The sequence below is a fragment of the Rhodospirillales bacterium genome (genome assembly GCA_023898765.1).
Taxonomy (GTDB): Bacteria; Pseudomonadota; Alphaproteobacteria; order Micavibrionales; family Micavibrionaceae.
The window spans coordinates 286,755-344,425 of the sequence record CP060238.1 but is presented as its reverse complement, the minus strand read 5'-3'; the positions used below and the strand labels follow the sequence as shown (position 1 = coordinate 344,425).

Sequence of the window (57,671 nt, the reverse complement as noted above, 5' to 3'; positions counted from 1 at the left end):
ACGGTCTTTTGCATAGGCCAGCGCGTTCTGCGCGGCCACTTCGGCAATACCAAGCCCCTGCATGGCCACGCCCAGCCGCGCATCGTTCATAAAAGCGAACATCGCGCGCAGGCCCTTATGCGCTTCGCCGACCAGCCACCCTTTGGAGGCTTCCAGATTCATCACGCAGGTACTGGAGGCTTTAATTCCCATCTTGTGTTCGATAGAGCCGCAGGTGATGTGATTTGGCGCCATGTTTTCCGGCAAAAATTTCGGCACCACAAAAAGGGAAATGCCGTGCACACCCTCCGGCGCATCCGGCAGTTTCGCAAGAACGAGATGAATGATATTTTCGGTCAGGTCGTGTTCCCCGGCGGAAATAAAAATTTTGGTGCCGGTAATATTGTAAGACCGGTCGTCATTCGGCGTCGCTTTCGTGCGGATCAATCCCAGATCGGTTCCGCAATGAGGCTCCGTCAGGCACATCGTACCGGACCATTCACCGCTTACCAGTTTCGGCAGATAGGTTTGTTTCAGGTCTTCCGTACCAAATTTGTGCAAAGCTTCATATGCGCCGTAAGACAGGCCGGGATACATGCCCAGCGACATATTCGCGCTGCAGATCATTTCCTTCATGACGGTGTTGAGCGTTTGCGGCAACCCCATGCCGCCATATTCCGCACTTGCCGACAGGCCGCACCATCCCCCTTCGACAAAGGCCTGGTAAGCTTCCCTGAATCCTTTGGGCGTTCTGACTTTTCCGTCTTCAAAATGGCAGCCCTCTTCGTCACCGCTTTGATTCAAGGGAAAGAGCTCCCCTTCACACATTTTGGCGCCTTCCTCGATAATCTGGTCCATCAGGTCGGGGCTGGCGTCTTCATAGCCCGGCAATTCGCACAGCTTGCCGGCATCCAGAACGTCGTGCAGTACAAATTTGATATTGTCCAAAGGGGCTTGGTAAGTCGGCATTTTATTCTTCCTAATCCTTGTCTTGAAGTTTTGATTCCTTGTTTTTTCTTTTTCCGGTTTTTTTCTAGTTCTTTTCCGGTTTTTTCTCCGGCCCTTTTTCTCTGGCCCATTCCGCGAGCTGGTCCCGTACCTTGTCCTGATCCATCTTTTTAATAATTTTCTTGGCCTGTTCCATCGGAGAATTTTCCTTTCTCATCATGGCCTCTTTGATTTTATCCAGTGTTTCGTTGCCGATTTCTTCCCGCGCCGCGGCAGCATTCGCCTTTGCCTGCGCAAGAATATCTTCCCGGCTCATCTCTTCGGGTTTTTGCGGCGCTTTTTCTTTTTTCTTCTTTTTCCAGAACATGTTTTCTCTCTGCTTTTGCCTCAGACTCCTTAAATTAAAGCATTTTTAACCTTGATCGGCGAGAGTATAGTTTACGGGAGTGCAAATGGGTTTCTTTCAAGCCGGAAATCATCATAGAGATCATCAAGGGGTTATCATGACAGACAACGCAGGATTAAAGGCCGTTTCAGAGCCCGCCGAAGGATATAACGACCTGAAATTTTATTTCAGCAATCTGGATACGCTTTTTTCCGTTCGCAGCACATTGGCCACGGATATGATGACCGCGATGCCGCCGGGCGGGCTTCAAAAACGAATCCACGACATTTCTGCGATTACCAAGCGGATATATGCCGAAACGACTACGCCGTCCGTGACCAGGCTTCTGGAACGGGTGGAAAATGAGGCGGAAAGACACCCGGACAGATGGGGGGAATGGGATCGCGCCAATTTAAGCGAGATGCGCCGTGTCTATTCCCATCTGGCCGCCCTGCCGCCGGAGCTTTATATTGCCTCCGTCCAGATTGCCAATGAGGGGCGCAAGCGTCACGCGAGCGCGCTCAAAGCAAATAACTGGGAGGATGCGGCCCCCCATATTCAGCAGGTTGTCGATTTATACCGAAAAATAGCAGAGCTTAAACAGAAAGCCTTTGGCACGGATTCGCTCTATCGCGCGCTTCTTTTGGGATATGCCAGCGATATCGGGAATCTCAGGATCGACAACCTTTATGACAATATTTTGGGCCCGCTCAAAAAATTACGCGCTGCCGCGTTTGAAAAGCAAAAAGGTGAAAAAGCGCCCTTGCCGCTGGAGGGGGAATTCTCACGCGGAAACCAGATGTGGCTGAACAAGACGCTTTTGGAATTGATGGGGTTTGATTTTAACCGGGGGACGTTGCTTGTCACGTCTCTTTCTCCGATGACGGGCGGTTCGCCTGACGATGCGCGGGTTCTTGTGCGGTGCGGGGAAGAAGACACCTTTCTCGATTCGCTGGAAGACACTCTCTATCAAGGCGCTCGCGGCCTCTACCTGCAAAACCTTCCCGACCAGTGGAAGTCGCAGCCCGTCGGGCAGGATTTGGGAACCCTGACCCAGAACGCGCTGAGCATTCTTTATGAAACGATCATTGGCCGGACGCCGGAATTTTTTGAATTTGTTGCCGTCCGGGCCGAAGGCGTTTTCCGTCAGTTCAAAAACAAAAGTTTCGAACCGGAAAACCTTTATCGTTTGCGCAAGGTTATTACCGATACGCCCATGCGCAACAATGCCGACGAACTCAGTAAAATTTTTCATGATTTGCTGCGCTACCGGATTGAAAAAGACCTTATCAACGGGGATCTGGACGTCAAAGACCTGCCGGAACGCTGGAAAGCGGAAAGTCAGGAGCTTATAGGAAAAACGCCGGAAAACCTTTCTGAAGGAGCGCTGCAAAATCCCGACTGGTTTACAGGACGGTTCGGGTTTATCGCGACAAACACGCTGTCGCATATGATGGCCGCACAGCTCCATGAAAAGCTCCATGACGCGGATACCACGTTGTCGCAAAGTATCGAACGGGGAAATCTGCGCCCTGTCGGAACGTGGCTGAAAGAGAGCATCCACAGCAAAGGCAGGAGCGTTGGCGCTCTGGGATTACTTGAAGACCTTACCGGCAGCGCCCTGGATGAAAAAGCGCTCCTCAGGCATTTGGAAAATTTCTATTTATAGCCTGTGGGTGTGTTACAAAAAAATTTTCATATTATAGAAACAAGCCTCGGATAAGCTTCCCTTTATCTGATAACTTGCTATGCCGTGCCGGATTGGATAGGATGCCTTCCATCAAAAACATTTGAAAGAAGGAAGATTTCCAGGATGAAAAAGATTTTTTCAACGCTATGTGTGGCTTTTGGAGCTCTGACCCTCACTGCCTGTATGGACATTCCGGCGTGCAACGACGCTGATTTAGACGGCTGCGGGCGCAATTCCGCCTACACGGAAGAAAGAACCGTCGGCATCATGGGCCACCGTCAGCCAGCGCAGGAAGAACCGGCCCCGGCGCCAATGCCGGAGCCTGTGGCCGAACCGGTTGTGGAAGAAGAGCCTCCTGAACCCGTCATGGCGCCACCGCCGGAACCGGTTGATACTCAGATCATGCAGGAGGCCGATGAGCCGGACTATATGAAGGGTCTGAAGTAAGCCTCGCTTACGAAGAAAAACAAAAACGGGCCTGTTGAAGGCCCGTTTTTTTATGTCTCTAATTTCTAAGCGGTTTTCCTTTTTCCAGCATATGTTCCACGCGGGCCATCGTGCCGTCGTTATGAACGAGCTTCATGAATTCTTCCCGTTCCAGCCTGTAAAGATCGTCCTCATTCAGTGGATTGGTCCAGTCGGCTTTTTCCCCGCCGGACAAAACTTTTGCCACGGCCGCCGACACCACCACATCATAAGGCGTTGCTTTGCCGGACTTGCGCAGATCCGCCACCGCCATATCCAGCGCATATTTTCCCGTGGGGCCCGGCAGGCGGATGTCTTCTACCGGCGTTGGTGCAGTGTAATTTTTTGCCAGTTCCAGCGCTTTTTCCTTCGCATCGTGCAAAAGCCGGTCACGGTTCATGGTGATGCCGTCGCTTTCTTTGAGGTAGCGGATTTCCTTCGCTTCCTGCGCGCTCTTGGCCACCTTGGCCAGCGCGATCGTTTCAAAGGCTTTGCGCACTGCGCCCATGGGCGTGGTCTTCGGTGAAAACCATACGGTGTTACCGCCCGTGGCCTTATCGTAATTTTGGCGTTCTTCTTCCATGTAGCGCAAAATCATTTCCTTGCACCCGCCCCAGCCGGGGATAAGACCCACCCCGACCTCTACCAGCCCGGTATAGGTTTCGGCATGCGCCTGCACATGATCGCTGTGAAGAAGAATTTCACACCCGCCCCCCAGTGCCATGCCGCTGGGCGCGGACACAACCGGGAAGGGAGCATATTTAAGGGCTTTATAAACTTTTTGCCCGCCGGAAACCAGATCCTCGATCGCAGGCCACATGGCGATATTCATCGCAAAAATAGCCAGCCCCAGATTGGCCCCGGCGGAAAAATGGCTTCCTTCATTATAAATGACCATGGCCTTATAATCGCCGCTGCCGTCGCCGATGAGCTTGATGGATTTGTGATAGGCTTCAAAAACCTGATCGTCCAGCGCATTCATTTTACCTGTAAATTCGACGCACAAAACGCCGTCGCCGATATCCCAGACGGAAGCGCTGGCCGTTTTGATGACGGGCTCGGCGCTTAATTTGATATCCCGCAAAAGAAGGACGCCATCGGGCCGCTGAACAGGATGGTACTTTCCGTCCGTTCCAAAAACATGAAGCTTTCCATTCTCAACTTTGTAAAAAGTGCCGTCGCCGACAGCGTCCAGCAGAGGGGGAACGTGCATCCCTTTCTCTTTTAACTGACCGGCAAACCATTTGGGCCCAAGCGCATCAATCATCTCGAACGGGCCTTTTTTCCAGTTGGTTCCCAGCCGCATGGCTTCATCCACATCGGCAATATTCTCCGCGATGTCCGGCACGAGGGACGCAGCATAAGAAAGCGTCTGCGACAGGACTTTCCATGCGTAGCGCCCGCCTTCGTCGTCGGTCGTTACAACGGCCTTCAGTCCTTTTTTGCCGGCCGAGACAGAGTCCAGTCTTGGCTTGCCCGCTTTGGCATAGTCGCTTTCATTAAATTGGGCGGCGTTGAGCCGGAGAGTCTGTTTTTCTTTCTCCCCTTTCGGCGCATCGGGGTTCAGGCGGTAAAACCCGCCTTTGCCTTTTCGTCCGTTATAACCGGCTTCGATCATCTGGCCGACAAAAGGATAGTCTTTATAAATCTTCCGGTATTCATCCCCTTCCGGCAAAGAGGAAAGCATGGAAGAGGCCAGGTAGGGCATCAAATCGACCCCGACCAGATCGATCAAACCGAAAACCGCCGTTTTCGGCACGCCAATGGGTTTGCCCATGACGGCGTCGGCCACTTCAATGGAAACACTATCTTCGATCGCCGCGTTCACGGCGGCCTGCATCCAGAAAACAAGCAAACGGTTCACAATAAAGCCGGGCGTGTCTTTACACGGCACCACGCCCTTACCCAGACGCACGTCGCAAAAGTTACGAACCGTTTCAATGGCCGCCTTGTCCGTTTTATCGCTCACGATCAGCTCCAGCAGGCGCATATAGCGCGGTGGGTTGAAAAAATGCGTAATCATGAACTTGGATTTAAAGTCATCGTCGAACGGCCCGGCCAGTTTGGAAAGCGGAATGGTCGATGTGTTGGAAGAAACAATCGCTTCCGGTTTTTTATGCGCGATGATTTTTTCGTAAGTGGCGTGCTTGATCTCGAGCTTTTCCAGAACTACCTCGATAATCAAATCGCATTCGCCCAGAAGTTCCAGATCGTCTTCCAGATTGCCGCAGGTAATCAGTCTGGCGTTCTTTTGCGACATCAGAGGCGCCGGATCGGTTTTCAGCATCTTTTCAACCGCGCCCTTGGCAATCACGCTGCGGTCCTCCGCGTCTTTAGGAACGATATCCAGAAGTACGACCGGCACGCCCGCATTGGCGACTTGCGCGGCAATCCCGCTTCCCATGACTCCGGCTCCGATAACAGCGACTTTGTTGATGGTCATTTACGACTCCTGTTTTTTACAAATTATTCTGCCGCTTCCAGCACAATCGCCGTGCCCTGCCCGCCGCCAATACACATCGTGGCCAGACCCAGCTTTTTGCCTTCGCGCTGCATCAGGGAAGCGAGCTTGCCGGTAATCCGCGCGCCGGAGGCACCCAGCGGGTGACCCAGTGCAATCGCGCCGCCGTCCAGATTCAACTTCGCGGTATCGATTCCCAGATCCTTGATTACGGGAAGGGATTGCGCGGCGAAGGCTTCGTTTACTTCTACAATATCCATGTCCCCGATTTTAAGTCCCGCCCGCTCCAGCGCTTTGGTTGAAGAGGGGACAGGGCCAATCCCCATAATTTCTGCGGCGCAGCCTGCTGCCGCCACGGATTTAATTCGTGCCATGATGGGCAGGCCGTTTTTCCTGGCATAGTCTTCCGAGGCCACCAGCACGGCGGCAGCGCCATCCGTCAGCGGGGAGGCCGTTCCGGCCGTAACCGAGCCTTTTTCGTCAAAAGCCGGTTTCAGGGTTGAAAGCGCTTCAACATTGCTGTCGGGACGAATACAGCCGTCTTCGGCGACATCGCCGATGGGCACGATTTCATCCTTGAATTTTCCTTCCTCGCGGGCCTTTGCCGCCTTTTGATGTGACGCGACGGCAAATTCCTCCTGCTGCTGGCGGGTTATCTGATATTTATTGGCCAGATTTTCGGCCGTTTCCCCCATTCCCATATAAGCCTGCGGGTAGATGTCCGCCATTTTGGGGTTTGGCATCGGGTTAAAGCCCCCCATCGGGATACGGCTCATTGATTCGACTCCGGCACAGAGAAAAACCTCGCCGGCATCCATCTGGATATAACCTGCCGCCATCTGAATGGTTGTCATGGAAGAGCCGCAAAAACGGTTCACTGTAGCCCCTGCGACGCTGGTTGGAAGACCGCAAAGCTGCACGACGATTTTGGCCAGGTTAAAGCCCTGCTCCGCTTCCGGAAAGGCGCAGCCCATCAACAAGTCCTCGATATCTGCGGGATTGACCTTTGTATCCGCCACAAGCGCGTTGATAACAGCCGCAGCCATATCGTCGGGCCGGACCTTTGCCAGGGCGCCTTTATTTGCAAAATGGAAGGGGGAGCGTTTATAGCCGCAAATCACAACAGGTTTATGCATAGGGTATTCCTTGTTTTGGAGATATTGGTTTGTATTCCATACTAGCCAAAGCCGGATATGTTTCAAGAATCTACCACTTTTTACTTTGACAAGCTCTAAAAAATACGGCAGCTAAGAGGCTATATTGAATACACTCACCAATCCCAAGGAGAAAGTCTTGTCTTCTACTCTTGATGCCAAAGGAATAAAACGGGTCTGTCTGGAATGCGGCATACGCTTTTATGACCTGAATAAACGTCCGATTATCTGCCCTTCCTGCGCGGTTGAATTGACAGGCCAGGATCAGTCAAAATCTCGGAAGGCAAAGGCTTCAGAGAAAAAACCGGATATAAAAAAGCCTGCTGAACAAATGCGGGAGGATAATGAATCGGAAGAGGATACGATCAGTCTGGATGCTCTGGAAGACGATGAAAGCGATCTGGATGACAGCGACGATATGGACGCTATCATTATGGACGACGATCTCGACGATCTGGACGAACCTCTGGAAGATGAGGAAGATGAAGACGACGACGATCTTAAGGACGTTTAAGTTTTTCATATTGCACAATCATAAATGTGGCTTATGCCCCCTGAAATCTCCTTGATTCGAGATTTTTAAAACCTCGCGCCGAGGTTTGCCTCCTAAATAATCCCCTGATTTGTTGCTGTCCGATTCTTGGCATGCTCATTGCTGTTCTTTGGGGCAGGGCCGGGTATTTTTATTTAAATTCAAATATAAATGTCCGGTTCTTAAGTCTTAAATCAATGCATTAATCAATGCATTCTAACGAATACGGGCATATGCGCATTCACGGCACTCGCATCTTTATCTTCCGCTTTTTGGCGCTTTTTAGCGCCATTCTTAGCCTGTTATTTTTCGTAATACCGTCCAGGGCGCAGGAAACGACACCCACAAACGAATTTATATTCCAGGTTATATTCCGGCCGGACTGGTTTATCTCGGAAGCCATATTTGCCTACGAACAGAACGGTAAATATTACCTGCCTATCGTAGAACTTTCGAAAGGATTTGAGTTCTACATCGAATCTGATCCGGATAGAAAATATGTAAAAGGGTTTTCAGCGCTGGAGGAGGACAATTTTGTTCTGGATGCGGACAGGCACGAATTGATTTTCAAGGGAGTCCAGGAAGATCTGGCAGAAGACGCCATATTGACGTCAGAGGATTTTGCCACAGATGACTTATATGTTCAGCTTGAGGTTTTGGATAAAATATGGCCTGTCAGTATGCATCTGGATTTGTCGCGTTTGACGATCTTTGCTGAATCCGAAGAAGACCTGCCTTTTATGCGGCGGAAAAAACGGGAAAAAACCCGTCTCATTACGGAAGCGCGGAAAGAAGCGAGAGAGCAGCAGAAAGAGCTGTTGCCGCGGCGGGAAAACCCGTATCAGCTTATTGGAAAACCCGTCCTCGACTATCAATCGATCTATCAGTTCCATACGAAAGAAGATGATCTCGTTGGCCAGAACATTTTTAACGGCAAGCAGCAGATAGGAAAGGTGTTAGCCGATTATTCTGCAAGTTTTCAGCTTATTGACGGTGAAATAGAACGTCCCGACAGTATCCGTCTGAAGTTTCATCGCCAATCCGCCGGAGACGAATATTTTTTTGTTCCCGGCCTCCGCTATTTTGAAGCGGGAGATATCAATTTACGCCAGCGCGATTTGATTTCGAATACGGCTGGCGGGCGCGGTTTTATGGTTTCAAACGACAACCGAAACCGGAGCCGTGAATTCAACCATATTACGATCATCGGGACAGGGCCGCCCGGGTGGGAGACGGAGCTTTACAATAATGACGAGCTTATTGATTTTGGCGTTGTCGCGGATGACGGGGAATATATCTTTGAAGACGTTGTTATAAATTTTGGAAACAACGAAATCAAAATCCTGTTTTTTGGTCCCCAGGGACAGGTTCGGGAAGAGCTGCGGAGCTATAATGCCAGTGGAAGCATGCTTTCCCCCGGCGATTTCACGTATCAGGCAGGGCTTCTGGATACGGACCGCAGCTTTATACTTTTGGACAATGAGGCGCGAACCGAACCGCGCGGTGTGACGCAAACAGGGAATATGGCGTACGGCGTGAATGACTGGCTGACTGTTTTTGGAAATTATACGCAGATTCCCTTTAGCGACAGGGAGCATCAATATGTGACCGGCGGTGCCGCCTTCAGCACGCCGATTGGTTTGATGGAAGCGGAAGCCTATAAGGATTTTGGCGGAGGGGAAGCGGTAAGTTTGGATTTTATAACCGAACTGGCAGGCTGGCGAACAAATTTACGCAATGCCCTGTTCAGGGATTTTGAAAGCCAGGACTCCGGTTTTGGAAGCAATAAAAAAAGTTTTGAATCCCAATTGCAGCTCAATAAAAACGTGAAACTGGGTCCTGTTCCTCTGGGCATAAGGGTGAATGCCAAGCGTACGGAAAGGAAAAGCGGGAACACCAGTACGGATCTGGATATTACGCAAAGCTACTCGCGCAGCGGACTCCGGTTGAGCCATACAACAAGTACGCACGCGTTCAATGACGAACATCAGCAAACAACAGGTACGGGAACAGCAACGATACGGGAAGGGAACTGGCAATTCCGTGGCGGACTGAATTACGATTTGCACCCGTCTGTCGATTTATCTTCAATGAATGGAGAGGTTCGTTACAAGCTGGATAACGGCTTCCAAACGGCCCTGAATGCGTCTCATAATTTTAAAACTTCCGATTACAGGGCTGGGTTGCAAATAGGGTACGATTTTCAAAAATTTTTGGGAACGGCCGAAATGGAATATGAGCGCGATAACGGGTTTGAATTCGTCGTGCGCGCCACGACATCTTTGCATCCCTACACAGACGATGATTCTTATGACTTCAGCAGCGCTTCAGGAAGAAACCTGTCTCCCGTTCGCGGACATATCTTCCTGGATAAAAACGCAGACGGGATCTTTAATGAAGGAGACGAACCCCTGCCGGGCGTCAAGCTTCGTTTTGGCGGTGCCCGCAGCAAGGAAAAGAGCGATGAGAAAGGGTATATTATTGCGAATGCGCCTGCGAACCGTTTGATGAATATTATGATTGATAAAAGGACTCTTGAAGACCCCTATCTCGTTCCCGCAGAAGCCGGTTTCAGCGCCGTTCCTGTCTATGGCAAAATTCTTGACGCGTCATTTCCAGTTGTTGAAACCGGCGCAATTGAAGGGTTCGTTTATCGCGCGTCAAACAAACGTGTGGTGACAGGCTTGACGCTGCGTCTCTTGAATACGGAAGGCAAGGTCGTCATGGAAACGGAAACCGCCTTTGACGGATATTATACTTTTGAATTCGTGCCGCCTGGAAACTATACAATTCTGGCGGAAGAATCGTCCGGCGTTCAGATAGAAAACGGTGCCGCGTCGATTTCTTCGGAAGATTTGTTCCTGTATGGGAAGGATCTTTTTATTGTTAGTCCCGCCTCAGACATAAACGAAGGGGAATTGATTCAGGCCCAACAGGGTGGGGAGCAGGGCGAGGAGGAAGAAATCGGTGGGGAAGAAGAAGCGCCTGTTTCAGAGGCTGTGGCTGTAGAGCCGGCGGCAGGGCCTGTTAACGCGATACAGGATATACGGTTTAAGAGCCGCAAAGGCAAAGTCAGACTGGTTCTGGATTTGGCCCAGTCCACGGATTATGATTTTCAGGAAAGCTCCGACTCTCAAAAAATGACGCTGCATCTGACGGGGGTGACGTGGGACGGGCCTTTGGAAAAAACGCTCGATCTCGATCAAAAGACCTACCGTTATATTGTCGAGCCTGCGGAAGAGGGCGGGGTAAATATTATATTTGAGGGCAGTGAACCTGTCGAGGTGTCCTCTCATATGATGCTCGAACCGTCTGATGGCGACGCGTCACACAGGCTTCTCGTCGATCTTCTTTAATAGCGTAAACGCCTTTTAATTCCTTGCCATGAATTCGGCGATCTTTTCCGCCGCCGAAGGGCGGACATGGCCGTCCAGCGGGTAATAATACTCTACCGGGTTGCCGGTATCCAGCAGGGCAGGCCCCGTGCCGATGACATCGGTGTGCGGGGCAATCCCCCTGATATCCTCAACGGTTTTCATATAGGTTCCGCGGGTAAGGTCCTGCATCGGGTGAACGATATAGATGCGGGTTTGAAAGCCGTATTTTCGGGAGAGGGCATCCAGTTTGAGAAGCTGCAATTTTGTTGCTTCCAGTGCGTCCAGAAGTTGCTGCCGTTCCATATCCGGCGCAAGCTTCGTTCGCAGCACGGGCGCAAAAATATAATAGCCCAGACGCGCCAGATTCGATTTTCCAAGAAGAGCATGGTGAATACGGACGGGCTTTTTTACGCTTTGTTCGGCATGTTCTATGGAGGCGTTATCCTGATCCGGTTTTTTGTCAGCCTGCAGCACATCGTTTAAGTTATCGGTCAGGTCGTTCCCGCTAAACAGGGCGGAGGTCATGACATTCATCATCAGGTAAACCTGTTTTGGGCGCCAACGGTATGTGCTCAAAAAATATTTAAGGGTTTTTACCTGATCGTAGGTGGAAGAGCCGGGCTGTCCCAGATTGATACAGTCTCGCTTTTTCAAACGGCAATATTGTGCCGGAATGGTTTCAAGGTCCGCCAGTCCGATTCCGTAGGTCATGGAATCCCCGATGAAAATCGTATGGGGCTGCCCCGGGTCCATAAATCCGCCGGCAGGGCCGCGAAAACCGCGCGCGGTGTGAGTCGTTAGCTTGTTGAATTCCTGCGTTATCTGCCGGAATTCCATATCGGGCTTTAACGCAGGCCCTTCCTGCAGGACGTAAAGGGGCCCGCCCGCCAAATCAAAATATTTGTGGCCGTACTGGATCGGATAGACCAGACGGGAAAGCCCTTCGATCAGAAGGGCCGTAATGAGGATGGAAAACAGCGCCAGAGCCGTATTTTTTAGAAGATTCTTCATGATTTTCCCTTCCAAGGATATCCTTCTCTGGCAATTCCACAAGAGTTCGTTTAAAACCTGTGTCCTATGAATGAAAAAACACCAAAGCGACCTGAAAACGGCCAGTTAAGGGCCGAAAAACATCGGATGGAAGAAACGGAAGAAACCATTCCTGAAGAAAACGAAATGGGCGAGTTTTTTAAAACAGCCATCATCGCAATTCTTATGGCAATTGCTATAAGGACTTTTCTGTATGAGCCCTTTAATATCCCTTCCGGTTCCATGCTGCCTACGCTGGAGGTCGGCGATTACCTTTTTGTCAGTAAACCGGCTTACGGGTATAGCCGGTATTCTTTTCCTTTCGGGCTGGCATCGTTTAAAGGACGGCATTTCGAAGAAAAACCAAAGCGCGGGGACGTCGTCGTCTTCAAGCTTCCGAGCAATACGTCCGTTGATTTTATTAAACGGCTTGTCGGACTGCCGGGCGATGTCATTCAGGTGCGCCGCGGGCGGCTCTATATCAACCGTAAACTTGTGGAGCGGGAGCCTGTGGGGTTGCACAACAGCAAAGGACCTTACGGGCAGCATACTGCGATGATGGAATATATCGAAACGCTTCCTGGCGGGATTATGCACCGGATTTACGAGGAAAGCGATAACGGGGAGCTGGATAACACGGAAGAATTTACCGTGCCCGAAGGCCATTATTTTATGATGGGGGATAATCGCGATAATTCGCAAGATAGCCGTGTAACGTCCCTGGTCGGGTTTGTGCCTTTTGACAATCTTGTTGGTCGTGCGGATATCCTGTTCTTCTCTATAGATGAGAGTGCGAGTCTCTTCCAGCCGTGGAAATGGCCCATGGACATCCGTTATTCCCGTATTCTGGACCGGATCGGGCCTGTGCGCCCCGACAAGGAAACACCCGCAGCAGAAGAATGACACAAGATCCCCTGAGCGCGCTGGAAGATAAAATCGGTTATCACTTCAAGAACCGGCATCTTCTCGAGCGTGCCATGACCCATTCCAGCACCAATGACGATTATAATTATGAACGTCTGGAATTTTTGGGAGACCGCGTTCTGGGGCTTGTCATGGCGCATCAGCTTTTTGAAAAATTTCGCGGGGAAAGCGAAGGCGGACTGGCGAAACGGCATTCTGCCCTTGTGCAGGGACGCACGCTGGCGGATATTGCCAGCGTTAATTGTCTGGGCGATCATATCATTATGTCCGCATCCGAACGCAGTGCCGGCGGGGAGAAGAAGGACAACATTCTGGCGGATGTGCTTGAATCCCTGCTTGGGGCGCTTTATCTGGATGGCGGACTGGCGCCGGCGGAAAAACTGATTTTGGAATTTTGGGGAGAAAATATCCATACGCTGGAAGAAGCGCCGCAGGACCCCAAGACCGAACTGCAGGAATGGGCGCAGGCCAAGGCGTTGCCTTTGCCGGTATATCAAATTCTTTCCAGGGAAGGCCCGGACCATGCGCCCGTTTTTACGGTGCAGGTGAACGTCGAAGGATATGAGAGCGCCAGCGCGCAAGGCTCGACACGTCGGCGGGCCGAAAAAACCGCCGCGCGGAAAATGCTGAAGCAGCTTAAGGAAGAAAAAGCGTGAGCGGGGCGCAAACACGCTGCGGATATGTGGCTGTAATCGGTGTGCCCAATGCCGGAAAATCGACGCTGATAAACACACTTGTCGGGGGGAAGGTTTCAATTGTGTCCTCCAAAGTTCAAACGACGCGGGCGCGCGTTCTGGGCATTTGCACGGAGGATCAAAGCCAGATTATTTTCGTGGACACGCCGGGAATTTTCGACCCCGGAAAAAACAAGCCGCTGGAAAAGGCTATTGTGGCGGCGGCGTGGGAAGGAACGGAAGGCGCGGATTTTATCGTTTTCATGGTGGACGCTTCCAAACCTTCTTTTAAAAAGGTTTTAAGCGTTTTGGAACGCCTGAAACAACAAGAGAGGCAGCGTGTCCTTCTTGTTTTGAATAAAATCGATAAAATTCGCCCTTCGGTGCTTTTGGAACTTTCCCGGGATCTGAACAAGCACTTTCCTTTTGAGGCCAGCTTTATGGTATCGGCTCTTAAAGGGAGCGGCGTTTCGGACCTTATGACGTATCTTGCGCAGCGCCTTCCCGAAGGTCCGTTTCTCTATCCCGCAGATCAGATGACGGACATGCCCTTGCGTCTTCTGGCGGCTGAAATAACGAGGGAAAAACTTTTTCGGTCTCTTCGGGAAGAACTCCCCTATTCTTTGACCGTGGAAACGGAAAACTGGGAAGTGTTTGAAAACGGAAGCGTAAAGATCGAACAGATAATTTATATCGCCAGAGACGATCATAAAAAAATTATTCTGGGAAAAGGCGGGGAGATGATTAAAAAAATCGGAGAAGCCTCCCGCGTGGAGCTGGAAGATATTCTGGAGCGCCGGGTGCATTTAAAACTGTTTGTCAAAACCCGCGAAAACTGGATGGACAAGGCCGAGCATTATGCGCTTTGGGGACTTGATTCAAACGCATAAATATCATTTTTGTGGATAAAGAACTTTTTCTATTTTCCGACTCTTTCCGAGCTTATCCCGTGTTGATACAGTCGGAACCACTTTCTTAAAGAACATATTTTGGTTTAAAGAGGCCGGTATTTCCGGCTGTTATTTAGGCAATCGGGAGAACCTGAATGAGTTGGACGGACGAACGGGTAAATCTTTTAAAGCAGCTTTGGGGTGAAGGAAAAACGGCTGCAGAAATCGCCAAAACGCTGGGCGATGGGGTAACCCGGAATGCCGTTATCGGGAAAGCGCACCGTTTAAAACTTTCCAGCCGCTTGTCTCCCATTCAGCAAAATGCCAAACCTCAAAAAACAACTGAAACGCCAAAATCCAGAAAACGTATTCCGAAGCAACCTGAATTCAAAGGCAAGGAAATTCCTCTGGTCGATCTGGAGGCAGGCATGTGCCGCTGGCCTTCCGGCGATCCGCGGGAGGAGGCATTTTCTTTTTGCGGTCATGAGGTAGCGGAAGGTCTCCCTTATTGTAAGACCCATGCCGCAGCGGCTTACCAGACGGTATCGCGCAACCGCAAACTCAATGCGAAAGATTTTGCGGAGGATGCGGGGGCGCCGCAGGAATTTGAAATCAAAACAGCGATAAACGACCGCTAGTCCTCCCTGAGGCTTCTTATATAAAGGTTTAAGCCGTCCCGCTTTGGTATAGCTTGGGACGGCTTTTTTCTTTACAATGCTTTTTCCCTGTCTGTCAGGGGGTGTAGTTACGTAAAGGACAAACGATGCGCACTTCGATCATGATTGCTATTGGCATTGCCCTGTCGGCTTTGGTCTGGATTGGCTCGGGCGTTTTGTTTCAGGCAGATGAAAAAAAAGGGCCGCAGGAGAATATCGCGTCTTCCGTTGCAGCGGAAGAAGGCTCTTCTGAAAATATTATGGAAGTGCGCGTCCGTAACCTTTCGGCGGAAATCGTTCACGATAGTATTTCTATTACAGGCAAGACGCTTGCATCCAGAAAACTCCATATTCGGGCAGAGACGGACGGGCAGATTGTCCAGATTCTGGTAGAAAAAGGCACGCTTGTCCAAAGCGGACAGCCCATCGCGAAACTGGAGCTGCGGGATCGCGCGGCGCGTGTGCAGGAAGCGCAGCAGCTTCTGAAACAGCGTGAAATTCAATATAAAGCGGCGAAAGAGCTGGCGCTTAAAGGATTTAATTCCCGCGTACGGCTGGCCGAAGCGCAGGCACAGCTCGAGTCTGCAAAAGCGACATTAAAGGAAATGCGGGTTGATTTGGACAAAACAACAATCAAGGCGCCGTTTGATGGGATTTTGAACGAACAATTTGTTGAAGTCGGCGATTATGTTTCCAAAGGAACGGAGGTTTTCGCCTTTGTCGATCTGGACCCGATAGAGGTTGAAGGGTTTTTAACCGAAGGACAGGTCGCCCATATCCATCTTGGGGACAAGGCAAGGGCGCAGCTTTTGGGCGGAGAGCAGATGGAGGGGGAAATCACCTATATTTCTTCCGTTGCCGATTCAGACGCCCGTACCTTTCCCGTCGAAATCTCCATTCCCAATCCGGGCCATACCATTAAGGAAGGGCTGACGGCCGAGATACGCATTTCCATGGAGGAAAAACGCGCCTATAAAATCTCTCCCTCCATTTTGTCTCTCGCGGATAACGGGCAAATAGGGGTTAAAATCGTCGATGAAAACGACCGTGTACAGTTCAAACCCGTGGCTTTGCTGAAAGACACGCCGGAGCATCTATGGATTACAGGCTTGCCTCCAAGCGTTCGGATTATCACGGTCGGGCAGGAATTTGTCTTGTCCGGCCAAAAGGTGAAGCCCGTTCTTTCAGAAGATGACGGTCTGTTATGATCTCGGCCCTTATTGATGCGGCCATGAGCCGCTCGCGGACGGTTTTGGCTCTTCTGGTCCTGATCCTTCTGGCCGGGTCTTATGCGTATAAGGCCATTCCGAAAGAATCTTCACCGGATATCGATATTCCGCTCATTTATGTATCAATGGCGCTGGAAGGTATTTCACCCGACGATGCGGAGCGGCTTTTGCTGCGTCCGATGGAGCAGGAACTCAGCTCTATCGAAGGCGTCAAGGAAATGCGGGCGTCCGGTTATACGGGCGGCGGCTATGTCCTTCTGGAATTTCAGGCAGGCTTTAACAAGGAAAAGGCGCTGGACGATGCGCAAAAAGCGGTCGATCAGGTGCGGCCCGAATTACCGGACAGCATGGACAGCGATCCAAAGGTAACGGAAGTCAATTTCAGTCTCTTTCCCGTGCTCGTGGTAACGCTCTCCGGCGATGTGCCGGAGCGGACACTGGTAAAGCTTGCCCGTGATTTGCAGGATAAAATCGAGGCGCTTCCGACCGTTCTGGAAGCGAATATTTCCGGCGACCGGGAGGAACTGGTCGAAATCATTGTGGATCCGCTTCTGCTTGAAAGCTACAGCTTAAACGGTCCTGAAATCCTGCAGTTTTTTAACCGTTCCAACCGCCTTGTCGCTGCGGGGGCGCTGGATACGGGTGTCGGCCGGTTTGCCATTAAGGTGCCGGGCCTGTTTGAAAACGTGAACGACCTCATGGAAATGCCGCTGCATACGCAAGGAGATTCCGTCGTCAAGGTCAAGGACATTGCAAAGATCCGGCGGACGTTCAAAGACCCTGAAAATTTTGCGCGGATCAACGGCCAAAGGGCGGTGGCGCTGAACGTTGTCAAACGATCGGGCGAAAATATCATCGAAACGATTGAAGCCGTGCGTAAAACGGTGAAAACCGAACAGGAATTCTGGCCGGAGTCCGTGAAAGTAAATTATACGCTTGACCAGTCCGACCATATCCGGACCAAGCTGGTCGATTTGCAAAACAATATGATAAGCGCCATTTTGCTGGTGATGATCGTGATCGTGGCAACGCTGGGCGTTCGGGCGGCGGGGCTTGTCGGTATTGCGATTCCCGGCGCTTTTTTAAGCGGCGTCCTGTTTTTGTTTACGATAGGGCTGACCGTTAATATCGTCGTTCTTTTTGCGCTGATTTTATCTGTCGGGATGCTCGTGGACGGGGCGATCGTGGTCACGGAATATGCCGACCGGAAAATGCTGGAAGGTTTGCCCAAAAAACAGGCTTATGCCGCCGCGTCAAAACGGATGGCCTGGCCCATTATCGCCTCGACGGCCACCACACTGGTCGCATTTGCGCCGCTTCTTTTCTGGCCGGGAATGGTTGGGCAATTCATGCGCTATATGCCGATAACATTGATTGCCGTTTTGGGATCGTCTTTATTTATGGCTCTTGTTTTTGTGCCTGTGCTGGGGGGAATTTTCGGGCGGCGCAGTACATCCCATGAAGGGGCCACGGCCCATTTGTCTTCGGAAGAGGGCGGGGATGTAAAAAAAATCGGCGGGTTGACGGGACTTTATGTTTCTCTGCTGGACTATGCGTTGAAAGCGCCGGGTTTGATTGTTCTGGCCACTATCGGCCTGATGATTGGCATTCAGGCTTTGTACGGTACGCTGGGGCGCGGGGTTGAGTTTTTTCCTAAAATAGAACCCGAAGCCGCCACTGTTTTGATCCATGCCCGCGGGAATTTGTCCTCTTTGGAAGAAGATGCCCTGGTAAGAAATGTTGAAAACCGTATTTTCGGTGTGGAGGGGATCAAAGTGTTTTACACGGAATCCGGGATACAAAACGGAGGGGGCGGTGGCAGAAATGACGAGATTGCCGAAGACGTGATCGGAAAAATTACAATCGAGTTCACGGATTGGCAGGAACGGAAAACGGCCGATAAGATTTTGCAGGAAATCCGCGACCTTACGAAAGATATGGCCGGGATTGTGGTGGAGGCCCGCAAGCAGGAAAAAGGGCCGCCGACAGGAAAAGCCATACAAATTCAGGTGGGCAGCCGTTTTCCGGAAACATTGCCGCAGAGCGTGGAGCTGGTCCGGCGCGGATTGGAAGAGGTTGGCGGATTTATCGATATTGAAGACAGTCGTCCGCTCCCCGGAATTGAATGGGAGTTGCAGGTGGACCGGGCGCAGGCTTCGAAATTCGGGATCGATTTGTCCCTTATCGGGGATTATGTGCGCATGGTCACAAACGGGTTGAAAGCGGCGGAATACCGTCCGGACGACTCGGAAGAGGAAATTGACATTGTCATTCGCCATTCGGCGGAAAGCCGCACGATTGACCAGCTGGACAAAATTCGGATTGATACGGAGCAGGGTTCCATCCCGGTCAGCAATTTTGTCAAACGGGTTCCCAGGCCTGCCGTGGGCCTTATCAGCCGGGCAAGTCAGCGGCGGATTATGAACGTAAAGGCCGATCTGCCGCCGGAAGAGAATGTCGATGCCAGGGTCAGGCAGGTCAAACAATGGCTGGAGGATCACCGGGAGGAGTTTGATCCGCGCGTCGAAATGTCTTTTAAGGGCGAGGATGAAGAACAAAAAGAGGCGCAGGGCTTTTTAATAAAAGCCTTTGTCGTGGCGCTCTTTATGATGGCGATTATTCTCGTGACGCAGTTCAACAGTTTTTACAGTGCGCTGCTTATTCTCTTTGCCGTGGTGATGTCGACCATCGGGGTCATGATCGGCCTTTTGGTCACGCAGCAGCCTTTCGGCATTATTATGTCCGGCGTCGGGGTCATTGCGCTGGCCGGCATTGTGGTGAACAACAATATCGTTCTGATTGATACGTTTGACACGCTTCGCCGAACCGGGAAATTTACGGTGCGGGATGCTATCCTGCGTACCGGGGCGCAGCGTCTTCGCCCTGTTTTGCTGACAACGGTGACGACCGTTCTTGGCCTTATCCCGATGGTTTTGCAGCTCAATATCGATTTTGCCGCCCGCGAGGTGACGCAAGGGGGGCCGTCAACGCAATGGTGGGTCCAGTTATCGACAGCCATTGTGTTTGGCCTGACGTTTTCAACGGTTCTAACCTTGATCGTGACGCCGAGCGCGTTGATGATGCGCGAAAAAGCGGGGATGTTTTGCGGGGCGTTGTGGCAAAAAACGCGGGATATCGTCCAAAGAATCCATTCATAACGACAAGAAGCCACTATTGGGACAAGAGAGCCTAAAGAGGTAAGCGGATAAAGAAGGCGGCCCCTTTGTTTTCCGCACTTTCAACGGAAATCGTCCCGCCGTGAAGTTCCACGATATTTTTGACCAGGGAGAGCCCAAGCCCTGCGCCGTGGCGTGAAGCTGCACTTTCTCCCGCCTTGCGGGGGTCGGCATGGCTGTGTTCAAAGGGCTCGAAAATACGCTCTTGCTGGTCCGCGGGGATGCCGATGCCTGTGTCACGGACGCATAGTTCGATATGATCCTGTTTCCGGCTGGCTTCCAGGGAAACGCTGCCGCCTTCCGGCGTAAAATTGATGGCGTTGCGGATAAGGTTCAAAAGAACCTGTTTGATCCGGCGTTCATCGGCTGTAAGGTTCCCTGTGTTTTCGGGGCATTTTAGCGTGACTTCCAGTTTTTCCTTGCGTGCCCAGTCCTGCGTAAGTTCGTGAAGCCCTTCCAGCATGTCATGGATACTGAAAGTTGTCTGTTCCAGCTCCATATAGCCGGCCTCAATGGTCGAAAGATCCAGAATATTGTCAATCAGGCTCAGAAGCTGGCCACCGGCTTCCTGAATGCCGCTTGTATATTCCTTTTGGCGCGTATTCAGGTCACCGAAATATTCATGATCCAGAATATCTGCAAATCCCATGATCGTGCTTAAGGGCGTCCGGAGCTGGTAGGATACATTGGCGAGGAAATCCGTTTTTAGCTGTTCTGCGGCTTCCAACGCGGCGTTTTTTTCTCGAAGGGCGTTTTCGACACGCACCGTATCCGTGATATCGAAGTAAGAAATCAACACGCCGCCATCCGGTAAAGGCACGGTCGCGAACTCCAAAAGCGTGTCATTGGATCGTTGCATGCGCCCATCCTGAATTTTACGCTCCAGTGCATGGCCGATGATTTTGGCGCGTTGCGCTTCCGGGTTTTCGGTGTCAAAAAACGTGGCCATGCGTTCGGCCAGCCTGGTAATGTGCGGCTCTGCGTCGAGATTCTCAGGATTAAAGCCCCAGAGCTCCGCAAAGGAAGGGTTCCAGAGCTTCAAACGTCCATCTCCGCCAAACACGGCGACCCCTTCCGCCAGATTGTCCAGCGTTTCCTTCTGAACGGCGATCAGCGTGTTATAGGAGGATTCAAGCTCCAGACGGCTGGTCACGTCCTCAAACGTCATCATAAGCCCGCCCATCGGGTGGGGAACGACCAGCATGCGCAAGGCGCTGCCGTCGGGCAAATGAAGCATATCTTCATGCGGGCCGATAAGCCGCGTGAACATATCCAACCAGCTTTGTTTGTACTTACGGAAATCCGCCTGTTCGGGCAGATGGCGGCTTTCCCGCAATTTTTCAAGAATATCGCCGAGTTTAGGTCTTGTGTTCAGCCATTGATCTTCAAGGTTCCAGAGCTGGGCGAAGGCGGAATTAAAAAATTCGAGGCTGTGATCGGGGCCAAAAATGCCAATGGCCGTGCTTAGTTGCTCCAGCAATTCCTTGTTGGCAACGACGTAGCGGGAAAGCTCCTGTTCCAGTTCTTCTTCGCGGGTGATATCCTGCGTCACGCCGAGAGTCATGCGGAAAGAGGGCAGCGGAAGTTCTGTCATCTGGACGTGGTGGCGCGTGCCCTCGACAATGACATGCGCCTCTATATGCCTGGCGCGCCCTTCGATGAGCGCTGCTTTGGCGAGATCCTTCGCCCCGGTTTTGTTTTTGGAACGAATGGATATCTCTTTTTGCTGCGCAATAATGGCCGCAGGTGTGCAGCCTAAAAGTTTTCCATGCGCCTGATTGCACCACAGGATTTCGCCGTTTTCTCCCCGCAATGTCATAGGGATAGGCGGCGTATCAAGGGCGCTCTGAAGTTTTGAGACTTCCCTTTCGGCATGTTCGCATGTTTTTTTAAGGGCCTCGAAGGCGCGGCGTTCCGGCGTCACATCTTCAATCCAGAGGATGTCGAATTCGTCCCCCCCGTCAAGGGCCTGTCCGTGGGAACCGCTGATCCGGAACGTTTTTGTTTTGTCGCAGGACATGGCATTGAGGGAAAAGGGTTTCTGCTTTTCCTGCAGGGCCAGAAACTGCCCTTCCAACGCCGCAGCATCGGCCGTTCCCAGCGCGCCCTGTATATCATGAATGGAGGCAATTTTTTGCAGGTTCAAAAGCGTGGAAAACTGGTCGCTATAGATAACGCTGCCGTCTTTGGCAAACCCGCAATATTCGCCCGGCACGGCGTCCAGAAAAGCCTCCAGCCGGGCTTTTTCCGTGCGCAAAACGGCGCTCCCGGTCAGGGGATCTAGGACGGAAGACAAAAAACCTGGTTTTTGGGCGGTGCTCATTTCTTATTCTTTTTAACACGGCAGCGGCAAAGAATCACGGCAGGAAAAGAAATTTTTTAGAGAATAACGGTGCGTTGCCCGTGAAGGAAAATCCGCCGTTCGGAAAAGGACCGGATAGCGCGGGCCAGCACGCGGTTTTCGGTGTCTCTGCCTATATTTTGCATCTTTTCAGGCGTATGGGAATGATCCACGCGAACCGTTTCCTGTTCGATAATGGGGCCTTCATCCAGATCCGGAGTCGCAAAATGCGCCGTTGCGCCGATAATTTTTACGCCCCGCTCATAAGCCTGATGGTAAGGACGCGCCCCCTTGAACCCGGGCAGGAACGAATGATGGATATTGATGATTCGTCCTGAAAATTTGTTGCACATGTCTTTCGATATAATCTGCATATAGCGCGCCAGCACAATAAGCTCGGACGTTGTTTGCTGCACAATTTGCGCAATATTCTCTTCCTGCCTCTCTTTGGTGTCTTTGGTGACGGGAAGGTGGTGAAAGGGCAGGTCATGGCTTTCGACGAGCTTCCTTGCGTCATCGTGGTTCGAAACAACCCCTGTGATGTCGATCGGAAGATGCCCGGTGCGCCAGCGGTAAAGAAGGTCATTGAGGCAGTGGTCGTGTTTCGAAACCAGAATAAGGGTTTTGACAGGAACGCCGAGATCGCAGATTTGCCACGTCATGCGGTATTCGCCCGCCACGTCCTTAAAACGGTCCTGGAATCCCTGCAGACACCCGTTTTCCAGGGGAGTGAAGACTACCCGCATGAAAAACTGCCCCGACAGATGGTCGTTAAACTGCGCCGATTCCTCGATATTGCATTGATTGTTCGACAGGGCCGTCGCCACGGCGGCCACGACGCCCGGTCGATCGTCACAGTGAAGGCGCAGGACGTGCATTTAATACCTGTACAGATCGCTCTTGAACGGGCCTTCGACATCCACGCCGATATAATCGGCCTGTTCCTGGGTCAGTTTTGTCAGTTTTACACCCAGTTTTTCCAGATGCAGTCGGGCCACTTTTTCATCCAGATGCTTGGGCAGGACGTACACCTTGTTTTCGTACATGTCGTGGCACGTCCAGAGCTCGATCTGGGCCAGCGTCTGGTTGGTGAACGAAGCGCTCATGACAAAAGACGGGTGGCCTGTGGCGCAGCCCAGATTTACAAGGCGGCCTTCTGCCAGCAGGATAATGCGTTTTCCGCTGGGGAATTCGATTTCGTCAACCTGGGGCTTGATATTGGTCCATTTCAGGTTGCGCAGCGGTTCGGTCTGAATTTCGTTATCAAAATGGCCGATATTGCAGACAATCGCCCGGTCTTTCATTTCGCGCATATGGTCCATGGTGATGATGTCTTTGTTGCCTGTTGTGGTGACAAAGATATCGCCGCGTTTGGCGCCTTCTTCCATCGTCACGACCTCATAGCCTTCCATTGCGGCCTGCAGCGCGCAGATCGGGTCGATTTCGGTGACAAGTACGCGTACGCCTTGGGAACTTAAGGATTCCGCGGAGCCTTTGCCCACATCCCCAAATCCGGCCACAACGGCGACCTTTCCCGCCAGCATAATGTCTGTCGCACGGCGGATGCCGTCGACAAGGCTCTCCCGGCAGCCGTATTTATTGTCGAATTTGGATTTTGTGACGGAGTCGTTGACATTGATGGCCGGAGCCAGCAATTCCCCCTTTTTCTCCATTTCGTACAGGCGCAAAACGCCGGTCGTGGTTTCCTCGGATATCCCTTTGATCTCTTCAAACAGGTCGGCATAATTGTCGTGCATGATTTTGGTCAGATCCCCGCCGTCATCCAGGATCATGTTCGGGCGCCAGCCGTTCGGGCCTTCGATGGTCTGGGTGATGCACCATTCATACTCTTCTTCGGTTTCGCCTTTCCAGGCAAAAACGGGCGTACCTGTCGCGGCGATGGCGGCTGCGGCGTGGTCCTGCGTGGAGAAAATATTGCAGGAAGACCATCGGACTTCCGCGCCCAGCGCCTGAAGGGTTTCAATCAGGACGGCCGTTTGAATGGTCATATGGAGGCAGCCGACAATCCGGGCGCCTTTCAGGGGTTGCTGCGCGCCATATTCTTCGCGCAGGGACATCAGGCCAGGCATTTCCGTTTCGGCAATGATAATTTCTTTCCGGCCCCATTCGGCCAGCGTAATGTCTTTTATTTTATAGTCGTTCTTGACGGCCTGCGCGCTTGCACCCATGTTTTTCTCCCGATTTTTAAGAATCCTTAATGTTTCGCGCATAAGATTTAAGGTCTGAAAGTCCGAAAAGCAAGGGGTTTGGAGATGAAAACGAAGGATTTCAACGAAGAGAGCAAAGCGCCGCGCTATACGTATAAACGCAGCCCCATACATGAGCGTGCTTTCCTGATTCTGAAATATCAGGGCAACCTGGCCGGAGAGCCGGTGCCGGTCGGGGATTACACGGTTCTGGATGTGGCGGAAGACGCTGCCCTGTCCGAAAAAAAGGTGATGAATCTGGTCTCTTTGCTTAATGAGCGCAAACGTCTGGTGAATATAGGCAAGGGACTGAACACGCGTTTGCTTTACCGGATCGTGAAGGAGCAGGGCGACGATTTTGAAGAGGATCGCGCGCGGGTTATTTTCTACCAGTTGGGGCTTGAAGGCGTTTCAAAGGAAAACGCCGTCTTGCAGATTGATCCGAAATGTATTGACCTCAGGGAAGCCGGAGAGCGCCAGTGTGCGGGCGCGTCCGACAGCTCTTTTGTGCGGCCCGAAGTGCAGCAAAGTTACCAGATGCCGCATCAACCCGCACCGGAGCCGAAACTCTAAAACCGCATATTTAACGTTCTATATCCCGGTGCTGGATATGGGTGGTTACGTTCAGGCTTTTGAGCCATGTTCCAATCATTTCCGCGACATAAACGGATCGATGCCGCCCGCCGGTGCAGCCGATAGCGATCGTCAGGTAGCTTTTGCCTTCATGCGTGTAACGCGGCAAAAGCGGCTCGATCAGGATTTTGAAATTTTGAATGAAAGGCGCGAAAGCTTCGTCTTCCTCGATATAGGCGCCGATTTTCGGGTCCTGCCCCGTCAGGGGCTTTAAATCTTTATCCCAGTGGGGGTTGCGCAAAAAGCGCACATCCATGGCGATGTCGGCCTCACGGGGCAGGCCGTTTTTGAACCCGAAAGACATGAGGGTCACGCTCAGGTCATTTTCGCGGGACGGGTCAAAATGACCCTGAATGATCCGCCGTAAATCATGAATGGAAAGCTCTGTCGTATCAATGACCGGATCGGCGATATCCCGCAAGGAATAGAGAAGTGCCTGCTCTTTCTTGATCCCGTCTGCAACGGGCCGGTCCTGTGCCAGTGGGTGGCGCCTGCGCGTTTCCGTGAAGCGTTTTTGCAAAACGGCGTCATCGCAGGTCATGAAAACCAGGCGCGCGCTGTTTTTTTGGGCCGCTTCTATGACGGCATCCGGGTTGAATCCCCGGCTGCGCGTGTCGATTCCGAAAGCAACAGGCCGCCCGTCGGCTTCGCTTTCGTGAATCAGGCGGTCCGTATAGCTTATGGGAAAATTGTCCAGCACCTCATAACCGAGATCTTCCAGGGCTTTCAGGGCCGAAGAAAGGCCCGCGCCGGACAGGCCGGTCACAAAGACGATCTGTTTTTTTTGTTTTTTATTCACGCGGCGTTCAACACAATATTAAAGCGTGCCCCTGTTATTTCCCCTGCGTCGTTGTAAAGATTTTGGGCCCAGATGCGTCCGTCATGCGCTTCGATAATCTGGCGCGAGATGGACAGCCCCAGACCGGAATGTGCGCCGTAATCCTCGTGATTCGGCCTTTCCGTGTAAAAACGCTCAAAAATAGTCTCTATCTTGTTTTCCGGAATACCCGGACCCTGGTCTTCCACCCGAATCAGGATTTGGCCGTTCTCTTCAAGGATATGCACATCGACCGTCCCGTCTTCGGGGGAAAAAGACAGGGCGTTTGTCAAAAGATTGCCAAACACCTGCGCCAGGCGATCCTCATTTCCACGGACCAGAATTTTCGTGTTTTCGGCGAAATCCAGACGGATACTGGTATCCTCATCGGAAGAGTCGCCTTCCTTTGTGCGGCTGAGGGGTTTTTTGTAGGCGTCGCGCAGAGAATATAAAAGGGCCACAAGATCGACCTCTTGCATCTCTTCGCGGCTCAACTCCGCATCAAGACGCGAGGCGCTCGAAATATCGGTAATAAGGCGGTCCAGACGTTTCACATCATGCTGGATAATATCCATAAGTTTCTTACGGCTTTCGTCGTTATCCACACGGCGGGCCGTTTCTACCGCACTGCGCAGGCTTGTCAGGGGGTTTTTAATTTCGTGGGACACGTCGGCGGCAAAGCGCTCGATCGTATCCATACGGTCCCACAAGGCTTGCGTCATATCGTGCAGGGCAATGGAAAGCTCCCCGATTTCATCATTCCGCCCGCTCATATCCGGGATTTCGATATCGCGGCCCTTGCCCCGCCGGATAGATTCGGCCGCGCGCGCCAGACGTTGCAAAGGCTTGGTGATAAGGCCGGACAGGTAAATCGAAAGCATGACGGTAATGCCCAGCGAGCCTAGAAAAACGCGGAAAACATTGACCCGTACGTCCGCGATAGATCGCTCCAGCTCGGTGCCGTCTCGAATCAGGAGTGTAACCCCCATCACTTGTTTGATTTTCTGTATGGGCGCGGCTGCCGTGAGGATAATGTGCCCGTTTTCCTTATACCAGGCGGTGGAGGTCACGGTGCCGGACAGGGCGGCCTGCGTATCCGGAAAATAGAAAAAGTCGGTCGTTATCCTTTCCGGATAAGAAGGCAGCCGCGTTTTCATCGGAATCAGGTCCAGAAAACGCGTGGCGGATTGGGCAAAAAGAGAATCGAAGGTCAGAGGGGGCTGGACGGGGCCAAGGGGCTCCATCTGTACAATATCGCCGGAACCGCCGGGACCGGTAAGCCTGTGCGAATCGCTTAAAACGACCCCGTCTATGCTAAAGAGCCGGACGCGGCTTTTACCGATTTCGCCCAGCCTCCGCACCATCCGGCGGGCGAGTTCGGGTTTGATGGCTTCGGTGGCAAGCGGGTCCTCGAAAGGAATCGGCGAAATTTGAAACACCGGACGGACCGCGCCCTCGGAAATCGCGCCGGCAAAAAGACGGGCTTCGGAGCGCATGGAATCAAGCTCGCCTTCAATCAGGCTGTCGGTGTACTCGCCCAGATAAAGGACCCCGAGGCCCAGAATCATAATGGCGATGATATTCACGGCCAGAATTTTGGTCGACAGGCCGCTCATCTGGTCGCTGTTGCTGTGCCAGCGCGTCGGCTTGCGCGGCCTGAAGAGCCGCGCAGGAAGGCTTTTAAGCGTCCTTATACCGATACCCGATTCCGTAGAGGGTTTCGATGTGGTCGAATTCGGGGTCGAGGGCTTTGAATTTTTTCCGGACCCGTTTGATATGGGAGTCGATCGTTCTGTCATCTACATAGATATTCTCACCATACGCCATATCAATCAACTGGTCCCTGTTTTTTACATGACCGGGCCGCTGTGCCAGTGATTTGACGAGAAGATATTCCGTTACGGTCAGGTTCACGGGCTCTCCTTTCCAGGCGCACAGGTGGCGGTCGTCATCCAGCGTTAAATTCCCGCGAACCGTTATTTTTTCGCTATTTTCTTCCGGCTTGTTCTGCGCGCTTCCCATAAGCTCCTGTCGGCGTAAAAGCGTGCGAATGCGCTCAATCAACAGCCGCTGGGAAAACGGTTTTGTAATGTAGTCGTCCGCGCCCATACGCAGGCCGATCACCTGATCGACCTCGTCGTCTTTCGAGGTCAGGAAAATGACGGGAATGGAAGAGTGTTCGCGCAATTTGGATAAAACCTCCATGCCGTCCATCCGGGGCATCTTGATGTCCAGGACCACCAGATCCGGGGTGTTCTCCGAAATACCTTTCAGGCCTTCCTCGCCGTCACTGTAGGTTTTGACGTTAAACCCTTCCGCTTCGAGGGCCATCGAAACGGAGGTCAGGATATTCCGGTCATCGTCAACAAGTGCAATATTTTGTGTCATAGCCTCTCCTTTGTACCCCAAATAGGATTAGAGCGCAAAAGCTGCTCTTTCAAGGCAGAAAAAGGGCAAAGCTATGGCTTTGAGAGAATATGGCCCAGAAGATAGAGGGAACCTGTTATCAGGATCCGTCCCGGGGGAAATTTTTCGGCGCTCAGAATGCCGGAGAGGGCGTCTTCAACGGTTTTTGCATGATGCACCTTTTGAAACCCGAGAGGCAGGGCCCTTTCAAAGAGGGCGTCGCTGGAAAAGCTGCTTTTTTCGTTCGGGATTTCCGTCAGCGTAAGACTTTGCGTGTAAGGCTGAAGGGGCGCCAGAAAGCCCTGCGGGTCTTTCCGGGTCACCATTGCAACGATTAAATGAAGGGGTTTGCCGTCCTGCGCGGCCCATTCCTGCGCCTGCTCCGCCAAAGCGTGACCCGCACTATCATTGTGGCCGCCGTCAATCCAGAGTTCCCACTCCGGCGGCAATTTTTTTATCAAGGGCCCGTGTTCCAAACGTTCCAACCGTCCGGGCCATGTCACTTTTTCCAGAGCGGTGGATAAAATTTCTGGACCGGTCTGTTTCGTTTCGATGATCTTCAATGCTGCGAGAGCTGCGCCTGTATTGTAAATCTGGTGCCGGCCCTTGAGAACAGGGAGAGGCAGTAAGACAGACTGGCCGTTGAACGTAAAACGCATCCGGTCTTTTTCAGGTTCAATGGACCATTCGGACCCGAAACGGAAGAGCGGCGCCTCTGGGGACAGGCTTGAGGATATATTGTGGAAAACATCCATGACGCCGGCGGCCAGAGCTTCTTCTGTCTGTTTTCCAATAATGCAGGGGACGCCCGGTTTCATGATGCCGGCTTTTTCCGCGGCAATTTGTTGCAGGGACTTTCCCAGGAATTCCTGATGGTCTTTCGAGAGCGTGGTGATGACGGTGCAGACCGGATCGGGCACAATATTGGAGGCATCCAGCCGCCCTCCCAATCCCGTTTCCAGCAGGCAAAAATCGGCGGGAACCCTTGAAAAAGCAAGGAAAGTGGCGGCCATGAAAAGTTCGAAAAAAGTGATAGGCTCTTCTTCATTTGCTGCAAGACATTCTTCTAAAACGGCAACAAGATTGGTCGTGGAAATAAGGTTTCCGGCCAGACGGATGCGCTCTGTCGCATGAACCAGATGCGGGGACGTGGCAACATGAACCTTGTTCCCTCCGGCTTCCAGAAGTGCCCGAAGCGTTGCAATTGTTGAGCCTTTTCCGTTTGTACCGGCCACATGAACCACGGGGGGAAGGTGCAATTGCGGGTCATTTATTCGGTGCATGAACCGCTTGATGCGGTCCAGAGACATGTCTATTTCCTGATCGTAAAAGCGATAGAGTGTCCGAAGCAGTTCTTCCAGACGTGCTTCGGGGGTTATAAGGGCAGGATTAGCGTCCGGCACTTTTCTTTTGTCCGGCTGAGCCGTTATTTTTCTTTTTGGTATTGTTTTTTCCGTTTGCTGCAGCGCCTTTTTGTTTTTTGGAAGGCGCCATCAAAAGGTCCAGGATTCGTCCGAGCGTCTCCGGCAGGTCATGGCGCGGGCAGACGATATCCACAACGCCGTGATCCAGAAGATATTCGGCGGTCTGGAAATTTTCGGGCAGGGTTTCGTGAACCGTTTCCTCGATCACGCGGCGTCCGGCAAAGCCGATGGTGGCGCCCGGTTCGGAAACGTGAATATCTCCCACCATGGCAAAGGAAGCGCTGACACCGCCGGTTGTCGGGTTGGTAAGCAGGACGATATAAGGCAACCCTGCTTCTTTTACCATATCCACGGCAATGATTGTGCGGGGCATCTGCATCAGGGAGAGCATGCCTTCCTGCATCCGTGCGCCGCCGGAAGCCGGGATGATAATAAGGGCGGCGTTGCTTTCCACGGCTCTTTCCGCGGCTTTTACGATGCCCTCGCCGACAGCCGTTCCCATGGAGCCGCCCATAAAGCTGAAGTTGAACGCCGCGATGACCGTATTTTGGCCGTTTATGGTGCCTTTTCCAATGACCAGCGCGTCCTTCTCCTTGGTCTTGTTGCGGGTGTCTTTCAGGCGGTCCGCATATTTTTTCTTGTCCTTAAAGCCTAAGGGGTCCTGCGGAACCTTGGGCAGGACGATTTTTTCGAATTTTCCTTCATCAAAGAGAAGCTCCAGACGCTGGCGCACCGGAATAAACATATGGTGTCCACAATGGTAACAGACATTTAAATTGGCCGTGAGCTCCTTGTGGAAGAGCATGCCTTCGCAGGATTCGCATTTCTGCCAGAGATTGTCCGGCATCTCTTTCTGGTCTCCGACAATGGAGCGGATACGCGGGCGTATAAAATTTGAAAGCCAGTTCATAGGGCGCTATATGCTCCGATCGGGGGTTTTTTGTCAAGCTAAAGGGCGGCGGACAGCTTTTTGACCTGATCCGAAATTTTGACGGAAAGATTGTTATCGTTTTGATTTTTCTGCATATTTTCGACAATCGCCGATCCCACCACGACACCGTCGGCGATGTCGGCCATTTTTCCTGCATCTTCCGGCGTTTTGATTCCAAACCCGACGAGAACGGGAAGATTGGTCTGTTTTTTAATGCGCTGAATATGGGCGTCCACATCCTGCACATTCGCGGATTTTGTTCCCGTAATGCCAGTGATAGAGACGTAATAAAGGAAGCCGCTTGCCCCCTCCAGAATTTTTTCAAGACGCCGTTCATCCGTTGTTGGGGTCACAAGCCGGATGAGGCAAAGCCCCTCTTCATCGGCGGGTCCTTGAAGCTCCTGCGCTTCTTCCGGCGGCAGGTCTACGATAATCAGGCCGTCCGCACCGGATTGTACGGCGTCTGTCACAAAATTCTCAATGCCATACGCCAGAACAGGATTAAAATACCCCATAAGGATGACGGGCGTTTTTGTATCCCCTGTGCGAAATTGCTGCAGCAATTCCAGTGTGTTCTTCAGGGTCATGCCGTTTTGCAGAGCCCGCAGGGAACTGGCCTGAATGGCGGGTCCGTCCGCCATGGGATCGGAAAAAGGCATCCCTATTTCTATAAAGTCTGCTCCCGATTCAGGCAGTTTTTTTAAAACGGACAGACTTTTTTTTGCGTCCGGGTCGCCGGCCGTTATAAAGGTCACAAGGGCCTTGCGGCCTTCTTCTTTCAGTTTGTTAAAGCGGGCTTCAATCCGGTTCATATTTTCATCCCCAGTTTTTCCGCCACGGTAAAGATGTCCTTGTCTCCGCGACCGCAAAGATTCATCACCATTAAATGGTCTTTTGGCAGGCCGGAGGCGATTTTGGCGACATGCGCGAATGCATGGGAAGGTTCCAGCGCCGGAATAATCCCTTCCAGCTTCGATAGAAGCTGAAAAGCTTCCAGCGCCTCATCGTCCGTAACGCAGACATATTCGATGCGCTTCATATCATGCAGCCAGGCATGCTCCGGGCCGATGCCCGGATAATCCAGTCCGGCGGAAATCGAGTGGGCTTCGGTAATCTGGCCGTCATCGTTTTGCAGGAAATAGCTTTTCATGCCGTGCAAAACGCCCGTCTTGCCGCCGGTCAGGCTTGCCGCATGCTTGTCCGTGTCTACGCCGTGGCCGCCGGCTTCCACGCCGATCATGCGCGTATCCGGGTCGTCCAGAAACGGGTGAAACAGGCCCATCGCATTTGACCCGCCGCCGATACAGGCCACAAGGCTGTCGGGCATGCGGCCCTCTTTCTCCATGATCTGGTCGCGGACTTCCTGTCCGATGACAGACTGAAAATCCCGCACCATTTCAGGATAGGGGTGCGGTCCTGCCACCGTCCCGATCAGGTAATAAGTGTCATGGACGTTTCCGACCCAGTAGCGCAAGGCTTCGTTCATGGCGTCTTTCAGCGTGGATGAACCGGAAGTGACCGGCACAACTTCGGCGCCCAGAAGCTTCATGCGGAACACATTCGGCTTTTGCCGCTCTATGTCCTGCGCGCCCATAAAGACGGTGCAGGGCATGTCAAACAGGGCGCAAACGGTTGCCGTTGCGACTCCGTGCTGCCCTGCGCCGGTTTCGGCGATGATACGGGTTTTGCCCATCCGGCGGGCCACAAGGATTTGCCCGAGGCAATGATTGATTTTATGCGCGCCGGTGTGGTTCAGTTCATCGCGTTTGAGATAAATTCTGGCGCCGCCAAAGTGCCGTGTGGCGGCTTCGGCGAAGTAAAGCGGGCTGGGACGGCCGATATAATCCTGTGCCAGTTTTTTAAATTCGTCCCAGAACCGTCCGTCGGACCGGGCCTCTTTATAGGCCTGCTCTACCTCGAGGATAAGCGGCATAAGGGTTTCGGCAACATAACGCCCGCCATAAGGTCCGAAATGGCCTTTGTCGTCCGGACCGGCACGCAGGGAGTTCGCAGGATGGGTCATGTAAATATTTTCAAGCATGATTTTGTACTAGCGCCAATCTTCGCCCAGTGCAAGTTTCAAGAAGTGTTTGATCTTGTCGGGATCTTTTACGCCCGCGGCCGATTCAACGCCGCTGGAAACATCCAGGGCGTCCGGTTGCAAAATTTCAAGGGCGGTGGGTATATTTTCGGCCGTTAAGCCGCCGGCCAGCATCCATGGTTTTTGAGGAGGATTTTTGCTGCAAAAATCCTGCAGCAATGTCCAGTCGAAGGGCAGGCCGTTTCCGCCGGGGAGGTCTGAAGAGGATTTGTTTTCCCTGGCATCAAAGAGAATCCAGTCGGCAGATGCTTCAAATCCCGGCAGGCAGTCCAGATCGGATTTTGCTGCAACTTTAACGGCTTTGATGAGGGGAAGGCCGAATTTCTTTTTGATCTCCATAAGACGTCCGGGGCTTTCGCTTCCGTGAAGTTGCAGCATATCAAGGCGAACCTCCCGGAGCACCTTTTCCAGTTCCTCGTCGGACGGGTCCACAAAAAGCCCGACGATCCGGACGGTTTGGGGCACAAAACCGGCCAGATAAGCCGCAACGGAAGGATCGATAAAGCGCGGGGAAGGCGGATAAAAGACGAACCCGACAAAGCGCGCGCCGCCTTCTATTGCGGCCGTCAGCGCTTCAGGAGTTTTCACTCCGCATATTTTAACATCGGTCATAGGCTCTTCAAAATTTCTTCCGCCGCCGCCGCCGGATTGTCGGCCTGTGTAATCGGGCGGCCAATCACAAGATGCGTGGCCCCTTCTCTCAGGGCATCCCGCGGGGTCATGCTGCGTTTTTGGTCTTGCTTGTCGGACCCGGCAGGGCGTATTCCGGGGACCATCAGGATGAAATCGGGGCCGCAGGCGTCTCGGACCAGTGCAACTTCTCTGGCGGAACAAACAATCCCGTCCAGTCCGGCCTCCTGTGTTAAAAGGGCCATTTGCCTGACGCGGCTTTCAATGCCTTCCTGATAGCCGATTTTGGCGATAGCCTGTTCATCGAGGCTGGTCAGGATGGTAACGGCCAGAAGCCGTACGCCGGGCGCACAGGCTTCTTTGGCGGCGCGCATCATTTCTAGCCCGCCGGAGGCGTGGACATTCAGATATACGACGCCGAGATCAGATGCCGCGCGGACGGCACCGGCAACTGTGTTCGGAATGTCATGATATTTTAAATCCAGAAAAACGGGCGGACGGCCGCATTTTTCCATGATATTGCGCACTCCTTGCGGGCCGTGGGCGCTAAAAAACTCCAGCCCCAGTTTAACGCCGCATCCTGCGGCGGAGAGGGCGCGAATAAGACTGACGGCCTGATCCAGATCCGGCGTATCGATAGCGCAAAAAATTTTTGGCAGGGTTTCAGTCATCTTTTGGTCCTTCAATCAGGGAGCCATTGAAAATTTCCGCGTTGGCCTTTCCAAGTTCTTTTTCAAGCATCTTAACCGTTTTGCGCAATGTCCGGCGGTCTTTGCGAAGCCGTCCCATGCTGAGCCATGTTGCGATAACGCCTAAAAAAATCCCGATTCCAACCATGCCGAGAGCAAGGAGATAAAGCGGAACATTGGCGGGGTCGTGAAAAGGGCTCCATGTAAAAGAAACCTCCTGACGGTGTGCCAGAGAAAACAAAACCGCCGCGATGATAAGCAGCAGGGAAGTTATCCATTTTAGTATGAGCATCAGCTTAAATTCCCAAAGGGCAGGTTAGAAAGAATCCCTGTCATAAAAGGGATCTTCTTCCGCCTGAGAATCGTCCGTTGTTCCATTCAGCTTTTCGCGGAGCGCTTTGCCGGTTTTAAAAAAAGGCAGGCGTTTGGAGTCAACATGAACGGTTTCCCCGGTCCGTGGATTCCGGCCTGTGCGGGCATCGCGGTGTTTAACCGAAAAGGCCCCGAATCCGCGCAATTCCACGCGGTCATCATTCACAAGCGCGTTCGTGATTTCTTCAAAGACCGTATCTACGACTTTTTCGACATCTCGCAGGAAAAGGTGAGGATTGCGCTCTGCCAGTTTCTGAATGAGTTCAGATTTCGTCATCTCTGATCTTTCATATCTCAGTGAACTTAAGGTTAATCCAAGCATGCCCCAACATAAAGGAGCGCGTCAAGTAAAAATGTTGGCAAAACATTGATTGAAAAGGGTTTTTTGATTCGGCGGTTTTGCGCAAAGCGTTATATTCGGGAGGTTGCGCGATATGGCAGTTTTATGCTTTGGCCGGCGGCAACAGGATAAGCGGGGCGGACCTGTGACTCCGGAGGCTTAATTCGCAATGCTCTTGTTTTGGTGTTTCTTCTTATTCATGAAACGCAGACAAGCTATTTCCTAAAAAAGGTCCGGAGACCCTGTAACAAGGTCTCCGGACAAACGGCGGTAATAGAGGGTGTGTTCCTTGTTTGTATAACAAATATTTCGATATATCAATAAAAAACGAAAAAAAATTATTTTTTCTTTTATAAAACAGAAATTAAATAAAGTAAAAGCTAATATAATACCCTGAACTTTGGTTTTTTATATTAGAAAACATTGTTTTTTCTAAGTTGTTATTGGATTTTCCTAAAACTACGCCGCCCGAATGCCCTTGTGTTTTTCAGAAAACAAGGCCACGAGCGCTTCCAGATGATCGATTTCCTCTACATTCAGGTCTTTCCGAAGCCTTTTTGTTTTTGTTCGGGGGGAACAGGGAATAACGGCTTTTCCAAACCCCAGTTTTGTTGCCTCTTTCAAACGGAGGTCCGGTTGGGAAACGCTGCGCACCTCTCCGGCCAGGCCGACTTCTCCAAAAAAGACGGTGTCGCCCGATACGGGCACGCCGCTGTGGGAACTGACGAGGGCCGCCGCAACGGCCAGATCCACCGCAGGTTCATGCATGCGTATACCGCCTGCGATGTTGAGAAAAATATCGCTGCCGGACAGGGTTACGCCGCAGCGTGCTTCGAGCACGGCTAAAATCATTGCCAGACGCTTTGTATCCCAGCCGATGACGGCGCGCTGCGGTGTGCCGAAAGCGGAAGGTGCAACCAAAGCCTGGACTTCCACCAGCACGGGGCGTGTGCCTTCCAGCCCCGCTAAAACGGCGCTTCCTGCGACATTTTCCTGCCGCTGTGCCAGGAAAAGCTCCGAGGGGTTGGCGACTTCAACCAGTCCTTCGTGCGCCATTTCGAAAACGCCGATTTCGTCCGTCGGGCCGAAACGGTTTTTGACCGTACGCAAAATGCGAAAAGAATGTCCGCGGTCTCCTTCGAAATATAAAACGGCATCTACCAGATGTTCTAATACCCGGGGGCCTGCAATTTGCCCGTCTTTGGTGACATGTCCGACAAAGAGGACGCAAATGCCGCGCCGTTTGGCGGCGCGTGAAATTTCCTGCGCGGATGTTCTGACCTGCGTGACCGTTCCCGGGGCCGATTCCACATTGTCCACATACATTGTCTGAATGGAATCAATGACCATCAGATCGACCGGATGGGCCGGATCGTCCATCGAAGCCACAATATCGCGCACATTCGTTGCGCTTGCGAGTTCGACGGGCGCGGACTCAAGTTCCAGCCGCTGCGCCCGCAAACGCACCTGGTCTATCGACTCCTCGCCGGAGATATAAAGGCAGCGCTTGCCGGCCAATGCCAGCTTGCACACGACCTGCAACAATAAGGTCGATTTTCCGATTCCAGGATCTCCGCCAATGAGCAAAGTTGATCCCGGCACCAGTCCGCCGCCGGTTACACGGTCAAATTCGGGCAGTTGTGTTACATGGCGCGGTTTTTTCTCCGTTTCTTCCCCCTTCAGGCCCGAGAGCTTCAAGCGATGCCCTTTTTTAGAGGACCCGAGTCCTTTGGGGACCGTTCCTTCCGCGATTTCTTCGATAAGAGAATTCCATGCCGCGCAGGATTCACATTTACCGGCCCATTTGGAACTTACGGCCCCGCAGGACTGGCAAACGTAGTTTTTAGATGATTTCGCCATGGCACCTTTCTTTTTTTATTACGGTTTTGAGCGGAAAAAAGAGCGCTTCATGATTTGAACCTAACCCTAAAAACAGAACAAAGCAAGAACAAATATATGCGGTTTTACGCCTGTATCTTTTTCTGGTGCTCTGGCATGTTATTGGGAAGAAGGAGGGGGCTTTGCCCTTTGACGTTGGGGGAGGGGCTTTTGCAGACACAAACGCTTGCCATTTTTATCAACAAACAGTAAGAATGGCAGCGTCTTGGCGGGTCAATAGGGGTATAGCTCAGTTGGTAGAGCGGCGGTCTCCAAAACCGCAGGTCGTGGGTTCAAGTCCCTCTGCCCCTGCCAGTTTGAAAAAGCGTCAATCGCCCTGAAAGGCCAATGGATTGACTTGCTTTTTAAACGGATCTGGCGTGCAATCTATCCCTTGAATGAAGATATTTTAAGGAATGTCCTGCCGATGAAACATGTTTATGTCTGCTTTTTCGCTTTTACCTTTTTGGTTCTGCTCTCGCAGCCGGCTTCGGCGATCAAGAACAGATGTCTGGAATTCAATACGGTGCAAACAAGCAAGTATGTGTGCGGTAACGGGATTTGCGAAACGGGCGAGCAATGCGATGACGGCCCGGATAACAGCGACAATGAGCCCGATAAGTGCCGCCCGGACTGCCGCTTCTACGGGTGCGGGGACGGCGTTACCGACACGGGTGAAGAATGCGATGCATATTTAACCTATAGGGATCCGGACCGTCCGAATGTTTGCCGGAACGATTGCACGCTTCCGCGTTGCGGGGATGGTATTGTCGACGACGCCGCGCCTTATAATGAAGAATGCGATGACGGCAATACTCTGGGCGGCGATGGCTGTTCCACGCACTGCAAAATCTCTGATGCGACACAGAGCGGCGTGAAAGAAATCAGGCCGGAGGGCGGGAGAATTATGCTTCGACAAAAGCCTCTAGGGCGAAAAGACCGTTAAAGCCGGTTCTTAAAGAGCTTAAGGGGAAACTTTTGAACATATTTCACCCTCATGCAGTCTCTCCAGAGAAGGAAAATTTTTGATAATTAATAACCGCAGGGCCTTTTTATCTGGAAACCAAGGTCATACGGAAGTACAGCCGGAAGGACTTGCCCCTTGCGAAATCTTATGTAATTGTTAGCCGCCATATCCGGTAATCTGTAACAGGAGGCGCAAACCATGGTCTCTGATCGTGCTTTCCGTGAAAAGGAAGGTTTGGAATTGATTATACAAGATACGCTGCAAGTGCTCGGTCAGCCATCCGATCCCTTGCTGGCGGACCAGTGGCACACGGGAACGGATACATGGTCGATCAACGTTCGGGACGTTTGGGATGATTATACGGGCGCCGGGGTTCTCGTCGGCATTCTGGATGACGGGTTTGATTATACGCATCCCGATCTGGCGCCAAATTATCGTTTTGACCTGGATTATGATTTTCTTGACAACGACAGCGATGCCCGCGATTCCGAGAGCACAAACAGGCACGGTACGGCCGTGGCCGGATTGATTGCAGCGGATGATAACGGTACCGGAACGGTGGGGGTGGCGTTTGATGCGGATATTGTTGGTTATCGTATGGGATTTGGGAATTATCCTATATCCCAGGTTGTTGATCCGATAAACCGCGCTGCTGATACGGTTGATGTTTTCAGCAATAGCTGGAGTTTTACGTCTGCTTTTTCAGACAATTTCAAACAGGCGGGATGGGAAGGTGTGAGCGGTGCCCTTTTGAATCTTGCGGAAAATGGCCGGGGCGGTTTGGGAACGGTTGCCGTTTTCGCCGCCGGGAATGACCGGGATACAGGCGGGAACGCGAATTATCACAATGTCGGGAACTCTCCTTATACCATTTCTGTGGCGGCAACGGATCAGGACGGAACCTATTCATGGTTTAGTTCTCCCGGCGCAAATCTTCTGGTTACGGCCCCGGGCACGAATTTGCGCACAACCGACAAAACAGGCAGCGGTGGCTATGACAGCGGAGATTTTACATGGTTTGGCGGCACATCCGGGTCCACACCGATTGTCAGTGGCGTGATTGCCCTGATGCTGGAGGCAAACGCCGCTCTGGGCTATCGGGATGTGCAGGAAATTCTGGCCTATTCCGCGCGCCAGAACGATCCTTTTTCTGCAGGCTGGCAATTTAACGGCGCAGGGAACTGGAACGGCGGCGGGCTTCATTTTTCCCATGATTACGGTTTCGGGCTGGTGGATGCCCGTGCTGCCGTACGGCTGGCAGAGACATGGCAGGGTCAAAATACATACGCCACGATGACAAGTATTTTTGCTTCCGCCAGTCCGGCTCTCGTTTTGCCGGATCAGGGAACGGTGATAACGACTCTGGACGTGACGGAAAATGTTACGATCGAACATATCCTGATCAATCTTGATATTTCTCATAGTTGGGGCGGGGACCTGATTATCAAGTTAACCGGTCCCGATGGAACGGAGAGCACGCTGGCCAATCGCGTAAATAACGGCATCTATAGCGGCACGATTGATTTTGTATTCAGCAGCACGGCGCATTGGGGTGAAAACAGTGCGGGAACGTGGACTTTGAATATTCAGGACGCCGCTTTTTTGGATAGCGGCATGTTGAATAGCTGGTCTCTCGAATTTTTGGGAAAGGAATCTTCCGCTGACGACCGTTATATCTTTACGGATGAATTTGGCGCTTTTTCAGGAAGCGATCTCCTCGTGCGGAGCACGATTGCAGATACAAACGGCGGTACTGATACGGTTAATCTTGCCGCGGTGACAACAAACTCAACCCTGGACCTGGCCACGGAGACAGGCACCATTGCCGGAAAAGCTGTTACGATTGCTCCGGGCACGGTCATTGAGGTCGTTTACGGCGGTGACGGGAATGATTTTTTGTCCGGCAATATAGCGGATAATGCTCTTTATGGCGGTCGGGGCAATGACGATCTGCGCGGCGGTAGCGGCAGTGATATTTTATATGGTGAGGCGGGTGACGACGTCCTTTACGGCGAGGAGGAAAATGACATCCTGATTGGCGGTGAAGGCAGTAACGAGCTTTACGGCGGCGCAGGGGCAGATCTTCTTGTGTACCGGGAAAGCGCCCTTGCCGGAATGACGAACCTGATTGAGGGAGAGGCGGGCATTGACGCCTTCCAGATTATACTCACGGCCACGACGCATGCCCTTCAATCCATTCAGGACGACCTTGTTGCGCTTGAAAATGCAATTTCAAACGGGCTGAGCTATACACTGAGTACGCTGGGGCTGACGGTCTCTGGCGTCGAAGCTCTGGACGTTCGTGTCGATCTTGTGGAGCCGTACAAAGTGCCCCTGATCGCTTTGAATGATGACGCGGAAACGGAAGAGGGCCAGGCTCTTACTTTGGACACCATGCTCAATGATTTTATTTTTGATCCTGGCAGCGTTTTTATCAGCGGCATTACACAAGGCGCCAATGGTACGGTTGTTCTCAACCCGGATCATACGATCACATACACTCCTGCGGCAGGTTATGTCGGCGCAGACAGTTTTACCTATACGATTGAGGATGGAAACGGGGAGAGTGACGTTGGAACAGTGGCTTTGAATATATTGCCGGATCCCTCTCCAGCGGCGCCTGAAGAGGACCGGGTGTTCCTGCTGGACCCCGTGACGGTGAACACGTTGCCGCACAGCCCCGAGATGACGATGGGGGGGCCTTACGCGGCCAAGACGATTTCCGTTTCCTTTACGACAGGCGCGGACGTTACGGCGCGGCAGGTGCTTTACGAACAGGGGGGCTATATCCGGGGGATAAACCTGTTTGTCGAAAGCGGGCGTCTTTACCTTGCGGCGTGGAACAAGGGGGAAGAAAACTGGGGCTATAAAGAGCTGGATACGGGGGTAAGCGCGGATACGGCCTATACGGCGACGCTGGTTCTGGACGGCGCGTTTCCGCTGGACGGGACGCTGACGGGCTATGTGAACGGCGTTGAAGTGGGTCAGGCATCGGGCGTCGGTTTGCTGTACCAGCACGGGGGAGATGTCGGGATCGGGTGGATGAAAAACGCCACGTCTTTCCACGGCCAGTCGGCGACGGGAAACGGCTACAATTTTACCGGCGCGCTAGACAAGCTTGCGCAATATAACGCGGCCCTGACGGGCGCGGATCTGGATCAGCTTCATGAGTATATGGCATGGGAAGTCCTGCCGGATCCCTCTCCAGCGGCGCCTGAAGAGGACCGGGTGTTCCTGCTGGACCCCGTGACGGTGAACACGTTGCCGCACAGCCCCGAGATGACGATGGGGGGGCCTTACGCGGCCAAGACGATTTCCGTTTCCTTTACGACAGGCGCGGACGTTACGGCGCGGCAGGTGCTTTACGAACAGGGGGGCTATATCCGGGGGATAAACCTGTTTGTCGAAAGCGGGCGTCTTTACCTTGCGGCGTGGAACAAGGGGGAAGAAAACTGGGGCTATAAAGAGCTGGATACGGGGGTAAGCGCGGATACGGCCTATACGGCGACGCTGGTTCTGGACGGCGCGTTTCCGCTGGACGGGACGCTGACGGGCTATGTGAACGGCGTTGAAGTGGGTCAGGCATCGGGCGTCGGTTTGCTGTACCAGCACGGGGGAGATGTCGGGATCGGGTGGATGAAAAACGCGACGTCTTTCCACGGCCAGTCGGCAACAGGAAACGGCTACAATTTCACCGGCACGCTGGACAAGCTTGTGCAATATAACGCGGCCCTGACGGGCGCGGAACTGGACCAGCTTCATGAGTATATGGCATGGGAAGTCCTGCCGGACGGCACGATTACGGGCACGCAGGGCGATGACGATCCCCTGTCAGGCACAATCGGTGAGGATGTGATCTATGGTCTTGGGGGCAGCGATGTTCTTTATGGCGATGACGGAAAGGATGTCCTGTATGGCGGATCGGAGGCTGACAGGTTTGTATTTGAGGCCCCGTCGGCCTTTAACGATGTGGATGTGATTGGTGATTTTTCTATCGCCGAGGGAGATGCAATTGATATTGCGGATCTTCTGACGGGCTATGACCCTCTCACGGATGCCATCGCGGATTTTGTCCAGATTACGGACAACGGAACGGACAGCTTTCTGGCTGTGGATGCCGATGGCGGCGCGGACAACTTTGTGCAGGTGGCAGAACTCAGAAATGTTATCGGTCTGACGGATGAAGAGGCTCTCGAAACAGCCGGGAATTTAATAACGGCCTAAGACGCGAATTTTTTCCTATATTCCCCTCGTTTAACAGGAAATTTTTGATTTTCCTGAACGGTCTTTTGAAGGGGCGGAACGAAAATTTCCTCTTCAGAAACTACAGGCTTGCGGCTCCTTCAGCCAAGGTCGCCCCTTTGTAATGGGGATCGTCTGGATCGGCCCTGTAGAGGACCTTGACGTTGTTGCAGCTTTTGGTTTCCTGTTTGCTAAGGTCGATTTCGAAATTCAGGAATCGTTTTTCGATTTCTGTATAGACCGATATACCGCGGACCTGCTTTATAACCGTTTCCTTTCCGCCATCCGTGCAGATGAAATCAAAGTCGCCGTAGACACTCCGGTTTCCTTTCCTGTGAAGCGTGAAGGACATATTCAAAAGATCGCCGGATTTTGTCAGCTTTGTATCCGTAATGCTTGTTTCCGCCGTTAAATTTCCATTTCTGACGAAAATCGGAAGTGAAATAGCGGGCTGCACCGCCAGCCGGACGGCCTGTTTTTGTTCGCCGTTCTGGACAGTGTTAAATTTCTCCGGCTTGGTCTCTGTAACAATCCAGAGGTGGGAGCGATATTCGGCTTCCTGCAGGTCTGCAGGGCGCCGGAACAAAAGCCTTATTTGCTGCGATCCTCCCGGCGGTATGCTTACACGGCGGGGGGCGTAACGGATCATGCTGTCTGCCCACAATACGTCCTCAGCGGCTTTATCTCCCTCTTCAAGGGCTTGCAACGGTTTTTTCTCATCCATCCGGTACTTGCGCCAGCCGAGACGGTAAGTCTGTTCTTTTTCTGTATTGTTGATGATTGTCAGGACCTCGCTGCGCTTGTTGCCTTCAAAGATAACGCGTTTAAGGCTGACGCGTACCGCGTGCGCTTCCTGGACCGTGTATAAGAACGTTCCCAGAAGGAAGCCAAAAAATACAATGCCCGTCAAAAAAACGGCTTTTCCTTTAGGGAGGAATGCTCTCCGGCATGGCTGCTTAAATCGTAGTGAAGGCATGGTATGGATCCTTTATTTCCAATATATTATTCAAACAGTGCACGATTCCGAATGTAAATTCAAGGCTTGCAAGATTTAACGGGAAAATGTCACCTGTTTATTGAAAATTTGCGAAAATCCGTGTTGTTCCGACATAGCTGCCGGAGGCCTGTTTTGGTTTTGTAACGAGCGTTGCCCCGACGGCAACAGTAAAGACCTGGTCGTCCACAGAAGGCGTCACCGTTACTTTATTCCCGGCGCCTTCACGGATAAAATTGAAATCGTTCACGCTTACGGATGTCACGCCATTTGTCAGATTTACGACAGAATCCTCGATACTGATGGATATAGGGTGTGCGGCGCCTTTAATAATAAGGCGCCCTGCCTGCGGAACGCCGCCGGCAAGGGAAAGGGAGCTGTTATTGTCAACGATCAGCCTGTTTGCGCCCGGATCCATCCGGGCATGCCCCCCGCGGTCCTGCGTCATTGCGAGCGTCCCGAAATTAAGGGAGGTGCTGACGGTCACCTCAATGGCACGTACCAGACGCGCTTTGATAGGAAGGGTCGCTGTCGCTGCCAAGGCGACTTTGAAAAAATGTAAAGCGCCAAGACAGGACAGGGGAATCATGCTTCCCAGAATAAATCTCTGAAAAGCACTCCTTTTTTTCTTTGCCTCTGTTCTCGTTTTTGGCACGGCGGAATACTTCCTTGCATATACGGGTATATAAATATCGCCTAAGTATCTGTTCCTAGAACCTATGCACGTTATAGTTGTCAGAAAACTCTCAACGAACCCTCTCCGAAGAGTGATAAGAAAGCAAAGCCGTGATGGAATTCCATCCGGCTTCGCTTATCCTTTTCATGCGCTCTTCGGTTAGTAGCGTACTATTGGTAGTTTGCGGTTAGCGTCACCGAACCCGTATATGTCCCGGTTGTCTGACCGGCGCCGACATTCAACGTACCGCCAAGACGAAGACCTGTGTCAGTGGCCGCGACCATCGTGTGTGTCAAAGGACCGGCGGCTCCGTCGAATGTGAAGGAACTTACCGTCATCTTTGCCACACCGCCGACTGTTTCCGTGATGGAAACGTTGGCAGGCGCCGTTACCGTCACTTTAGCTGCCGCTGTTGCTTTCAGGGTGTAACCACCGGCCTGAATTGTACCCCCGATGGAGGTCACGCCACCGCCGGCTGTTCCGGCGTCAAGGTTATCCACCACCATTGTACCGACACCGGCCTCGGTCAAAGACCCGAAATTCAAAGTCCGTGTTTGTGTGATTTGGACGGGCGCCAGAACGATAGCCTGAATTGGAACCCCTGTTGTTGCCGCTTCGACAGGTTGACCTGCAACCCCCAAAGCCAGAAGTGTTGTAGATCCCAGTAATACTTTTTTTACAGAAGTGCGCATCTTTCTTCTCCTTTGTTTGACTTTATTCTAAAGTTGTACGGGCAAAAATCGCCTGAAGCGGCAATGGATATCCTCCCATGAATCATACTATATTAGCTTATCCATTCCCTATTACAAGAGTATGCATTATTTCTTAAGACCACGTTAAGATTTTGAATTAACATAAATTGAGCAATCGACGGTTTCAGGAATTACCGAAAAGATCAAAAATCACGCAAGCGTTTGATTACAGACAATTTTTTTGTTTGTTCTTCTTTCAACTGTTCCAACATTTGATGTGCGCTCGTACTATCCTTTGGGTTAGGCAGCGCCGCATAAAAACGGGAATTTTGTTTCAGGATTTCTCTTTCCGCATGAATGGTTCCGCCAATTTTTTCCATTTCCGGCGCTGATTCGGCCAATAACGAAATTGCGAATTCCAAAATACGGTACATGGAACGCGGGGCGTGCTCCTGAGGAATTAAAATGTGACTTATTTCTGCGCGTTTTTCTGCATGATGGACATTGATAACAGGCATATAAAGCTGAAGATCCGAAAGAGAGTCCGGAATATCTTTTTTTTCGACCTGTCTGTTTTGAGCGTGGATTTTCAGGATTCCCATGTCTCCAAGATCAATCACCATGGGCACGGAACGGATAAAAGGCGCCCCCGTATCGACAAAGCTGTAATGCAAATAAGTGTCCAGGGCATCCAGCGTGCCGTACCTGGCGTAACATCCGCTTTGTCCTTCAACCGGCTGTGACAGGGAAACAGACAGATAGGAAGACTCTTCTTCATAGTTGTTTTGATAGGGTGACCCGCGAAGATGGTGGTCCATAAAATCAATGATAGGCATTAAAACTTTAGCCTTTTTAGCTTCTTTTCCATGAAGCTTGCACCCCAGAAGCCTGTTTTTAAAAAAACTCTCGATAACAAAATCGTCAGACACCATATTCTTTTCAATCTCGTCCCTTATCATGTCTATGTCCACGCCTTCACGGGCACAGGCAAGGGATCTGAGAATATCCGGCGTGCTTCTCAAAGCCAGCCAGGGGCAGGCATCGCGATGGGCGGACAGTTTATCCATGCAGGCATACAGGGCCAGCATGCGGTCCATCAAAACGGCCTGGTCCTTCGTGACGTTCCCGGAACATGCTTTCACCACGATTTCGTTATTCTCAATACCCAGGGTAAATTCATCGTAAGGCAGCAGCAGCGCATGCGGAACTTTCAGGATTTTTCCCTGCACGTCCTTTTTCGTTCCCAAAACGGATAAGGCGCCGTTTTCACAACGAATGACAAGACTCGGGTGGATGTCGCCTCCCTGCGTTTCAATCAGGTTGCAAATAACCTGAAGATGCTTTTCCGCCTCTTGGTTATCACTTTCAATAACGGCCATCGCTTTTCTTTCCAGATACAAAATAGAATATTTACGAAAAGAGAATACAAACATATAGTCGAAGACCACAATCATTTAAGAAAGATTATCCTGTCGTCATGCAAGAACAAAAAGAAGTCACCCTCGAAGATGCTTTCAATATGGCTCTGGGTCACATGCAGCAAAGCAATTACCGCGTAGCGGAAATGATCCTGAAGGACATCCTAAAGGCGCAGCCGGATCATTCCGACAGTTATTACATGCTCGCCTTGGCCCAGTATTACATGGGCAATCTTGGGATGGCTCTTGAAACGATTCAGGGCGCGCTGAAGGACGAAAATCCGGAAGCCGAATGGTGGTGCAATTACGGCATCATGCTGAACGAGACAAAGCGCTACGAAGAAGCGATCGAAGCCTACGACAGGGCGATCGAAATCGATCCGGATTACCCGAATTCCTACTGGAATAAATCTCATGCCCTGTGGCTTCAGGACAGGTTCGAGGAGGCGGAAAAAGCCGCGCGTAAAGGGATTGAAATTGACGGGAGCAGCGCGGAAGCATGGCTTAACCTTGGAACGGCCGTGGTCAAGCTTGGCCGTCTGGAGGAAGCGGCTGAATGCTGGGAAAAAGCGCTGTCCATTAATCCTGATTTTGCCTTTGCATGGAATAATCTGGGCAATGTTTTGCGGGACATGGGCAAGCTCGAAGCATCCGAGGAAAAGTGCCGCAAGGCGCTTGAAATTGATCCGAACTATGCGCAGGCCATGAACAATCTGGGCAATGCGCTTTTGGATTTGGGCCAGGTAGAAGAAGCGGAAGAATGGTACCGCAAAGCCATCGCGCAACAGCCGGATTACGCGGAAGCCCACAATAATTTGTGTATTTCCATGATCCGTCAGCACCGCTATGAAGAAGCGATCGTCAGCGCGCGCTACGCCATTTCCTTCAAGCCGGACTATGCGGATGCGCTGATTAATCTCAGCCATGCCTACCGTTCCATCGGCAGGATGGAGGAGGCCGAAAAAGCGATTCAGAAAGCGTCCGTCTTGCAGCCCGATTCCGCCGAAGTGCATATCGATCTGGCCGATATTCTGTTTATGCAGGACCGTTACGGAGATGCGGAAATCGAGTTGCAAAAAGCCAGAGAGATGAAACCGGATTCTTCCCGTGTTTACCTGAAACTGTCAAACGTTCTGGAACGCGGAAATAAAGTTGAAGAGGCCCTTGAAGCGATTGACAAAGCCATCGAACTTAATCCTGAAATGCCGGAAACATATCTGCGCAAAGGAAACATATGCCACATTTCCAACCGTGTTGAAGAAGCCAAAACCTATTTTGAAAAGACGCTCGAAATGCGTGAAGACATGCCCGCAGCGCTTATCTCTCTGGCGGAACTCTACCAGTCCTTGGGAGACATGGACGCCTCACGGGAATATATTGACCGGGTCCACAAAATAGCCCCGGATACACCGGCCCTTTACCACACGCTCGGAAAGACGAAAAAATTCAAGGAAGACGATCCGGAATTCCAGAAAATGGTAGAGCTGGAGAAAACCGTGGAGCGATACGGGCTCGATCAGGCTGCGGTTTTAAACTTCGCCCTTTTTTCCGCCTATCAGGATATCGGGGATGACCGCAAAGCGTTCGAACATTTAAAAAAGGGAAACGACTACAAACGGAAAACCATTCCGTACGACCGCCAGCAACAGGCGGAAAATTATGAACGTATCAAACAAAGCTACACACCTGAAAATTTGAAGACGCTGGAAGGCAAAGGCTGCCCTTCGGATATTCCCGTCTTTATTGTCGGCATGCCGCGTTCCGGCACGACATTGACGGAGCAGCTTATCTCCTCCCACCCGGATGTCTTTGGCGCCGGGGAGCTCATGGAACTCAGCATGACCGATGCGGAGTACGGCCCTTTAAACGAACAAAACGCCGCCAAAAAAGGGAAGTGGTACGTGGAGCAGGTCAAAAAACGCGATGTCACCGGCAAGGCGACCCGCATCACGGATAAAATGCCGGGCAACTTTTCCAGTCTGGGAAAAATCGTTTCCATTCTCCCCCATGCAAAAATCATCCATTGCCGCCGGAACCCGATCGACACCTGCCTGTCCTGTTACAAGCAGAATTTTGCCCGCGGACAATACTGGTCCTATAACCTTGAAGAACTGGCGGACTATTATAACGACTACCTGAATCTGATGTCTTACTGGCGCGAGGTTCTGCCGGACAAATTTATCGAAATCGACTATGAAGACACCGTCAATACGCTCGAAGATCAGGCCCGCAAGCTGATTGAGTATGTGGACCTTCCGTGGGACGATGCCTGCCTGGAACCGCACAAACAAAAGCGGGCCGTTCTCACCGCTTCTAAAACGCAGGTGATTAAACCCGTTTACAAGACCTCCGTGAAGGCGTGGGCGCGGTATGAGGAGGAACTCCAGCCGCTTATAGACCGGCTGATGAAAGGTCCGGCCAAAGAACTTTTGGAATCTGTATAGCTATTACTGTAGAACTTCAGTGTCCCAGGCCCGGGACTCATTTACTTCACAAAAAATATCTCTACTTCCTGAAGGGGCGAGGGAAAAAGGGAAAAATTAACAGGTCCTGATCCTGAGTTTTCCTACGGCCCACCATGGCAGGAAATCTCGCCGTGAATCAACATCCGTTTGGGAAGCTAACCAATAAATACATAAAACTTGATCTAATCTTAACGCGATCTCAGTTCTTTTCTGCAAAAATTATAGACTGGGAAGGGTCAATAAAGGGTTTTAAGGGCAAAATCTTGGGTACGACGCAGGCAAATACTCTGGAGTCAAGCGAGGACGTGACGGGATGCGGGTGCATGGCCTGTCAGACGGGGTTTCCTCACATGGTGGCCGATATTCAGGCCGATCATGAAACCTTCTTTGTTTTTAATCCTTCTGACTCGCAATCGGCGGCAACGCCGGATCCTATCATCGTTTCCGCCCCCGGTCCGGCGGCGGATCCGAATACGTTCGCGAACTATTTGACGCACGGATTTTGGCAGGATATAGGCGCCAGCAACCGTTCATGGACGCAGGACAATATTACCTTCAGCATCTCAAACGAATTTACGGCTGCGCAGCAAGACGGCATCCGCGCCGCGTTCGATTTATGGTCTGACGTTGCCGATATCGAGTTCACAGAAGTGGCCAGCGGCGCAAACATGAGCGTTCTTGAAGGGGACGATCTTCGCGCTTATTCCAGCTCCACCACATCCGGCACGACGATTATCAGCAATTTTATATCGATTGATACGAACGCTGCCGGCGGTTCCTTCTGGTCGGATTTCAGCGATCTTGGCAATTACGCCCAGATGACCATTCTGCATGAAATCGGCCACTCTCTTGGATTGGGGCATACGGGAAATTATAACGGCAGCGCCAATTATAACGATAATGCCCAGTGGGTGAATGATACGCATCAGATGACACTGATGTCTTACTTCAATGACACGAATGTAGGCAGCGACCATTGGGACAGCTCCGGTCACTGGCAATATTCGGCCACGCCGATGCTTATCGATATTCTGGCGATCCAAAATATTTACGGCGCCGATTATACAACGCGCAGCGGCGATACGACTTACGGATTCAATTCCAATGCCGGGCACGACCAGTATGACTTTTCCATTTCTCAGGTTCCGATTGCGATCTGGGACGGTGGTGGAAATGACACGCTTGACCTGTCCGGCTACTTCCAGTCACAGACCATTTATCTGACCGAAGGCGATTTCAGCAGCGTGGGGTATATGACCAACAACATGGTTATTGCCTACGGCGCCGAAATTGAAAACGCCATTGGCGGCACCGGCGCGGACACTATTTACGGGAACGATCTGGATAACGTCATTCAGGGCGGTTTCGGGGACGACACGATCTACGGAACGATCGGAAACGATACGATTGACGGTCAGGGCGGCACGGATACCGTCAGCTATATGCAGGCCGTTACAGAATTTTCATTTAATTTCATTGATAGCGTTTCTTTCGCCATCACCCACATTGTGCAGGGGTTTACCGACCTTCTGTCCAATATTGAAAACTTTATTTTTAACGGCATCAGCTATACGCGCGCTTTTCTTGAGGCCAATTTCGACACGGCGACCCATACGGGCACTGCCGGAAACGACAAGCTGACAGGAACCGGAAGCAACGAAGAGTTTTATGGTCAGGGCGGCCGCGACACCATTCGGGTTGGCGGCGGCGATGATGTCGCTTATGGCGGCGCCGGAAACGATACTTTTTATGGCAGCGACGGCGCGGATGAATTTTACGGTGAGGACGGAAACGACTATTTCTACAGCGCCGGAGGATCAGACCTTATCAACGGCGGCGCCGGATACGATGAGATCAGATATCTGAATTCCGACGTGGCTGTCGATATCAATCTGGCGGCGGGCACCGTGGACGAAAACCGTGATGGAAGCGTGGATGACACGCTGGTCTCCATTGAATATGCCGTAGGGTCCCGCGCCGATGATATGATCAGGGGAGATGGCGGGGTAAACCGTTTGCAAGGGAACGACGGGAACGACACCATCTATGCCGGCGGCGGAAATGACGGCGTCTACGGAAACGAGGGGGATGATATCATTTACGGGGAAGACGGAAACGACGGTCTTCTCGGGCAGGACGGAAACGATACTATCTGGGGCGGCAACGGACAGGATAATATCAGAGGCGGCACCGGCGACGACATTCTGTACGGAGAGGACGGTCTGGATTTTCTCTGGGGGCAGGCAGGTGCGGATACTTTTGTCTTTGAATCTGCAAGCGCCTTTAACGACATTGATGTCATCAACGATTTCTCTGTTGCGGAAGGAGACGCCATTGATATTTCCGATGTGCTGATCGGATATGATCCTGTCACGGATGCCATCGCCGACTTTGTCCGCATCACGGATAACGGCACGCACTCCGTCCTGTCGATAGACGCGGATGGCGGCGCGGACAACTTTGTGCAGGTGGCAGACCTGTTGAATGTTACCGGTTTGACAGACGAAGCGGCTCTCGAAGCGGCCGGAAATTTGATAACATCTTAAAAAAAGCGTTTTATTATCAAAAATTTTCTGCTAGCACGCTGGTAGAACTTAAGGTCTGATAAAAATTAATTTACTGTAAGGATATAAAATGCCCTCACATGCCCAGCTTGCAGCCAAGCTATTGCGCGATGCCGCTACCTTTTTCAAAACGATTTCAGAGCAAAACCCGCCTCTGAAAGAACAAATGGACGAAAACGCCAGTGTTTTTGAGCAGGTTGCGGATTTGGTCGAAAGCGATCCGACCGGCGTGATTGAAGATCCGGAATAATTTCTCTTTCTTTGCCGTTTCTTGTGTTTATGCGCCTCAAAAGCTAGAATGGGGAGACGATTCACGTTCTTCCTTCAGCACTCTCTTTCGAATATGGCCCGTAAATATAAAATCAAACGTAAAAAACAAAGCCTTTTGATCCGCTTTTTGCCCGAAGCCGTTCAGGCTTTTCTGGCACGGCGGATTATCGACGGGGTGGGGCTTGGCCTGCTTCTGTCCGGGGGGGCAATCCTGCTTTCCATTTTAAGCTATGACGCCGGCGATCCCTCCTGGAATACGGCCGGCGCGGTTTCCGGCGGTATTTCCAATTGGCTGGGCCGGCCCGGCGCGGCGCTGTCCGATCTTCTTCTTCAGACATTGGGTCTGGGCGGCGTGCTGTTTGGTCTGGTTTTTCTGGCTTGGGGGATAAGCATTTTGAAGCGGCGGCCTTTGCGCCCGTTTTCTTTCCGTGTTGTCATGCTCGTTTTAAGCGGAATCACCGCTTCGATCGCTCTGGCCCGTCTTCCTTCGGGCGGGTGGCTGCCCCAGGCCTATCTGGGAGGAAGTGCCGGACAGATTATGCTGCAATATCTGGTAGACAATATTCAAAAAACCGGCGTTGGGTATAGCCATACTTTGGGAGCGCTCACTTCCGGGGCGCTGGCCTTAGCGGCGCTTCCGCTCGCACTGGCCCTGCAAAAAGGGGAACTGCGCTGGATGCTTTCCTGCCTGTGGGTGGCCGCTCTTACAGCCGTATATTTTCTACTTGATAAAGCGCAGGCGTTTTACGGGTGGGTCCGGCATTATGGCGATCCTTCCTATGTACCGGAAAAAATGAAAAAACGCGTCCTCCCGGCCATCACCGTTCCGCGCCTGAGCGAAAACGAACCCGTCCTGCTCGAATCCTCTCTTGAGAACGCCCTGCCTTCTCCGGCGGCAAATAACATCAGGGTCGTAACACCGTCTTTTTCTTCCACGGAAGGGCATGCCCAGCAGACGCGTTTCCAGCTCTTTGACGGGGGGGAATGGGAACTGCCGTCTCTCGATCTCCTTCAGGAACTTCCCGAAGACCATGATAGAGGCCAGCCGGATGAAAACGCGCTGCGGATGAATGCGGAGCTTTTGCAAAACGTATTGGGCGATTTCAATGTCAGCGGCGAAATCGTCAGTATTCACCCCGGCCCTGTTGTAACATTGTATGAACTGGAACCCTCGCCGGGCACAAAGACCTCTCGCGTTATCGGATTGTCGGATGATATTGCCCGGTCCATGTCCGCCATTTCCGTCCGGGCCGCCGTTGTGCCGGGCCGGAACGTCATTGGCATTGAGCTTCCCAATCTGGAACGGCAAACCGTTTATCTGCGCGAGCTTCTGGCTACATCGGCTTATGAAAAAACAAAGGCCAATTTACCGCTTATTCTGGGAAAAGATATTGGGGGACAGCCTGTCATCGCAGATCTGGCCCGCATGCCGCATCTTCTGGTCGCAGGGACGACAGGCTCCGGAAAATCGGTCGCGATCAATACGATGATCATGTCCCTTATTTATGCTCTGCCGCCGGAAAAATGCCGATTCATCATGATCGATCCGAAGATGCTGGAATTGTCCGTCTATGACGATATTCCCCATCTTCTCTCTCCCGTTGTCACCGAACCCGGCAAGGCGGTCGTTGCGCTGAAGTGGGTGGTGCAGGAAATGGAAGAGCGCTACCGCGCGATGTCCAAACTCGGCGTCCGAAACATTGACGGCTATAATGCGCGGCTGGCGGAGGCCCGAAAAAAAGGCGAAGCGCTTATGCGCAAAATCCAGACAGGTTTTGACCCTGAAACCGGAAAACCGGTCTATGAGGAACAGCCGCTCGACCTTACGGACCTGCCTTATATTGTTGTGATCGTGGACGAGTTTGCGGATTTGATGCTGGTGGCCGGAAAAGACGTTGAAAATGCCATCCAGCGGCTGGCGCAAATGGCGCGGGCCGCAGGTATTCATATCATCATGGCGACGCAGCGGCCGTCCGTTGATGTTATTACGGGCGTTATTAAAGCGAATTTTCCAACACGGATTTCCTTTTCCGTGACGTCTAAAATTGATTCGCGGACCATTCTGGGCGAAGGCGGGGCCGAGCAGCTGTTGGGAATGGGTGACATGCTCTATATGGCCGCCGGCGGACAGATTCAGCGCGTACACGGCCCGTTTGCTTCGGATGAGGATATTGAGAATGTTGTAAATTTCCTCAAAAGTCAGGCGGAGCCGGCCTATCTGGAAGATATCACCGACGGCAGCGGCGATTTCGAGGGCAGCGATGTCATGGCGGCCATGTTTGGTGAAGACGACGAGTCTTCCGTCGATGCGCTGTATGACCAGGCGGTGGCGCTGGTCGCCCGTGAACGCAAGGCTTCCACCAGTTTTGTCCAGCGCCATTTGCAAATTGGGTATAACCGGGCGGCGCGGATCGTCGAGGAAATGGAGCGTCAGGGCGTTATCGGCCCCGCCAATAATGTCGGCAAGCGTGAAGTTCTTGTCGGGGACGTCTCTGCCGCGTAAAAGATCCATACGATTATCATGCAATCCTTCCCTGCGTGTGTGATGCGTACGCGGCGAAGAGGCTTAAATATTATTTGGAGGAAACACCCGTACAATGGATGTGCTTGGAATAGGGCTGGCGAATATTGATCTGGTGGCGCACGTCACGGACAGTTTTCTGGAACGCTACCGGATTGAAAAAGGGCAGGCCAAAAAGCTCGATTGTCTGGAATTTGGGCGTTTACGGGCGGATCTGCCCTCTTTTCGTGCGGTTGCAGGCGGATGCGCGGCGAATACGCTTTGCGGTTTGTCTTCGGCCGGCCTTAAAACCCGGTTTTACGGCAAAATAGGGTCCGATTCTTTTGAATCCCTGTACCGCGCATCTTTCCGGCATTACGGCGTGGAATACAAGGTCAAGGCGTCGAAGGAAGAGTCGTCGCAATGCGCCGTTCTGGTTTCGCCGGATGGAAACCGAAGCTTTGCCTATATGCAGGGCGCAAGCTGGCAGCTTGGCTGCGATGATTTTGATTTTCAGGACATCTGGAGTGCGCGATTCGTTTACGCAGAAATTTACGCCATGGAATTTGGCAAAGTGGGCAGCGTATGGCCTTTTCTTGTCAATAACCTGAGGCAATCGAAAACGCCGCTTATCCTGAAGGTGATAGATCGTGAATATGCGCGGCTTTACAGCAGCGCTCTTTTCGCTTTGGCAGAGGAAGGCATTCTAACGATGATCGTGGGCAACGGGGATAATCTGCCTGCGCTTGTCGGAAAAGAAACAGTGGAGGAAGCGGCCCGCGCGTTCCAAAAATGGTCCTGCGCTGTTTTACTGACGGACGGCCCCGAAAATGTACACTATATCTGTCAAAACGTTCATGTTGAACAAAAGCCGGTTCCCGTTCATACGCCCGGAAATACCTCCGGTGCGGGCGACCAGTTTGTCGCCGGTTATATCGAAGGCATGTTGAGCGAACTGTCTTTACAGGACCGTCTGGGGTTGGCGGAGCGGCGGGCGAAGGAAATTCTGATGCAGGAATCCCCGAGGCCGCCTTTGAGCGGGCTGCAGGGCATAGCTTTTTGAGCGGAGGGTTGAACGAAAAAGTGAAAACATATTCTCCCTTTACGCTTGCGCTTGCCGCTGCCGCGCTGTCCGTTTTTATAACGCTGGCTCTGCTTGAAACGGCTCTTCAGGTCTTGCCTGTACGGTCCTACATACCCTTTTCTCCCGTTACGGCAGAAAACCCGGCTCTCCGGTACAAGGCCGATATTCCCTACCGTTATGCGGCAGGATGGGATTTCGATGCCTATAATCGCGGGCAAACAAATGTGCAAGGCTATGTCAGTGATTTTGACTATGTCGAGGACGACCCCTCCCCCCTCATCGCCGTCATCGGGGATTCCTACGTCGAAGCCCGCATGATTCCGTTTCAAAAGACAATGCAGGAACAGCTTCGAAAAAAACTGGGCAGCGGCGTACGCGTTTATAATTTTGCAATAGGCGGCGCGCCGCTCAGCCAGTATTTAATCTTTGCACGGCATGCGAAGGAAAAATATCACCCTGATTTTCTGATTGTGAATATCGTTTCCAATGATTTTGACGAAAGCCTTCTGCGGTATAAAAACTTGCCACGCTTTCATTATTTTGTCTTCGATACACAAGACGATATTCACCCGAAACTTGTGCCTTATAACCCTTCATGGGTTAAGGAGATTGTCTCCCGGTCCGCCCTTGTCCGCTATCTTTACTTTCACCTGAATTTTGAAAGGACGGTGAACAGGATCCTTTTTTCCTTGCGTAAAAAGGAACGTACAGCCGAGCCTGCCGATGCAAAAAATGAAAAGGATGTTTTGTCAAAGCGGGCCATAGACGTTTTTTTGAAGCTTTTGCCCGAATATTCCGGTTTGCCGAAAAGCCGGATTTTACTGGTTGTGGATGGACAGCGCCAGAGTATTTATACGGGGGAAGCGGAAGATATTCGTCAGGAAAGCTATTTCGGCCGGATGCGGACCCACCTGATACGTCAGGCCGGACATAGCGGGTATGAAATCATCGATATGCATCCTGTTTTTGAAAGACACTATGCGGCGCACGGCCAAAAGTTCCAGTTTGAAAAAGACGGGCACTGGAACACTCTGGCCCACCGTCTGGCAGCGCAGGAAATTTTAGAAAACCCCGCCTTGGCGCCTTTTAAAAACAAGGAACGATAAAAAACCCAATTTCCACCTTTCTTTGGCCGTCTTTTTCTTTTATCAACACAGGATGCGGATTTTATTTTTGACAGCTTTGGTTTTTCTTGGCCTGCATGTCCTGCCGGCGCATGCCCGGGATTTGAATCCTGACGCCCTGAAAGCCCAGAATTACCTGCGGGACCTCAAAACCGCCAAAGCCGATTTTATCCAGCGCTCAAGTCTGGGCGGGCGGCTGTCCGGCACATTCTATCTGGATCGTCCCGGCCGTCTGCGCTTTGAATATAACGAAGTTGGAGACTTTATCGTTGCGGACGGATTCTTTATTTATTTCTACGATTCGCAGATGGAAGAGCAGACGAACGCCCCCATCGGACAAACGCTGGCCGATTTTCTCCTGCGCAAAGACCTGACCTTTCAAGACGATCTTGTCGTTCAGGAAACGTACAGAAAAGGCGGGTACAGCTTTGTTACGCTTGTGCAGGAAGACGATCCGCAGGCCGGAAGCGTACAGCTTATCTTTTCTGAAATTCCCTACGCTCTGCGCAAATGGCGCGTGACGGACCCCCAAGGCGAAACGACCGAGATCGAGCTTAAAAATATGGAGCGCGATATAGATTTGCCCAACACACTTTTTGGATATCTCGATCCAAACAAGGGGAAGAAAAGGTTTAACGATTAAGAGATGCCGGACGGCCCACTCGATAAACTGGTCAAACAGCTTGCTGCCCTTCCGGGACTGGGCTCCCGCTCGGCCAAACGCATGGCCCTGCACCTTCTGACCCATAAGGAGGAGCTTATGATTCCTCTGGCGGAGTCCCTGAAGGAAACGGCGCAAACCGTCCGGACATGCCGGATTTGTAACACGCTCGATAGCTGCGATCCCTGCCGGATATGCCGTGATTCAAAGCGCAGGCATGAGACGATCTGCGTGGTCGGAAATGTCGCGGACCTGTGGGCCATTGAACGCACGGGATATTATCAGGATCTTTATCATGTTCTGGGCGGTGTTTTGTCGGCGCTGGATGGTGTAGGGCCGGAGGATTTATCCATAGACCCTCTCGTTGAGCGCGTGAGAGAGAATAACATACAGGAAGTTATTCTGGCTCTCGGCGCGACCGTTGACGGACAAACCACCGCGCATGTCATCATGGACCGTCTGCACGATCTGGACGTGAACGTCACCCGTCTGGCGCATGGGGTTCCCGTGGGCGGAGAACTGGACTATCTGGATGACGGCACAATCGCGACCGCCCTGAAATCCCGCTCACGCCTGTAACGCCCGCCGCCGCTTTTATTCTTTTTCCGAGATATAAAGCGTACAATCCTGATCGGCGCGCAAAGCCGCCACATGCGTATAGCGTACGCCTTTTCCACCGCCGCCGCTAATGGCCACGTCGTAGTAAGTGTCTGCAGGGAAATAATGGTCCGAGGTTCCTGCGCTCACGCTGCTGTCTCCGAATTTAAGATAGACGGGGCCCGTAGCGTACAGGCTGATGACTTTTGTGTCTTCGTCAAAAGCGCTCGCGTTGCGGGCGGATGTTGCGCTGACGGCAACGCTATGGGCAGCGTCATCCTTCATGCGTAACGCCGGAATAGTGTTATTGTCTGAATCTTTCGGCAATAAGGTTGTCATTGTTTTTCTCCTTTTTCTTGTGAAACAAAAACCCCGCCAAAAGGCGGGGTAAAATAGGTACAATTCGGGTGATGTGGCCCTATAATGTTCTCTTTTTGTTCCTAAGTCAAGGGTTTTTCCCGGGGATATTGAAAGCCTGCGTGTCCCCAGCACAGGCAAATCATCACAATTCCGCAGAAAAACAGGCTTTGCGTATAGGCCGTATGCAGCCAAAAACTGTCTATCAGGAACAAAATCAGCAAGCATATCAGTCCGCAAAGCGCGATCAGGCGGCGGTCGGGCCGTTGCACGAAAAACCGCAGCAGGGAAAAAGCGGCCGGGACAAAAAGCGCATAAACGAGCAGCACACCCGTTACGCCCTGCTCGACCAGGCGTGTCCAAAGCGTGGAGCCTCCTTCTTTCAGTTCGGGAGATATGGAGACAAGCATGTCAACGGATCCGGTTCCCGCGCCTCTGGCATGGAAAAACGCCGGATAGGAGGCATGTTCGACGGTGCCGTAGCGGACGAGCAAAAGAGCCGTTCCCAGACATAAAACGGGCAAAAGGATTAAAGCGGCCTGTCTGACATGTTCCGGTTTATAGGCGTAACTATGGGCAAGAAAACCGGCGATCCCCGTACAGAAAAGAAAAGCGATCTGCCGAAAAAAAAGGGGGGCGTTTATATGTGTTTCGGACCCGTTTTCCTGTCCGAGGGCTTCCCAAAATTTTTCGAGGGAAATCCGGAGGTCCTGCAGATTTTC

The 57,671-nt window shown here is 52.0% G+C and carries 47 protein-coding genes and 1 tRNA gene (2 of these 48 cut by a window edge); 22 read left to right on the top strand and 26 right to left on the bottom strand.

From position 1 onward, the window contains the following. Positions 1 to 948, bottom strand: partial view of an acyl-CoA dehydrogenase C-terminal domain-containing protein gene (locus H6853_01670; GenBank protein ID USO04012.1) — the 5' portion only. It extends 822 nt beyond the left edge of the window; the window shows 948 of its 1,770 coding nt (coding positions 1-948); it begins with the start codon at positions 946 to 948; the stop codon falls past the left edge of the window. Positions 949 to 1,012: 64 nt separating this feature from the next. Continuing rightward, positions 1,013 to 1,294 (bottom strand): hypothetical protein, encoded by a 282-nt coding sequence (locus H6853_01665; protein ID USO04011.1) that lies wholly within the window; start codon positions 1,292 to 1,294, stop codon positions 1,013 to 1,015. Positions 1,295 to 1,430: 136 nt separating this feature from the next. Between H6853_01665 and H6853_01660 the strand changes: the two genes are divergently transcribed. Continuing rightward, the gene (locus H6853_01660) at positions 1,431 to 2,981 is read left to right on the top strand and encodes a hypothetical protein (protein ID USO04010.1); all 1,551 of its coding nucleotides are present in this window, start codon (positions 1,431 to 1,433) and stop codon (positions 2,979 to 2,981) included. A 144-nt stretch (positions 2,982 to 3,125) separates the two neighbouring features. Then, a complete protein-coding gene (locus H6853_01655) occupies positions 3,126 to 3,449 on the top strand; it encodes a hypothetical protein (GenBank protein USO04009.1) in 324 nt (107 codons plus the stop codon). A gap of 58 nt (positions 3,450 to 3,507) precedes the next feature. Here H6853_01655 and H6853_01650 read toward each other — a convergent pair whose 3' ends face one another. Together H6853_01650 and H6853_01645 are read right to left on the bottom strand one after the other, a co-directional pair. Then, positions 3,508 to 5,910: an enoyl-CoA hydratase/isomerase family protein gene (locus tag H6853_01650; GenBank protein ID USO04008.1), complete on the bottom strand. Its 2,403-nt coding sequence runs from the start codon at positions 5,908 to 5,910 to the stop codon at positions 3,508 to 3,510. 23 nt (positions 5,911 to 5,933) lie between these two features. Beyond that, positions 5,934 to 7,064, bottom strand: a complete 1,131-nt coding sequence (locus tag H6853_01645) for a thiolase family protein (GenBank protein ID USO04007.1) — start codon at positions 7,062 to 7,064, stop codon at positions 5,934 to 5,936. 157 nt (positions 7,065 to 7,221) lie between these two features. On the opposite strand from H6853_01645, the gene H6853_01640 reads away from it, so the two are divergent. Continuing rightward, complete coding sequence (locus tag H6853_01640; GenBank protein ID USO04006.1) at positions 7,222 to 7,596, top strand: TIGR02300 family protein; 375 nt, start codon at positions 7,222 to 7,224, stop codon at positions 7,594 to 7,596. Positions 7,597 to 7,823: 227 nt separating this feature from the next. Further along, positions 7,824 to 10,970, top strand: coding sequence for a carboxypeptidase regulatory-like domain-containing protein (locus H6853_01635; GenBank protein ID USO04005.1), 3,147 nt, complete (start codon positions 7,824 to 7,826; stop codon positions 10,968 to 10,970). A 15-nt stretch (positions 10,971 to 10,985) separates the two neighbouring features. On the opposite strand, the gene H6853_01630 is transcribed toward H6853_01635, so the two are convergent. Continuing rightward, the gene (locus H6853_01630) at positions 10,986 to 12,002 is read right to left on the bottom strand and encodes an SGNH/GDSL hydrolase family protein (GenBank protein USO04004.1); all 1,017 of its coding nucleotides are present in this window, start codon (positions 12,000 to 12,002) and stop codon (positions 10,986 to 10,988) included. Between the two features lie 126 nt (positions 12,003 to 12,128). On the opposite strand from H6853_01630, the gene lepB reads away from it, so the two are divergent. From lepB to H6853_01600, 6 genes are all read left to right on the top strand, one after another. Then, entirely contained in the window at positions 12,129 to 12,923 is a 795-nt protein-coding gene (lepB, locus tag H6853_01625; protein USO04003.1) for a signal peptidase I, read from the top strand. Continuing rightward, positions 12,920 to 13,600, top strand: coding sequence for a ribonuclease III (rnc, locus tag H6853_01620; GenBank protein USO04002.1), 681 nt, complete (start codon positions 12,920 to 12,922; stop codon positions 13,598 to 13,600). The genes lepB and rnc overlap by 4 nt, the downstream gene beginning before the upstream one ends. After that, positions 13,597 to 14,508 carry a GTPase Era gene (era, locus tag H6853_01615; GenBank protein USO04001.1) on the top strand — a complete coding sequence of 304 codons (912 nt, stop codon included), beginning with the start codon at positions 13,597 to 13,599 and terminating at the stop codon, positions 14,506 to 14,508. The genes rnc and era overlap by 4 nt, the downstream gene beginning before the upstream one ends. Positions 14,509 to 14,663: 155 nt before the next feature. Beyond that, entirely contained in the window at positions 14,664 to 15,146 is a 483-nt protein-coding gene (locus H6853_01610) for a gcrA cell cycle regulator family protein (protein USO04000.1), read from the top strand. Positions 15,147 to 15,271: 125 nt separating this feature from the next. Continuing rightward, on the top strand, positions 15,272 to 16,372 hold the full coding sequence (locus tag H6853_01605) for an efflux RND transporter periplasmic adaptor subunit (GenBank protein USO03999.1): 1,101 nt from the start codon (positions 15,272 to 15,274) through the stop codon (positions 16,370 to 16,372). Continuing rightward, positions 16,372 to 19,551 carry an efflux RND transporter permease subunit gene (locus H6853_01600; GenBank protein USO04563.1) on the top strand — a complete coding sequence of 1,060 codons (3,180 nt, stop codon included), beginning with the start codon at positions 16,372 to 16,374 and terminating at the stop codon, positions 19,549 to 19,551. Before H6853_01605 ends, H6853_01600 begins: the two co-directional genes overlap by 1 nt. Positions 19,552 to 19,582: 31 nt before the next feature. On the opposite strand, the gene H6853_01595 is transcribed toward H6853_01600, so the two are convergent. Genes H6853_01595 through H6853_01585 form a run of 3 tightly spaced genes read right to left on the bottom strand, consistent with a single transcriptional unit; the run spans position 19,583 to position 24,099 of the window. Further along, complete coding sequence (locus tag H6853_01595) at positions 19,583 to 21,892, bottom strand: PAS-domain containing protein (protein ID USO03998.1); 2,310 nt, start codon at positions 21,890 to 21,892, stop codon at positions 19,583 to 19,585. A 56-nt stretch (positions 21,893 to 21,948) separates the two neighbouring features. Continuing rightward, a complete protein-coding gene (gene purU / locus H6853_01590; protein ID USO03997.1) occupies positions 21,949 to 22,788 on the bottom strand; it encodes a formyltetrahydrofolate deformylase in 840 nt (279 codons plus the stop codon). Then, positions 22,789 to 24,099, bottom strand: coding sequence for an adenosylhomocysteinase (locus H6853_01585; protein ID USO03996.1), 1,311 nt, complete (start codon positions 24,097 to 24,099; stop codon positions 22,789 to 22,791). Between the two features lie 84 nt (positions 24,100 to 24,183). Here H6853_01585 and H6853_01580 point away from each other — a divergent pair, with 84 nt between their 5' ends. Continuing rightward, positions 24,184 to 24,690 carry a hypothetical protein gene (locus tag H6853_01580; protein USO03995.1) on the top strand — a complete coding sequence of 169 codons (507 nt, stop codon included), beginning with the start codon at positions 24,184 to 24,186 and terminating at the stop codon, positions 24,688 to 24,690. Positions 24,691 to 24,700: 10 nt separating this feature from the next. Here the strand turns inward: H6853_01580 and rapZ are convergent, their stop codons facing one another. From rapZ to radA, 12 genes are all read right to left on the bottom strand, one after another. Further along, the gene (gene rapZ, locus H6853_01575) at positions 24,701 to 25,549 is read right to left on the bottom strand and encodes an RNase adapter RapZ (protein ID USO03994.1); all 849 of its coding nucleotides are present in this window, start codon (positions 25,547 to 25,549) and stop codon (positions 24,701 to 24,703) included. Further along, on the bottom strand, positions 25,546 to 27,183 hold the full coding sequence (locus tag H6853_01570) for a stimulus-sensing domain-containing protein (protein ID USO04562.1): 1,638 nt from the start codon (positions 27,181 to 27,183) through the stop codon (positions 25,546 to 25,548). Before H6853_01570 ends, rapZ begins: the two co-directional genes overlap by 4 nt. Positions 27,184 to 27,247: 64 nt before the next feature. Next, on the bottom strand, positions 27,248 to 27,955 hold the full coding sequence (locus tag H6853_01565; GenBank protein USO03993.1) for a response regulator transcription factor: 708 nt from the start codon (positions 27,953 to 27,955) through the stop codon (positions 27,248 to 27,250). Between the two features lie 71 nt (positions 27,956 to 28,026). Beyond that, entirely contained in the window at positions 28,027 to 29,283 is a 1,257-nt protein-coding gene (locus H6853_01560) for a bifunctional folylpolyglutamate synthase/dihydrofolate synthase (GenBank protein ID USO04561.1), read from the bottom strand. A 79-nt stretch (positions 29,284 to 29,362) separates the two neighbouring features. Next, positions 29,363 to 30,307 carry an acetyl-CoA carboxylase carboxyltransferase subunit beta gene (locus H6853_01555; protein USO03992.1) on the bottom strand — a complete coding sequence of 315 codons (945 nt, stop codon included), beginning with the start codon at positions 30,305 to 30,307 and terminating at the stop codon, positions 29,363 to 29,365. A 38-nt stretch (positions 30,308 to 30,345) separates the two neighbouring features. Beyond that, complete coding sequence (locus H6853_01550) at positions 30,346 to 31,140, bottom strand: tryptophan synthase subunit alpha (GenBank protein USO03991.1); 795 nt, start codon at positions 31,138 to 31,140, stop codon at positions 30,346 to 30,348. Then, positions 31,137 to 32,351 (bottom strand): tryptophan synthase subunit beta, encoded by a 1,215-nt coding sequence (gene trpB / locus H6853_01545; protein ID USO04560.1) that lies wholly within the window; start codon positions 32,349 to 32,351, stop codon positions 31,137 to 31,139. Before trpB ends, H6853_01550 begins: the two co-directional genes overlap by 4 nt. A gap of 27 nt (positions 32,352 to 32,378) precedes the next feature. Next, positions 32,379 to 33,041, bottom strand: coding sequence for a phosphoribosylanthranilate isomerase (locus H6853_01540; GenBank protein ID USO03990.1), 663 nt, complete (start codon positions 33,039 to 33,041; stop codon positions 32,379 to 32,381). Continuing rightward, complete coding sequence (gene pyrF / locus H6853_01535; protein ID USO03989.1) at positions 33,038 to 33,730, bottom strand: orotidine-5'-phosphate decarboxylase; 693 nt, start codon at positions 33,728 to 33,730, stop codon at positions 33,038 to 33,040. The genes H6853_01540 and pyrF overlap by 4 nt, the downstream gene beginning before the upstream one ends. Next, positions 33,723 to 34,040, bottom strand: a complete 318-nt coding sequence (locus H6853_01530) for a LapA family protein (protein USO03988.1) — start codon at positions 34,038 to 34,040, stop codon at positions 33,723 to 33,725. Before H6853_01530 ends, pyrF begins: the two co-directional genes overlap by 8 nt. 24 nt (positions 34,041 to 34,064) lie before the next feature. Then, positions 34,065 to 34,397: an integration host factor subunit beta gene (gene ihfB / locus H6853_01525; GenBank protein USO03987.1), complete on the bottom strand. Its 333-nt coding sequence runs from the start codon at positions 34,395 to 34,397 to the stop codon at positions 34,065 to 34,067. A 522-nt stretch (positions 34,398 to 34,919) separates the two neighbouring features. Further along, complete coding sequence (gene radA / locus H6853_01520) at positions 34,920 to 36,320, bottom strand: DNA repair protein RadA (protein USO03986.1); 1,401 nt, start codon at positions 36,318 to 36,320, stop codon at positions 34,920 to 34,922. A 257-nt stretch (positions 36,321 to 36,577) separates the two neighbouring features. Between radA and H6853_01515 the strand changes: the two genes are divergently transcribed. The 3 genes from H6853_01515 to H6853_01505 all read left to right on the top strand — a co-directional run bounded on the left by H6853_01515 (position 36,578) and on the right by H6853_01505 (position 41,529). Next, positions 36,578 to 36,653: transfer RNA gene (locus H6853_01515), tRNA-Trp, on the top strand. A 112-nt stretch (positions 36,654 to 36,765) separates the two neighbouring features. Further along, positions 36,766 to 37,284, top strand: a complete 519-nt coding sequence (locus H6853_01510) for a DUF4215 domain-containing protein (GenBank protein ID USO03985.1) — start codon at positions 36,766 to 36,768, stop codon at positions 37,282 to 37,284. Positions 37,285 to 37,503: 219 nt separating this feature from the next. Beyond that, on the top strand, positions 37,504 to 41,529 hold the full coding sequence (locus tag H6853_01505; GenBank protein ID USO03984.1) for a S8 family serine peptidase: 4,026 nt from the start codon (positions 37,504 to 37,506) through the stop codon (positions 41,527 to 41,529). Between the two features lie 100 nt (positions 41,530 to 41,629). On the opposite strand, the gene H6853_01500 is transcribed toward H6853_01505, so the two are convergent. The 4 genes from H6853_01500 to H6853_01485 all read right to left on the bottom strand — a co-directional run bounded on the left by H6853_01500 (position 41,630) and on the right by H6853_01485 (position 45,363). After that, positions 41,630 to 42,457, bottom strand: a complete 828-nt coding sequence (locus tag H6853_01500; GenBank protein USO03983.1) for a molecular chaperone — start codon at positions 42,455 to 42,457, stop codon at positions 41,630 to 41,632. Between the two features lie 163 nt (positions 42,458 to 42,620). Further along, positions 42,621 to 43,082: a DUF4402 domain-containing protein gene (locus tag H6853_01495; GenBank protein ID USO03982.1), complete on the bottom strand. Its 462-nt coding sequence runs from the start codon at positions 43,080 to 43,082 to the stop codon at positions 42,621 to 42,623. Positions 43,083 to 43,387: 305 nt separating this feature from the next. Beyond that, complete coding sequence (locus tag H6853_01490; protein USO03981.1) at positions 43,388 to 43,909, bottom strand: DUF4402 domain-containing protein; 522 nt, start codon at positions 43,907 to 43,909, stop codon at positions 43,388 to 43,390. A gap of 203 nt (positions 43,910 to 44,112) precedes the next feature. After that, positions 44,113 to 45,363, bottom strand: coding sequence for a hypothetical protein (locus H6853_01485; protein ID USO03980.1), 1,251 nt, complete (start codon positions 45,361 to 45,363; stop codon positions 44,113 to 44,115). A 23-nt stretch (positions 45,364 to 45,386) separates the two neighbouring features. Here H6853_01485 and H6853_01480 point away from each other — a divergent pair, with 23 nt between their 5' ends. The 8 genes from H6853_01480 to recR all read left to right on the top strand — a co-directional run bounded on the left by H6853_01480 (position 45,387) and on the right by recR (position 56,574). Next, positions 45,387 to 47,771, top strand: a complete 2,385-nt coding sequence (locus H6853_01480; protein ID USO03979.1) for a tetratricopeptide repeat protein — start codon at positions 45,387 to 45,389, stop codon at positions 47,769 to 47,771. A 284-nt stretch (positions 47,772 to 48,055) separates the two neighbouring features. Continuing rightward, a complete protein-coding gene (locus H6853_01475; protein ID USO03978.1) occupies positions 48,056 to 50,338 on the top strand; it encodes a M10 family metallopeptidase C-terminal domain-containing protein in 2,283 nt (760 codons plus the stop codon). A gap of 88 nt (positions 50,339 to 50,426) precedes the next feature. Then, positions 50,427 to 50,606, top strand: a complete 180-nt coding sequence (locus H6853_01470; protein USO03977.1) for a hypothetical protein — start codon at positions 50,427 to 50,429, stop codon at positions 50,604 to 50,606. A gap of 93 nt (positions 50,607 to 50,699) precedes the next feature. Then, positions 50,700 to 53,129 carry a DNA translocase FtsK 4TM domain-containing protein gene (locus H6853_01465; protein USO04559.1) on the top strand — a complete coding sequence of 810 codons (2,430 nt, stop codon included), beginning with the start codon at positions 50,700 to 50,702 and terminating at the stop codon, positions 53,127 to 53,129. A gap of 94 nt (positions 53,130 to 53,223) precedes the next feature. Beyond that, positions 53,224 to 54,189, top strand: coding sequence for a hypothetical protein (locus H6853_01460; protein ID USO03976.1), 966 nt, complete (start codon positions 53,224 to 53,226; stop codon positions 54,187 to 54,189). Positions 54,190 to 54,209: 20 nt separating this feature from the next. After that, entirely contained in the window at positions 54,210 to 55,316 is a 1,107-nt protein-coding gene (locus H6853_01455) for an SGNH/GDSL hydrolase family protein (protein USO03975.1), read from the top strand. 67 nt (positions 55,317 to 55,383) lie between these two features. Beyond that, positions 55,384 to 55,977, top strand: a complete 594-nt coding sequence (locus H6853_01450; GenBank protein ID USO03974.1) for an outer membrane lipoprotein carrier protein LolA — start codon at positions 55,384 to 55,386, stop codon at positions 55,975 to 55,977. Positions 55,978 to 55,980: 3 nt separating this feature from the next. Beyond that, positions 55,981 to 56,574, top strand: a complete 594-nt coding sequence (gene recR / locus H6853_01445) for a recombination protein RecR (GenBank protein ID USO03973.1) — start codon at positions 55,981 to 55,983, stop codon at positions 56,572 to 56,574. Between the two features lie 15 nt (positions 56,575 to 56,589). Here recR and H6853_01440 read toward each other — a convergent pair whose 3' ends face one another. Further along, a complete protein-coding gene (locus H6853_01440; GenBank protein USO03972.1) occupies positions 56,590 to 56,931 on the bottom strand; it encodes a hypothetical protein in 342 nt (113 codons plus the stop codon). A gap of 101 nt (positions 56,932 to 57,032) precedes the next feature. Then, positions 57,033 to 57,671, bottom strand: the 3' portion of a protein-coding gene (locus tag H6853_01435; GenBank protein ID USO03971.1) for a hypothetical protein. It continues 357 nt past the right edge of the window; only the last 639 of its 996 coding nucleotides appear in the window; the start codon falls outside the window, past its right edge; the stop codon is at positions 57,033 to 57,035.

Coding starts and splice junctions, on each gene's coding strand:
- H6853_01665 (USO04011.1), bottom strand. CDS start 1,294: ATGTTCTGGAAAAAGAAGAAAAAAGAAAAAGCGCCGCAAAAACCCGAA.
- H6853_01660 (USO04010.1), top strand. CDS start 1,431: ATGACAGACAACGCAGGATTAAAGGCCGTTTCAGAGCCCGCCGAAGGA.
- H6853_01655 (USO04009.1), top strand. CDS start 3,126: ATGAAAAAGATTTTTTCAACGCTATGTGTGGCTTTTGGAGCTCTGACC.
- H6853_01650 (USO04008.1), bottom strand. CDS start 5,910: ATGACCATCAACAAAGTCGCTGTTATCGGAGCCGGAGTCATGGGAAGC.
- H6853_01645 (USO04007.1), bottom strand. CDS start 7,064: ATGCATAAACCTGTTGTGATTTGCGGCTATAAACGCTCCCCCTTCCAT.
- H6853_01635 (USO04005.1), top strand. CDS start 7,824: ATGCATTCTAACGAATACGGGCATATGCGCATTCACGGCACTCGCATC.
- H6853_01630 (USO04004.1), bottom strand. CDS start 12,002: ATGAAGAATCTTCTAAAAAATACGGCTCTGGCGCTGTTTTCCATCCTC.
- lepB (USO04003.1), top strand. CDS start 12,129: ATGGAAGAAACGGAAGAAACCATTCCTGAAGAAAACGAAATGGGCGAG.
- rnc (USO04002.1), top strand. CDS start 12,920: ATGACACAAGATCCCCTGAGCGCGCTGGAAGATAAAATCGGTTATCAC.
- H6853_01610 (USO04000.1), top strand. CDS start 14,664: ATGAGTTGGACGGACGAACGGGTAAATCTTTTAAAGCAGCTTTGGGGT.
- H6853_01605 (USO03999.1), top strand. CDS start 15,272: ATGCGCACTTCGATCATGATTGCTATTGGCATTGCCCTGTCGGCTTTG.
- H6853_01595 (USO03998.1), bottom strand. CDS start 21,892: ATGAGCACCGCCCAAAAACCAGGTTTTTTGTCTTCCGTCCTAGATCCC.
- purU (USO03997.1), bottom strand. CDS start 22,788: ATGCACGTCCTGCGCCTTCACTGTGACGATCGACCGGGCGTCGTGGCC.
- H6853_01585 (USO03996.1), bottom strand. CDS start 24,099: ATGGGTGCAAGCGCGCAGGCCGTCAAGAACGACTATAAAATAAAAGAC.
- H6853_01580 (USO03995.1), top strand. CDS start 24,184: ATGAAAACGAAGGATTTCAACGAAGAGAGCAAAGCGCCGCGCTATACG.
- H6853_01570 (USO04562.1), bottom strand. CDS start 27,183: ATGAGCGGCCTGTCGACCAAAATTCTGGCCGTGAATATCATCGCCATT.
- H6853_01565 (USO03993.1), bottom strand. CDS start 27,955: ATGACACAAAATATTGCACTTGTTGACGATGACCGGAATATCCTGACC.
- H6853_01560 (USO04561.1), bottom strand. CDS start 29,283: ATGTCTCTGGACCGCATCAAGCGGTTCATGCACCGAATAAATGACCCG.
- H6853_01555 (USO03992.1), bottom strand. CDS start 30,307: ATGAACTGGCTTTCAAATTTTATACGCCCGCGTATCCGCTCCATTGTC.
- H6853_01550 (USO03991.1), bottom strand. CDS start 31,140: ATGAACCGGATTGAAGCCCGCTTTAACAAACTGAAAGAAGAAGGCCGC.
- trpB (USO04560.1), bottom strand. CDS start 32,351: ATGACCCATCCTGCGAACTCCCTGCGTGCCGGTCCGGACGACAAAGGC.
- H6853_01540 (USO03990.1), bottom strand. CDS start 33,041: ATGACCGATGTTAAAATATGCGGAGTGAAAACTCCTGAAGCGCTGACG.
- pyrF (USO03989.1), bottom strand. CDS start 33,730: ATGACTGAAACCCTGCCAAAAATTTTTTGCGCTATCGATACGCCGGAT.
- H6853_01530 (USO03988.1), bottom strand. CDS start 34,040: ATGCTCATACTAAAATGGATAACTTCCCTGCTGCTTATCATCGCGGCG.
- ihfB (USO03987.1), bottom strand. CDS start 34,397: ATGACGAAATCTGAACTCATTCAGAAACTGGCAGAGCGCAATCCTCAC.
- radA (USO03986.1), bottom strand. CDS start 36,320: ATGGCGAAATCATCTAAAAACTACGTTTGCCAGTCCTGCGGGGCCGTA.
- H6853_01510 (USO03985.1), top strand. CDS start 36,766: ATGAAACATGTTTATGTCTGCTTTTTCGCTTTTACCTTTTTGGTTCTG.
- H6853_01505 (USO03984.1), top strand. CDS start 37,504: ATGGTCTCTGATCGTGCTTTCCGTGAAAAGGAAGGTTTGGAATTGATT.
- H6853_01490 (USO03981.1), bottom strand. CDS start 43,909: ATGCGCACTTCTGTAAAAAAAGTATTACTGGGATCTACAACACTTCTG.
- H6853_01485 (USO03980.1), bottom strand. CDS start 45,363: ATGATTGTGGTCTTCGACTATATGTTTGTATTCTCTTTTCGTAAATAT.
- H6853_01480 (USO03979.1), top strand. CDS start 45,387: ATGCAAGAACAAAAAGAAGTCACCCTCGAAGATGCTTTCAATATGGCT.
- H6853_01470 (USO03977.1), top strand. CDS start 50,427: ATGCCCTCACATGCCCAGCTTGCAGCCAAGCTATTGCGCGATGCCGCT.
- H6853_01465 (USO04559.1), top strand. CDS start 50,700: ATGGCCCGTAAATATAAAATCAAACGTAAAAAACAAAGCCTTTTGATC.
- H6853_01460 (USO03976.1), top strand. CDS start 53,224: ATGGATGTGCTTGGAATAGGGCTGGCGAATATTGATCTGGTGGCGCAC.
- recR (USO03973.1), top strand. CDS start 55,981: ATGCCGGACGGCCCACTCGATAAACTGGTCAAACAGCTTGCTGCCCTT.
- H6853_01440 (USO03972.1), bottom strand. CDS start 56,931: ATGACAACCTTATTGCCGAAAGATTCAGACAATAACACTATTCCGGCG.